The organism is Kitasatospora sp. NPDC002040 (assembly GCF_040296785.1).
In the GTDB taxonomy this organism is placed as follows: domain Bacteria; phylum Actinomycetota; class Actinomycetes; order Streptomycetales; family Streptomycetaceae; genus Kitasatospora.
Map to the genome: position 1 here is coordinate 1 of NZ_JBEOXV010000011.1, position 57,671 is coordinate 57,671.

The following is a 57,671-nucleotide window of genomic DNA, read 5'->3' on the forward strand; positions in this document are numbered from 1 at the left end:
CACCAACGTCCCCGCCTCCGAGCAGGGCATCGACGCCGGCAAGAAGATCGTCGGACGCAAGCGCAGCATCGTCATCGACACCGTCGGCCTGCTCCTGGGAGTACTGGTCACCGCCGCGAGCGTGCAGGACTCGATCGCCGGACAGACCCTCATCGAACGGGTCGCCGCCGACCATCCCAGCGTCCGCAAGACCTGGGCCGACGGCGGCTACCGCCAACACCTCGTCGAGCACGCCGCCACCCTCGGCATCGACATGCACATCGTCCGCCGCGACCCCACCACCAGGGGATTCACTGTCCTGCCACGCCGATGGACGGCCGAGAGAACACTCGGCTGGCTCATGAACCACCGCCGCCTCACCCGCGACTACGAAGCACACGCACACCGCTCCGAAGCCATGATCCACCTCGCGATGATCAACCTCATGACCCGCCGACTCACCCACGAGACCACACCAACCTGGCGCGACACCTGAACCACCATCAGCCCGGCAAACCGGGATTAAACAACGGGACGAAACGCCCTCTCAGGGGTCAGCCCGTATGTGCGGGGGATGGCTCAGTGGAAGCCCAACGGGACACGCGCTCGATCAATCGGGTCGTGTGGATGGGCTTCCACAGGATGTGGGCCAGGGTCAGCGGGCTGTGCGGGTGGGGGGTGCGAGGGTCAGCAGCCCGCATCCGTATGCCTTGGACGGACCGATGCCGCCCAGTAGGGCAGTCTTCAGCAAGTTGGGGTCGGTGATGCGCAGGTGTCCTTCGAAGGTGGCGGTGGTGAGTGTGACGTTGCTGCGGGTGCCGGGTTTGGTGAACGTGTGACGGTTCCGGTCTGCGATGCGCACTGCCCGGGGTGCTTCGCTTTCGGCCGCCACACTCTTGGCCGGCTCACTGGTGCTGCTCGCATCTGAGGTGGCGCTCTCGCGGCTCGGGACCGGTGCGCCGCCTCGGACGAGGGGAATGTCAAACCCCCAGCGGGCTGTCCGCTGAAGGAACCACGCCAACTGATGCGGTGCGGTGCGGTGCGGCAGTCGGTAGGAGCGGCGGTGGAGTTCCTCAGCGGTCTTGACGACCTGAGGGGCCTTGTCCGGAGTAGAGGTGTTCTGGACGGGGCTGGCGGTGAGCCGGAACGCGAATTCCTCTCCGACTGTGAGCCGGGCGAGGAGCGGACTGTAATCGCGGATGGCGTAGTGCTCGCCCTCGGCGTCGGGCCAGCCGGCCTGCTCGACGACATGGGTCCAGTCCGGCTTCGTCGGCGTGAGGACCAGGAGAACAGGCCTGCGCGGGTTGTCGCTGTCCAGCCGCCACAGGATCCGCTCGGTCGGCGAGAGGTCGGGGATGCCCGCGGTGACGGCGCCGTGCAGCGCGCGGGGGTTGGTGATCAGTTTGCGGCTCTCGGCGCGCAGGGGGTTGATGCGGATGCGGGAAAGGTAGGTCATCTGGTCACCAGCCCAGCAGGGCGAACGGATCGTGGCCGCTGTCCGCGGCGAGGGGATGGATGGTCGGTGGTGAGGCGGTTGGCGGCTTCCGGACGGCTGCTCTGCGGCTGGCGGCGGCGAATGCGACGGGCGGTGAAGCCGCTTCTGGGTGGCGGAAGTTGTGCAATGCCGTGTACCGGTCGCTGGGGTCGGCGCCGGTGCACAGGCCGGCAGGCAGGGTCAGAGTGGTGCGGGCGAGGGTGCGTTGTGCGAAGCGGCGCCCGTTACGAGGGTTGTCGTTGAGGGTGTGAGTGGCCGCGGGGTCGCCGGGGTTGACGGTGGAGATGACGTCGACGGTGACGGTGTCCCGGTCGCGGGGGGCGATGCGGTTGAGCGGCGCAGTTCTTAGTGCCTGTTCGACGTCGATGCTGTGCAGGCCCAGATTGAAGGGCGCGTCCGGCGGGCAGGCACGCCTGCCGAGGAAGGGAATGTAAGTGGGCCGGTCCAGCGCATCGCAAGCTTGGGTAAGGACGATGGCCGGGCCGGTCAGGACGATGGTGAAGGCGGCGTCTGCCAGGTAGGCGCGGCGAGTGAGAGTGGCGCCCTTGCGGGTGCCGCCGTCGGCGGAGGGGATCACCTCCTCCGGGGTCTGGCCGCCGATGGTGTGATAGTCCTCCATTGGTGTGCCCGGCCGGTCCACGCGCACGGTCAGGTCGAGCTGGTCGAGTTCTTCCGGACCGGATCCGCGGGGCTTGCCGAGCGCGCAGGCGAGGAAGCCTAGGACTCCGGATCGGGTGGGGTGTTCGGCGCTGTCGCGGTACTCGGTGAAGCCGGACCGTACTCCCCAGGACTGGAGGACACCAGTGAGGTGGAGGACGAGGACAGGGGAGGCGCCGGTCACTTCGCGCTGCCGAATGCCGCGTCGAGGATGTCAGCGGCAGCCTGGTCGTAGCTGTCGACGTTGTCACCGAGTCCGGGCAGGGGGATGGTGTCGGTGTATGCGTGTACGGCCTTGACCAGGCCGCGGCCACCGGTGAGACGCTCGATGGTCTGCGCGTAGGCGGCAAGAGCGTGGATGGAGGGCTCCGCGTGGCCGTCATGGCCGCCGCGTACCGGCTTGTCGAAGGCGCTGGAGAGGTTGACTGGCCGGTCGTCGCGGGCGGCGAAGTGAACGAGGTCGGGCAGGGTCCACACGGCCGAGTTGGTCTGGCCGGAGGTGGGCAGGGTGTTCACGAAACCCTCGATGAACGCCTGGCACAGTCGGCGGGCGAGCTCGGCGTCACCATCCACGGCAGCCACCAGCGCCCGTACATTGATGGTTGCGTAGCGCACGAATGTCCCGTTGGTCTGCTGGCTGTCGCCCATCTGCCCGACGTCGGGGATGCCAGCGGTGGCCGCGGCATAGTCGTCGACGGCGACGAAGAAGTCCACCTCGATGATGGCCTCGTGCGTGGTGAACGCCGAGGCGACCTGGACGCAGGCGTCCCGGTCCGCTCCACCGATCTCCATGAGGGTGCGGCCGAGCAGGGCGATGGTGCCGTTCGACTCGGCGAGCCACCCGGCCATAGCGGCCGGGTCGGCGATGGTGGTGTTCTTCTTACTCTTCCCTCCGCCCTTGGCCTTGGCGCCGGTGCCAGCCTTCAGGGCGTTCTCGTACTCCGTGCGAAACCGGGCCGCTTCGGTGGCCAGACGGGCGGGGGTGGTGGCGGGGGTATAGATGAGTGCGGCGGTGGCCAGCGGGTCCTTGGTCTTGGCGCCGTCGCCCGGCGCGCTGTCGTCGTCGGACGCAGAGCCGACCTTCATCCCTCCTGAGGCCGCGGCGAAGACGTCCAGGGCGGCGAACTCGGCGAGCTCCGTGTTCTCCTCACCCCAGTGCTCGCTGACCAGGATGTCGCGAATCTCATGAATGAGACGGCGGGTCCGTACGGCTGCCTCAGCGGGCAGGGCCCGCTCGATGTGCCGCCGCACGGGACGCTTGACGGCCTGCGGGCTCAGGCGCGCGCGGGTGATACCGCCGACAACCACCGACTTCGGGTTGCCGTCACCGTCCCGGTTCAGCCCCGACAGCGGAATGGTCTGAAGGACGGTCAGGTCGATGAACCCGGCGGGCAGGGCGGATGCGCTGGTCATGTTCGGCTCTCTCATTCACTATCAGCGTTGGAAAAGGCGGCCTTGGTCGGGGCCTCGGTGATGCGGTAGTAGTCCTGCAGCCACACCGTGCAGGTGTGCCGGCCGCGCAGATACCAGGAGTCGAGTTCGTTCAGCAGCCGCGCCCAATCCAGGGCCACGCCTGCCGCCTCCGACAGGCGCACCACACCGCGCAGGTGGGTGTAGGGGCCTGCGCTGCTGTAGCGGCTGACCCGGCGTAGGGCGAGTTCGGTCGTGGTGGCGGACACGGTTCGCGAAGCCAGCGCCAGAGCGGTGCCCAGGCTGGTCTTGGAGCCGATGCCGTTCACACGGGCGGTCGTCATGAGTGCCGCCACGGTGTAGTAGGCGCGTTCGCGCTGCGGATGGAGACCTTCCGGCAGCCAGGGGGCGACGAACCGGTGCATAGGCGCGGGTGGCTCGCCGTTCCATGGGCGCAGTCCGCTTGCCAAGGCCCGCCGGGCCGCACCGTTGGTGTCCAGGCTCCACAGCACGGTCCGGGTGAACCGGGCACCTTCGCTGGTTCGGGCGGCGTCGTCGGCCGATGATGCGGGCGCGGGGATGTCAGCGGTGACATCGGCGGGGGTGTCGTTGGTGACGCTGTCGGTCACGGGGTCTCCTTGCGGGGGCGAGGCAGGTGCGCGCGGGCCTGGGCGACACGGCGTGCCGTGGAGGGGCTCAGCGCCAATGGGGCCGTGATCCGGTCGAAGGCGTCCAGCGCGGCGATCCGCATGCGGGCCTGAGCGGCCGTCAGCTGCCCTTCGGTGTACAGGGCCCAGAACTGCACGTTGGCCCTCGGCCAGTAGTGGGCGGCGATGCGGGCCTTGCGGTTGGCCGTGTGCGTCTTGTCCTTGGGACGGTCGTTGAAGGCGAGCCGCAAAGCCTGGTCGAGCCGGTACTCGGCGTGGTCGGCGACCTGAACGGCCAGTGTGATCAGCTCCGCGCCTTCGGGGTCCAGGCCACGGGAGTGCGCCAGCAGCGGCGGCGTGGTGGAGGTCCACCACTGGCTGTCACGGGTTTTGGAGCGGTCCTGCTCGGCGCCGACCACCCGAAGCCGCAGCGTCTCCACGATGTCCGGCGGCAGCGTGGTACAGCCTGCGAGTACCAGTGGACGGCTCGCACTGCCCGCCCTGACCGCACCGTCGCTCTCGTCGGCGTCGGGGTCGTTCAACAGGACGTCCAGGTCGCGGAACAAATGCCGCCCGCCATCGGCCAGCACCGGTGCCGTGGGCCGACCTTCCTTGGTGCGCCGGTAGGAGACGTACGGGTCAGGGTACGCCTCAATGAACTCCGCGCCTGGGTCGCGGTCTTCCTTCCCGCTACGGGAGCCCCACGTGATGATGCAGTCCGTCGCAGCGCTGCCGCCTTCGCCCGGCGTGAGGAGGATGGCATGGCGCATACGTCCCGCCAACAGCGACACCGGCCCCTGCGGCTCGGGGGCTGGCCTGGTCGGGTCCGGCTGCCAGTCCCGCTCCCACACCGCCACATCCGCAGGCTCCTCCCCAGCCGTGTTCGTGTCGCCTGCCTTAGGGGGCGTCAGGTGCGCCAGCAAGGTGTCGTGCAGCGATTGCGCGATCGGGTGGTAGCTCACGGTGCCCCGTAGCGGGGCCGCCTGACAGCCCGACTGCGTACTGACTGCGCCGTGCGTGCGGGTCGCCACCGTTCCGCCCGGGCCGTAGTAGGCCCACATCACCAGCTGCAGTGCGGCTTCCCCGGACCGAACGGGATGTTGGTTGCGGTCACCGTGCTTGCCGCCGAACCAGGGACGGGCGCTGCCGTTGGCTGCCCCGATGACCAGCTTGTTGATGCCGGACGTGCTGCGGCACTCCTTGGCGATCCGGGTGTCCTGCAGGAACGGGTGCACCGGATGGTAGAGGCTCAGCCGCTCCTTTCGTCCCTCGAAGTACTGCCGGACCTGCGTCTCGTCGAAGGCCGTGCCGAAGAGTCTGTTGCGGCGCTGGTACCACTCCTGCGCCCGCTCACCGTCCTGGAGCCTGTCCAGCCCACTGATCCGGCAGGCCATCGCCGCCAGGATCCGGTACATACCCCCGTACGCCACCGGGTAGGGCAGTGCCAGATCAGTGATCGACGCGGCGTCCAGCAGTACCTGCTCGAACCCGCCGCTGCGGGTTGAACCGTCGGCATGGACATGGTCGATCCATGGCTCCACAGCCAGATCGAACATGGGATCGGAAGTCACTCTTGCTCCTTGGAAACAGGGCTCTGGGCCACCAGACCCAGCTCGCAGTCGTACGTCACCGCCCACTCCCCCAGCTCGACCTCACGGGCACCGAAGGGGTGGACCAACAGCAGCACCTCACCCAAGCGACGCTCCTTCGCCCAGCCCGGCCGCGCCTTCCCCAACGACGGCAACTCCCGCTGCCAGGGCTGCCGGCGCACTGACAGCAGGCGCTCCCGCAGCGGCCGCACATCGGCATGGACATCGGGCAGCAGCACGTCTTCCTCGGGCTCCAGCGACAGCGAACCGTCCTCGCGCTCCCACAACGGCAGCAGCGTGACGGTGTCCAGGTTGTAGCGGGTCGCGGCCTCGGCGTCCGTCATCGACAGATCGGTGAGGTCGAACAGGTCCACCAAATCCCGGGGGTGAGGGATCATCACCGGCAGCGCCGCGTTCGCCATCACCCGCTCCCCCGCCAGGTGCCGGCGCACGTCCCGGTCGTCGGTGTCGGTGTCCCAGCCCTGGCACACCGCGTCGACCAGCTTCTGCACGTCGCCCGGCACCGCCACCGTTCCGTGGCCGGCCAGCAGCTCACGGCTCGAGCGCATCAGCGCCCGCCCGTACACCCACTCCCAGCGCCCGTCGTCCGGCCGGCCCTTCGCATCGAGCGGTACCAGCACGGACACCGGCACCCGCACGTCGTCGCCGACCGTGTGCCGCAAGCCCCGCCCGGCCCGCTGCACGACCTGCGCCACCGGCGCCAGGTCCGTCACCACGTGGTCCAGGCTCAAGTCCAGTGACTGCTCGCACACCTGCGTCGTCACCAGCAGCGCCCGGCCGGGCCGCTTGCGACGGTCCTTCCCGAACGCCCCCTCCACACGAGCCGTCAGTTTCCGCCGGTCCTTCACCCGGTAGCGCGCGTGAAGCAGAAACACCTCGACGTCCGCGCCGAGCATCTCGTCCAGGGCCCGGGCGGTGTTCTGCGCGCTGGCCACGGTGTTGCACACCATCAGCACGCAGAAGTCACCTGATCGCCCGTCCAGCAGCTGCTTCACGAAGCCGGCCCGGTTGGCGTCCGCCGCGGGCATCCCGTCCCGCTCCGCCGACCGGTTGGAGCCCGGCAGGTCCACCATCGCGATGTCCAGAACCCGGGGCCGGTCCGTCTCGACCAGCTCAGACACCGTCGGATCCCCGGTCCGGCCGTCGACATACAGCCACCCCGGATACCGCGGCTGCATCTGCGGCACCGGAACACCCGGAGCCGCACCCGACAAATACGCCGCCGCCAGCGAGCAGGCCACCGCCGCCGGCACCGTCGCCGACATCAAAACCACCGGAATCCCCAACGCGCCCCACCACGCCAGCGCCCGCCGTAACAGCGTCTGCATATAGGGGTCATACGCGTGGCACTCGTCCACCACCAACACCTTGCGCGTCAACCCACCCAGCCTCAACACGTTGTGCCGGACCCTCAGCACCGCCGTCAGCACCTGGTCGATCGTCGACACACTGACGCCCGCCAGCACCGCCCGCCCCCGGCCCGCCAGCCACACTGGCGGCGCGGTCTCCACCCCGCCCCCCGACGCGGCCAGCACCCGCGAAACCTGCCGGTCCAGGGCCTGACTGTGCGCCAGCGTCACCGGCGACGACAGAGCCAACGCCCTTCCCGCCCACTCATCCACCCGCCGGTACGCCGCATCCGTCGTCGCCATCGTCGGCAACGCCAGATGCACTCCAACTCCCGGCCCGCCCAGCCACCGAGCCGACCACAGACCGGCCTCGGTCTTACCACTCCCCGTCTCCGACATGATCACCAACAAACCCGGCTCACCCGGCACCGCACACTCCGGCAACCCCCGCAGCAAAGACCCCTGCAACGAGTTCGGATCAAACCCGAACCACCCCTTGAAGCTCACGACAGCGGAGTCTCCGTCCACACCGGCACACCCAGCCCCGCCCCAACCAACAACGCCGGAGCACCCGCCAACGCCCGACCCCAATGCCCCACCAACGCCCCATCCCCCGCCAACCGCCAACCCTCCAGCTGCGCCGAAACGAAGTGCTCCTGCGACGCCAACCAGTCCGACAGCACCACCAACTCCCCCACCACAACAGCCGCCTCCACCGACAACACCCCCGGCGCCACCGGCTCACCCACCGCCGACCACACCGCCCCCAGATGCGCCAACCGCTGCTCCTGCCACTTGCCTGCGCCCATCGGCTGCTCACGTACCACCGAGTGACGCAGCGAACGGGGCGAGGGCTGGGTGAAGTACCGGCCGTGGTGACCACCCAGCAGCTGTGCGACTCTGCGGGCGACTGATGCCAGTGCCAGGCCGTCTCCCATCGCGTCGTAGCCGGTGTCCGGGAGAGCGGAGGCGAGAAGGAGATGCGTGACCTCGCCGTGCGACAACTTCTCCCCCGCCGACGGGGGGTAGCCCGTCAGACGCCCGTAGGCGGACGGATCCTTGCGTTGGAAATGCCCGATCTTGCCCAGATCGTGCCAGCCAGCCCAGACCGCCACCAACGCACGGGCCCGTTCCCGGTCGGCAGGTGACTCCGGGTCAAGGCCCATTCCGCGTAGTACTGCCCGCCGCTGACGCTCCACCAGGTGCAGGTCCCACCCGCACCAGGCCACCGCCGCAGTGTCAAGCAAGTGCCCGACCAACGGGTAGACAACTCCCTCGAGCAAGCCGTCAGACTTGCCCCACAGCACACAGTCGACTGCCGCAGCCCAGCACTCAGCAACGGCATCGAGGTCATCTCGATCCACGCTCCGGATGCTATGAGTCACCACTGACAAACACAGAGCAATTGGCAGAACTGGTTAAGCACCAGTTGCTCCGTAAGCGCAGCGATGGGCCCGTGTTTCTGCTGATGAGATGGCAACTGAGCCAGCGGTGACGAACGGAGAGATGCCGTGCCAGTTCGACCTGAATCTGGACAGCCCTGAGGCGTGATGGCCGTTAAGGATGCGCCAGCCCCCAAGAGTGGGATGCTCCCCCGGACCGGATCACCGAGAAGCAGAGCACCGCGTCGACCCCGCACTCGCGGGGATGCTCCCAGGCCGAGGATCTGGCGGTTCCGGAGTGCTTCGTCGGTCCCGCACGCGCGGGGATGGTCCCCGTGTGGTTCTTCTTCGCGCCGGCCCGCCGACGTCAGCCCCGCACGCGCGGGGATGGTCCTGCGGTCGGCCAGATCATGAAGACCGGGCTGGCGTCGGCCCGTGTACGCGGGCATGCTCCCTATGGCCGGACGAATCCGGACCATTCAGCGCGGTCGGCCCCGCGTATGCGGGGATGGTCCCTGCCCGCCCCTTCGAACTCGAAATCGACAAGTTGGCCCCGTGCTCGCGGGGATGCTCCAGGCGCCGAAGCCGTGGTTCCGATCCTGGGCAAGTTGACCCCGCTTGCGCGGGGATGCTCCCACAAGGATCAAGGCGCCTACGGGCGTCCGCTCGTCAGCTCCGCACACGCGGGGCTGTTCCCGGCGGTATCGGCACGTGGGACTACCGGTACCTGGTCGGTCCCGCGTTCGCGGGGATGGTGCGAGGGAGTTGACTGCGCGACAACGATCACCGAAGTTGGCCCCGCGTACGCGGGGATGCTCCGCTGGTTCGGATGGTGCGGCGGGTGCTGTCCTGGTTGGCCCCGCGTACGCGCGGGGATACTCCCACGGCGAAGAACGTCGTCGTCGGCGCCACCGGGTCGGCCCCGCGCTCGCGGGGATGCTCCCGTGAAGATGACGCGCTCCGTGAGGTCCTTGGCGGTCGGCCCCGCGCTCGCGGGGATGCTCCCGACACCGCCAAGCGTGTCCAGGGGCGCTGCTCGTCGGCCCCGCATGCGCGGGGATGGTCCCCTGATGCCGCAGGGCGCCCGGATGCTGGTCTGGTCGGCCCCGCGCGCATGCGGGGATGGTCCGCAGTGGAGCAGCGAGTTTCGCCACCTCTACCCGTCGGCCCCGCGCATGCGGGAGTGGTCCCCGAACCCGACCGGCGACCCGAAGTAGGCTCCTCGCTCGCGGGGATGGTTTGAGTCGGCTCCGACTTTGCGAAGGCCCTGACAGGCTGACAGCAACGGTCAGGGTGGCGGATGATGGAGCGGCTTCGGCTTGATTCGAACTGAATCTGTACGGGACTAAGCCGCTGAAACGTCGCAGTTCAGGAAGTGTCGGCCCCGCACGCGCGGGGATGCTCCCCGCCGTCCTGGGCCTGCTCGCACCGAAGGTCGGTCGGCCCCGCACGCGCGGGGATGCTCCCATGGAGAAGAAGGCGGTGACGCGGGGGGCCGGGTCGGCCCCGCACGCGCGGGGATGCTCCCCGCATCATCGACCTGTGCGCCGGTATCGGCCGGTCGGCCCCGCACGCGCGGGGATGCTCCTTCCGCTTCGGCTGCTGTGGCGAATGCCCTGATGTCGGCCCCGCACGCGCGGGGATGCTCCCCCGGCCGACCGGATCGCCGTTCTGTACGGGCGGTCGGCCCCGCACGCGCGGGGATGCTCCCCGAAGGCCCTCGGCCGGAGCTGAGAGGCCGTCGTCGGCCCCGCGTACGCGGGGATGGTCCCGCCTTCACCAAGATCGTCGGGGCGCTCATGTTGTCGGCCCCGCGTAGGCGGGGACGCTCCCTCGATCATCCTGGCGGACGTCGCGGTTGATGCGTCGGCCCCGCGTAGGCGGGGATGCTCCCGGCCGGCCGCTGTACCCGTTCTTCGGCTCGGCGTCGGCCCCGCATAGGCAGGGATGCTCCCGCCCTGATCCGGCGCGGGTACGGCTGGCTGCTGTCGGCTCCGCGTACGCGGAGATAGTCCCACGCTCGGCCGAGTGCCCGGGCGCCTGCTCTCGTCGGCCCCGCGTACGCGGGGATGGTCCCGCACCTGCAGCGGCGAGACCTTGAGCAGGCCCGTCGGCCCCGCGTAGGCGGGGATGCTCCGGACGAGATCGAGTGCTACCTGCGCGGCATGCAGTCGGCCTCGCGTACGCGGGATGGTCCCTGGCTCCGGAGCTGGGTGGGCAGGTTGGCCGCCGTCGGCCCCGCGTACGTGGGGATGGTCCCGAGGGAACCCCCGCTCACCCCGACCCATGGGAGTCGGCCCCGCGTACGCGGGGATGGTCCTGCGGCGAGCTCCGCGAGCCCCTCCTCCAGGTCGTCGGCCCCGCGGGCGCGGGGATGGTCCCGCGAGCCGGAACGCCGCCTCCTCCATGTACCGGTCGGCCCCGCGGACGCGGGGATGGTCCCTTGCACGGGTTGGGGGGCACCGGAATGCCGCAGGCCAGGAAGGGCCAGCCCCGCGCTCGCGGGGATGGCTCCTTGGCGTCCGATGTGGAGGACTTCACGACCCGGTCAGCCCCGCGCTCGCGGGGATGGCTCTGAGTAGGAGTCGCCAGCGGCGGGCCCGGGGCTGTCGGCCCCGCGTACGCGGGGATGGTCCCACACCGAGGTGCTGCTCCAGCTCAGCAGCCATGTCGGCCCCGCGGACGCGGGGATGGTCCCTTGCACGGGTTGGGGGGCACCGGAATGCCGCAGGCCAGGAAGGGCCAGCCCCGCGCTCGCGGGGATGGCTCCTTGGCGTCCGATGTGGAGGACTTCACGACCCGGTCAGCCCCGCGCTCGCGGGGATGGCTCTGAGTAGGAGTCGCCAGCGGCGGGCCCGGGGCTGTCGGCCCCGCGTACGCGGGGATGGTCCCACACCGAGGTGCTGCTCCAGCTCAGCAGCCATGTCGGCCCCGCGGACGCGGGGATGGTCCCTCGTGCACGCCGGAGCTGTTCGGCCCCGCATGCGCGGGGATGGTCCCACGGTCCGTCTGGCCGAGGCGCTGGCCAAGTGGTCGATTCTGCGTTCGCGAGGATGGTCCCGAGACGTACTTCGGCACCCACGAGTACTGGACGTCGGCCCCGCGCGCATGCGGGGATGGTCCGCAGTGGAGCAGCGAGTTTCGCCACCTCTACCCGTCGGCCCCGCGCATGCGGGAGTGGTCCCCGAACCCGACCGGCGACCCGAAGTCGGCTCCGACTTTGCGAAGGCCCTGACAGGCTGACAGCAACGGCCAGGGTGGCGGATGATGGAGCGGCTTTGGCTAGATTCGAACTGAATCTGTACGGGACTAAGCCGCTGAAACGTCGCAGTTCAGGAAGTGTCGGCCCCGCACGCGCGGGGATGCTCCCCCCATCGGGCTCGTGATCGTGGCGCTGACCGCGTCGGCCCCGCACGCGCGGGGATGCTCCCCGTCCCGGTGGCCGAGCACGCGCAGGGTTCGAGTCGGCCCCGCACGCGCGGGGATGCTCCCGGCACCTACAAGCTCAGGCTGACGATTCAAAGGTCGGCCCCGCACGCGCGGGGATGCTCCCACCCCCAGCGCCGTGATCCGCCCGCTGGTACGGTCGGCCCCGCATGCGCGGGGAAGCTCCCATGGCCCAGACGTCCAGCGACATCCACACCCGGTCGGCCCCGCGTAGGCGGGGATGCTCCCGCGCGACGAGCTGCTTGGTTGTCGGCAGCCTTGTCGGCCCCGCGCACGCGGGGATGGTCCCCCGGTCGCGCGCCGCGCGGCCATCCTCATCGCGTCGGCCCCGCGCACGCGGGGATGGTCCCTCCAGCTCCACCTCGAGCGCCTGACGGTCACCGTCGGCCCCGCGCACGCGGGGATGGTCCCCCCTTCTTGGTGGAGCCGGGTTCGGCGTTGTTGTCGGCCCCGCGCACGCGGGGATGGTCCCATGATGCTGACCGGGGAGAAGTCGAACGTCCAGTCGGCCCCGCGCATGCGGGGATGGTCCCTGGTACTGGCACAGCTCGGTGCCGCTCAGGTTGTCGGCCCCGCACCTACTGGGATGGCCCCAGAGAAGGCAGCTCACAGACACGCCCGAGCGGGCCGACCCCGCAGGCGCGGGGATGCTCCTAGCCGTTGACGATTCCCCGGAATTTCTTGGACATCGGCCCCGCACTCGTGGGGATGCTCCGCACTGGATCAACGGGAAGCTGGCGCACCACTGCTCGGCCCCGCCCATGCGGGGATACTCCCTGGATTGCGCTGGTTGCCTGGATACCGCCCGAGTAGGTCCCCATTGGCAACCCACAGTTGGATGGGCTATGGCGTCCCCGAGCTGCCAGGAGCGCCGGTCGCGATGTCACCAAGCAGCTGGGGAAGGAGGTCTTCCTCAAAGGCGGGAACGGAGTGCTTCAGCATCGTGGGCACCAAGCGAGGGTCCCACGGGGCGTCAGGGCGCTGTAGACGTAGGATGCTGGTGCCTTCGGGGGCGGCTTCGAGATAGTCGGCAGCGCTCATTCGCCATGGGACCGCTTCTGGTGCTGCTGCGAGGAGTGCGCGTACATGGGCGAGGCCGGCCTGGTCGAAGTCCGCTCGGACGGCGATGCGCCAACCAGCATCTGCCAGTCTGGCAATTGCTTCGCATTCCAGTTGTGATGGCGTGCCCGCCGTACAGATCACCCGAGGCGTCACTGCCCCTCGCTCAAACATGGCGTACTGCCTGGCTGCGGCAGCGAGCACGGATGGGTTCTCAGTAACGAACACCCATTCGCCGGGGACCGGGGGCAGTTCCCACGTGATCGTTGCGAGTTCCCGGGGCGGGATGGTGACGGTTGATCCGGCTGGGATGCGCCAGCCCCTGGGATTGACGCCGGTGACGATGAGCCCGCCGAGCAGGTCGTCGAAGTCGACTCCGAGGCGGGCCCAACTCGACCGCGGGGTGGAGCTGGACAGTCCTGTGAGGGCGAGGACGAGCGCTGGCAGGGCTCCCTCGTCGAGGGCATGCGGGTTTCCGGGCACCAGGAGGCGGCGATCAATGCGTTGGCCGGGTCGGGGGAGACGGGCGGCTACCTGCAACGCTTGGCTCAGGAGATCCTCCGGCTCCTGCGCGTTGAGGAGACGGGTGATCCAGCCGAGGCCGCGCAGTCGCTCGAAGAGGGTCTCTGGGCCTACGAGGCTGCGGACATGGCTGGGGAGGGAGGCCGTGGAGTTGTCGAGTTGGGTGCGGACCTTGTCGGCGGCTTCCATCTGTCCGGCCCGGCTGCGGGCTTTGGCGGCCAGGCGTCGGTTGCAGGCATGGGCTGCGACGGCGCCCGGGGTCAGAGCAGGGCCCCGGGTTGCGATGGCCGTGGCGAGCTCTTCGAGGGAGACACGCCGGCGTTGGCCGGGCTCCAGTGCTCTCCCTGGGATGAGGCCCGCTGCTGCTGCGCGGTGAGCGGGATCGTCGGGGGCGGTCACGGTGATTGCCGACCCGGAGGTGAGGGCTTCGTCGCCGCGGCGGTCAGCAGTCGTTGCGAGGGAGTGCCACAGCCAGGAGAGTTCGGGTCTCAGCAGTGGTGCCAAGTCGGCGTCCGCGCACGCACCGCCGCAAAGGGAGCAGTTCATGACGATACGCCTGTCGTGAGTTGGTCGATGTCTTCGTCTCCGGGCAGAGTCCGGTCGGTGCGGATCAGCATGGGGAAGGCGACGACGGTCCCGTCGATGCCTGACTCGAGGTCGTGCGCGTCGATTCCGTCCCAGGCGCCGGGTGCACCGTCCCACAGGTATGAGGTGCAGAGGATGTCCAGGTCGAGTTCGGCGAGATAGCGTGCCAGGCCTTCACGGCCATGTTCGTCAACCTCGGCGGGCACTTCGTCGAGGGGGACTAGGCGCAGTCCGGTGGGTGTGAGACGGTCGTAGTTGGCCGCGATGGCGGCAAGCATGGGAGCCAAGACCACCAGGCGTCGCTCGCCGCCGGACAGGCCGGTGCGTGAGCCCCATTGGGCGCTGGTGGGTCTGCCGTCGGGTCCGGGGCGCTCTACCAAGTAGCGGACGTCGGCCCAGCTGCGGATGTCGACAGCGGAAGCGAGGCGCTCTTCCATGGTCGCGCCGGGGGCGGCGGCTAGGAGCGCCTGGAGTGCTTGCCCGATCTGTTCCTTCTGTGCTTCGGTGCGTAGCGCGTCACCGACTTCGCAGGACAATTGGTGGACGGTGCGGGTGGCGGCGTCGAGGTCGTCGCGAAGGGCGATCTGGACCTGGACTCCGACTCCGGAGGAAGCTTGAGCTGCGCGCATCTTGCGATTGACTGTCTTCTTCCAGTCGGTCAGCGCAGCCCATGCGGTTCCGATGGCGGCAGGCAGGCGTCCGATGACGAAGTCGCGTAGTGCGGCCGCTTCTGCGGCGCCGAGTGCGGTCTTTGCGCGCTCTGCGAGGATCTGCGCGCGGACGGCGGCGCTCAGGGGGTCGTAGTCGGTTTCGGCGTGGGTCAGGATGAAGGTGTCGAGCTGTTCAAGGCCGGTTGGCGGGTCGGTGCGGGCGATGGTCCAGATCTGGGCGAGATCGGCGCGGATGGTGTCGTAGCGCTCGCCGAGGGTCTTCTTGGAGGCGGTGGGACGGCGGGCGAGCAAGTTCTCGATGGTGTCGAGGAGGGGGCTGCTGTCGCCGCTGGTCGGGGCAGTTTGGTCTGCGCCGAGGGCCTGCGCGAGCGGGGGCCAGGCGAGCATGGCGACCAGGCGTTCTCGAGTGGTCGTCTGTTGTGGGCGTGCGTCGTTGAACCCTTGCCAGGCTGATGCGAGGTTGCTCTCGCAGCCACTGAGATGTTTCTCTGCCCCAATGAGCTGGGCTTGGGCGGATTCGAGCTGCCCGAAGAGGCTCTTGGCCTGCTCGGTGGCTTCCTCGAAGCGGCGGGCGGCGTCCTCGGCGTCCCCCTGGATTTGGGTTTCGGTGAGTTCGGCCCGGGTTTCAAGTGCCATCGTGTGCGCGCTGTCTGCGGCGTGCTGGAGGTCGGCCAGGCGACTGGCCAGAGCGGTCTCGTCGGGCAGCGTTTGCAGCACACGCCTGAGCCTGGCCAGCAGCCGGGAGGAGAGTTGGGTTGCGCATGCGGCGAGCGTTTCGGCCTGCAGCCGGCCGTTCTCGACCATGTCAGTGAGGGCGATCGGGTCGGTGGGCACGCCCAGGCTTCGAGCACGGGATGCCCAGTCAGTCTGAAGCCGGCCGTGTTCGATGGCAGCAGCGGTGGCACTGGCGCGGAGTTTCTCTGCGGCGCCCTGGCGGCGGAGTGCATCCCTTGCGGTGGTGGCACGTTCGGCCTCGGCGCTGGTCAGCTCGTGCCTGGACGGGAATGCCTGCGCCTGGCTGCGGACGGCGTCGCGCAGCACTCGGCGCCCGGCAGCGTCGCGGCGTTCGGCAGCGGCTTGGATTTCGAGTTGTTCTGCGGCGGTGTCCAGCTCGTCGGCCCGGGCCCGGGCCCGAGTGAGGCGGTTGCGAGCGCCGACGTGCGAGGCGGCTGGTACAGGGCTGCCAGCGGTACGCAGGGCTGCGACGGGGTCGGCGGCGAGCGGCCCGGCGGTGAAAGTTCCGTCGCGTCCGATGAGGAGAACGGCAGGGCCGGGACGACTGGCAGCGGTGTCGGCCAGGGCGACGCGTTCCAGGATGGCGCGGGCAATGGTGGCATGCGGATGGTCGGCGGCGATGTCCAGAACAGCGGTCAAGTTGTGTTCCTGGACGGCGCCTGTGGGGCTGATCTGCCAGGCGCGGGTGGTAGCCGCGCCCGTGTGCAGGTGGGCGCCGAGGAGCCCGCTGTCGGCCAGCGCCAGCTCCAGCAGTGCTTTGTGTTCGTCGGTGGCGTCGAGTGCGGGGTGCCATTCGAGGAGAGTGCCGAGCGCGGTGTCGTCTTCACCTGGCCCCGCCCAGTGGGGGCGGGGCAGCGGTAGTAGTTGCCCGGCGCGCAGTTGGCGGGCCTCGCTTCGGTGACCTGCGGCGGCTGTTGCCAGGCCGGTGGAGGTGGTGAGGTGGTGCACGGCTGCGGTCTCGTGGCCGGCTGCGAGGGTCTCACCGATGCGCTGGGCCTGGTCGGCCCATGCGTTGAGTTGGTCGCGTACTGATGCGGGCTCGGCGGCGATGAGGGCATCGAGGTCAGTGGTGTCCCACAGATGGTCGTGGTCCGGGCCGGGCTGAATGTCCTGGTGCAGGCCGCGCAGGTGGGGGTGAGCTTGCGCCCAGTGTGCGGTGTTGTCCAGGGCTTGGCGAGCGGCCGAGCGGGCAGTGGACGCTGCGCCGTCCAGGGCTTGGTTGGCTTCGTCGTAGGCGTTCTCGGCGTCGATTGCCGCGCCGTGTGCGGTGCGGGCGGCTTGATCTGCTGTTGCGACGGGTGCGTGATCCTTGAGGATGAGTGCGGCTCTGTCCGTCATCGCCTGACAGGCCTTTGCCGTATCCGTCCAGGAAGTGGTGAGGTTGTCGAGGCCGGCCGTGTCGAGGGTGAGAGCCAAGCCGGGCCCTGGGTCGACGATCTGGTCGGCGACGGGATGGGTCGCACGAGGCCGGGTGTGGTGGGCGAGCAGGGTCTCCAGCGCGGTGGGCGGCGCTCCCGCATTCTCGGCGTTGTCTGCACACTCGGCGATGTCCTCGATGATTTCATCGAGGGCTTCCCTGCCGGTTTTGCTCTGTTTGCGGGCCTGGTGAGCGGCGTCGCGGAGGCTGATGTAGGTGGTGCTTGCCGTCTCCTGTTCAGACTTGAGCCGCTTGCGTAGGTCCATCACGCGGCCGTGGGAGCGGTAGGCGTCGCTGGTTTCGATGGCGCGTGCGGTGGCCTGCGCATCGCGGTGGGCGTCTTTCAGGCTTTGGAGCTTGAGTCTGGCGAGTTCGGCGTCGGCGGTTGCTTCGGTAAGGAGACCGGTGCATTGGTCGACGTGGCGCTTGCGCTGGTTGGCGACGCGGTCGGCCTCGCGGGCTGCGCCGTAGGCGCTGCGGGTGACATCGATGACGTGCCCGGTCCAAACCCGGGCGAACTCGTCCAGCACGGTGGCGGCCTGCTCGTCGCGTTCGAAGACTTTTCGGGTGGTTTCGGACTCGGCGAGCGCCTCCGCGGTGGCGGCGAGGACCTCGTCGGCGACGCCGGGCAGCGACTGGCGCAAGGCGTCGGCGGCCGCGGAGGGGGAGACGTCGCCCAGCAGGGTCGGATTTCGGACCTCGCGCAGTCGTGAGGCGAGCAGGCGCAGTTCGCTGGCGGTGGTTGCCCAGATGCGGCCGGCCAGATGGTCGATATAGTCCTCGGGCTCTGCGAAGACCTGACCGCCGGCGGCTTCGACGCGGGTTGTGAATTCCTCGAGTTCCAGTGCGCCACCGTTTGCATTGCGCAGCTTCAGTTCTCGAAGTGGGCGCCCGGACATGACGAACGGGACGGCCTTCACAGCTGGGGTGGAGCTGGGCGAGTACTGGAGCCGAACGCCGAAGCTCGTCATCTCGTCTGCTGTCGCCGGCTGCCCCTCCGGTGCTGTTCCGGTGCTGTTGGCAGTTGGAGCGGCGAACGTCAGCCACAGGTATCCATAGCGGCGGCCCTTGGCTGGGGCGCCTTCGCTCATGAGGAGCTTCAACGTGGTGGGGCGCGCCTTGCCAGCGGCGAGCTTGGCGGCGTTCAGATCGAGCAGGTACGGCCACAGGGCTTCCAGCGCGGTGGTTTTGCCCGTTCCGTTGGATCCGCGCAGCAGCAAACGTCCCGACGCCGCAGGAAGATCGAGGTCGCCGTAGCGCCATACGTTTGACAGTCCGGCGCCGACCAGCCGCCAGCGGCCACCGAACCGGGCCACGTCACCGGCAGGGGGCGGCGTCTGGGGTTGGGAGAAGTCCAGGTCGAAGATGTCATTCACGCGGTGCGCCCTCCATGGTGCCGTCAGCCTTGACGTCGTTGAACAGACCTTGCTGGGGCGGGATTCGCCGGCTCCGCTGTGTCGTCCCTGACTGGGGCGAGCGGGTTCGGGCCCGGGACGACGGGATGCGGCTGCCCTTGGGGAGTGCGGTGCCTTCCTGCCCCCAGCGGCCAGTGACGGGAGCGAACCACCACGTTGGTGCGGTGTCCCCAGCGCCTGCGAAGGCTGGGTGTATGAGGTTGGCGCCGATCAGCAGGTCACGTACTCTCGCGGCCAGCAAGAGCGGATCTTCGGCATACTCGCCGCCCCAACCGCCCTTCCCCGTGGCGTTCCGGCCCGCAAACTCCGCTAGGCCAGCCAGTACCTGTTCTTCTGTCAGGCCACGCCAGCCAGGCCCGGGGCCCTCGCCCGTACTGCCATGGACAGCGGCGTGGTCGAGGAGAAGCAGCGCAGCGTGGGCAATGGTTCCAGGCGCGGGGAACGGTATCGGGCCGAGTTCGCGCAGATGCCGATAGGCGTCGTCCGGGACGACGAACGCGGCGCCTTCGGCCCGGCGTTCCAGGACGAGGCCGAAGGCATCGGCCAGCGGGCCACCGTCGTCACCGCGGACACGCTGGCTCAGCCACTGAGCCTCAGCCTCGTCCAGCAGTGCGGTGTGCACACAGGTGTCGTCGACGAGGGCGCGCCGCATCCGGCGGGCCGGATCCGGCTCGCGCTGTACCTGCTCGAGCCATGCCTGCGGCGCGGCCGCCGGGTCGAGGGCACCGGGGTTGGCGATGACATGGGCAAGCCGGGTGTGATGGATGGCCAGGAGTACGGGTGCCTGCTCGTCGTGGAGGTAGCTGTCGAGCTCCCCGTCGAGCCGCTCGATTACGCCGCGTTCGTCGAGCATGCGCAGCGCGGTCAGGATGGCGCGGCGCTCTGTGACGTCATGGCGGGTGGGCAGTGCCGCTTCTGCGGCGGCGGCGCGGGCTTGGGAGACCAGGTGGCCGATGCCCGTGCGTGGAGGCATCGACTCGGCTGCCGCGAGCAGCAGGAAGAACCATGAGCAGGCGGCCGGGCTCGGCCCCTGCGATGCCCATGCCTCGGGCCGCGGCGGGGGGCTTTTGCGCAGTCGGACCAGGTCGCGTTCGATGACAAGTACCCACCCAAGCCGGGACACCGCCGAGCTGAGGGCTTCGGCGTTGCGGCGCACTGCGGCGATGAGATCGTCGTCGCGGCCGCCGACCAGCCATGGGTGGGCGGCCAGGTGACGTAGCAGGGCAGCCGATTCGGCGTCAGCCTCGGGACGCCATGCGCGTCGCCGCGTCGGTGTCCGGTGGGTGGGGGTGCGGTCGTGGTCTTCGCTCATGCCGCGCCCTCCTGCAGGTTGGACGTCGTGGCGAGTGCTTTGTCGTCTGTGGAACGGGGGCCGGGTTGCGGGACGATCTGGAGGGCAACGCGCGCCGCGAGGTCGTTCTTCAGGTCAATGCCGGCAAGTGAGGCCAGGGCAGCGGGCGAGGGCCGGCGGCCGGGCAGATGGAACAGAGGAACGCGTCCAGGTAGGAGCACCCACCAGGTTGGAGCTCGCAGCTTGCCCGTGCGCGATTCGGTGTGCACGAGGGTGCAGGCGAGGCCACCGCTGGTGCCGGTGCGACGGGGGCCCGCCGCGGTGGCCCGGGCGGCGGCCATAACCGCGGCCAGCGCCGCCCGGGCAGCGGCTTCGTCCAAACGCTGCCCGGAAGTCGAGGCCAGGACCTCTTCGACGGCGCGCTCGTGTTCCGCTTGGCGCTGCGCCCGGGCTTGGGCCACCTGTGTTCTGGCCAGTGAGTCGTCACGTGGCGCGGCTCCCCTGCCCCGTGGGCCGGAACGGCCTGCGGAGCGCAGCAAGGTCGGTACGGGGACCTGCGGCCCGCCGCGCCAGGACGGGTTGCGGCCCGATTCGTCTTCGTCGGCCTGGCCGTGCAGCTTGCGCCAGGAGTGGTCACCTACGGCGGCTTGGAAGATCTGCACACCGATCTCGGGTGTCAGTACCGCCCGGGCGAGCGCCAGCGCCCGGGTGCGCGTGGAGGCGGTCCCGGAGGAGGAGTGCAGCCGGCGCAGATTGGCGTGCATGCTTGGCAGCGCCCGCACTAGGCGCAGCGAGAACCGCGCTGCGCGTCCGTTGCGCGCATCGAACCAGGTGGAAAGGCCCTCCCAGTCTTCTGCCCGGCCACCGCGGGAGGCGGTGAGCGCACCGGCGGCGATGAGGTCCCGCGCTTGGGAGGCGTCGACGGCGGCTTGTGCCAGCATGCCGAACCACGGTCGCAGAATTGCCAGTGCCGCGGCCGCCCGCGCGGAACCGGAGTCGAGTTCGGCGGCGACGCGGGTGGCGTAGTCGACGAGCAGGCTCTTGAGGTCGCTGGTTCGTTCCTCGTCGAGGTCGAATCGGTCTGCGAGGCCTACCAGCGCGTCCTCCGCACCGACCAGGGCCGCGTCGAGGTCGTCGTGGCTGGTGAACACGGTGCTTACTGCGTCCAGCACCGCGGTGTCGACGTGGGCGGCGTTGGGTGTTGTCGCACCGAGGGTTTTGGCAAGCTGCTCCAGATGGGAGACGATCCGGTTCAGTGAGACGATCGGGATCTCCCGGGCGGTGGCTGTTCCTGCCAGGACCTGCCGGTAGAAGCGTTGGACGTGCCGGCCTGCGGGGCTCGCGGTGTAGCGCCAGTTCCGGGCGAGGATCTCGGAGTATCGGCGCGCTCGGCTGGTGTCCGATCGCACGGAGACCGCTCCCATTGCTTTCAGCGCGTCTAGGCGTGTCTCGACCAGCCGGGTGTCCAGGGGCAGTCCGGTTGCCGACAGTTCTGTCGTGACCTCGGCGACCGTCATGTCGGTCACCGACCCCTCCAGCACGTCCATGATCGCGATGTAGTCGCTGGACTCCGGCCGCACCAGATAGCCCACAACTTGACGTGCATCGCCCGCACTATCGGCCACGCCGCCTGGCCCCAGTTCGTCTACTGCCATCGCTCCCCCACCAGGGCCCTCCCCAAGACGGCCATCCCGCAGTCAATGCGAAAAGCTAGTCCCCGTCCCTGACAGAAAACTTGGGAACCCGGAAAGTTCCTCTGTCCTCTGGGCATGTGGGTGACTGGAATTCAATGGTTGAAACCCGAGGCCGAGCGGGGCCTTCGCCCTCGGATCGCAGTCGCACCAGCGGCTCAGGAGAGTCCACCCAAGCTGCGGAATCGTTCCGCTAGAAACAGTGACTGCGTCCCGGGTTGGGGCAGCGGCGCACGCCGTCGTCAGCGTTACGACCCGTCGCCGCTCGGATCGAATTCGGCCATATCGGAGTAGACGGCAGGCGTCGACCGGAGGGTCCGAAATAACTCACGGATTCGATAAAAAGTTCGAATAATTCCTCTTCGCCCTTCCACCATCCACCCAGCACCCCAACTGGCACTACGAGTGCCAAGGCCGACGACGAAGCCGACTCTGGTCAGTCGTCAGTCACTCGCCGAACGCCGGGCGAAGCCCTGCTGGTGAAGGTCCGCTTCAGACAGGTGATGGGTGAATGCAGCAGGGAGACCTCCGATTTGAGAGGTGCCGAGCCGGGCTACGCTGGATTGGCGGTCTCGTCCTCACACTTGTCGGCCTCGTACGCGCGGGAATGGTCCCTTCGCCGGGGGCGAATCGAAGGTTTCCAGGTCGTCGGCCCCGCGCTCGCGGGGGTGGTCCCCTGTACGTGGCGGGCTGCGACGTGTCCGGGGAGTCAGCCCCGCGCTCGGCGGGGATGGTCCTCCGTCCGTGGCCCAACCGTGGCGTTGCATCGCGTCAGCCCTGCGCTCCCGGGGATGGTCCCGCGCCCGCCGATCCGCTGGAGCAGGCCGTTCCGCCAGCCCCGCGCTCGCGGGGCTGGTCTCTGGTCAGGGGTCATAACGAGTACTTCCAGCAGTCTGGCCCTGGTCTTCGTCCTCTGGCTGACGGGGTGGCAGCAGCGGCCGATCCGTTGCTGGCTTCGTTACCGTGGCTACGTGAGCAAACGAGCCGACCCTGGCCACCACCAATCCATCCTGCCGTGGTAATTGGCGCATTGTCAGTCGTGGCTGGTAGGTGTTGGCACCATGACGATCAGGGGCCTCCAGCAGGAGCTGGCCGAGTTCGCGGCCGAACGTGACTGGCAGCAGTTCCACACACCCAAGAACCTCGCCATGGCCCTGGCCGGCGAGAGCGGTGAACTGATGGAGATCTTCCAGTGGCTCACCCCGGAGCAGTCCGCGGGCATCATGGCGGACCAGGCCCAGGCGCCCCGGGTCCGTGAGGAACTCGCCGACGTCTTCGCCTACCTGCTGCGCCTTGCGGACGTCCTGGACGTCGACCTGGAGCAGGCCCTGGCGGAGAAGATCGCCGTCAACGGTGCGAAGTATCCGGTTTACCTCGCCCGGGGCCGTGCCGACAAGTACACCCAGCTGGGGGGATGACCACACCGATGCGCATCGTGATGCAGCCGGCCCGACGGTCCGAGAAGGACGTCAACCAGCACTACCTGGACACCATCGCCTCCCCCGTCGTCTTCGACGACCACGCCGACCTGCTCGACCCCGACGTGCTGGCCCGGCTCAAGCAGCTCTTCCCCGGCGGGTCCGCGCAGATGTGGGGCATCGTCCCCGGTAAGAAGGAGGTGAACGTCTCCAAGGTCAAGAAGATGGCGCCCGGGGACTTCGTGTTCTTCAGCGGCGACAAGCGCCTCTACTTCGGCGGCACCATCGCCCTCATGTGGCGGAACAAGGCCATGGCCGAGCGCCTGTGGACCACCGACCACAACGGCAGCACCTGGGAGTACATGTACGCCCTCACCGACACCCGGGGCTTCGACATCCCCGTCGAGGAAGTCCGCCAGCTCCTCGGCTGGAACCCCAACCGCAACATCATGGGCATCTCCGTCCTCACCGACGACGACGGCGAAACCCTCCAGACGTTCCTGACCATCGAACCCGGCACCACCGCCACCCCGCCGACGGACGAGGAGGCTGACCAGGCCGCGGTCCTCGCGTTCGACGGCCAGCTGGAACGCCAGGCCCTCCGCGCCTACCGCGGCGAACAGACAGCCCTCAAACGCCACCTCCTGCCCGGTGCAACCGGGGATTGCGCCCTCTGCGGGCGGACGCTGCCCCGGACGTTCCTGATCGCCGCTCACATAAAGAAGCGGGGGATGTGCACAGACGAGGAGAAGCTCGACTTCAACAACGTCGCCATGCTCGCCTGCACATTCGGCTGCGACGGACTCTACGAGCACGGCTACATCACCGTCGGTGATGGTGGCGCCCTCCAGGTCAGCCCGCTGGCCGCCGCCATGCCCGGCGTCAGCGACCACATCCAGCAGCACCTGGCTGGCAGGACCGTCACCTGGTGGAACCCAGAGCGCGAGCCGTACTACGAGTGGCACCGCATCCACACCTACAAGGCCAGCCCGCCCCAGTAGACATCTGACACACCTGGTCAGGGGCTCTGGAAGGTTGAACTCGAGCCGATCCGATGGCGGCTGCGCCGTAGACCCGGCGATTGCGGGGATGGCCCCTCCGTTTCGATGTTGTACAGCGGGTACAGGGTGTTGGCCCCGCGCATGCGGGGATTGTCCCGACTTCGTGTTCCTCTCGCAGGGCGGCACGCCATCGGCCCCGCAGCCGCAGGGATGGTTCTGGGTGGAGCGGCATCGGCTACCACTTCGTGATGCCGGCCACGCACGCGCGGGGATGCTCCCGAGCTCGGGCACAACCTGCACGGGTTCGTTCTGTCGGGCCTTTCGCTCGCGGGGATGGTCCCGTTGTGTCCGGGTCGCCCAGGACAAGCAGGACGTCGGCCCCGCGCTCGCAGGGCTGACCCTGCCCGCCGGTGGCGCCTCGTGGCGGTGGTCGGCCCTGTGGGCTCCGCCTGAGGCAGGGTGAGCCGCTGGCTTATGGGTCGGCCCGGTGGTTGCTGATGAGGTGAGTCGGCCCCGCACGCGCGGGGATGCTCCCATGGAAGAGGCGGGGCTGCTGGACTCGCCCCGGTCGGCCCCGCACGCGCGGGGATGGTCCCTGCATCCCGGTCGTCCTGGACCCCGGGCCCAAGTCGGTCCCGCGCACGCGGGGATGCTCCCTCGGCGAGCCGGTCCTCAGACTCGCGGTAGTAGTCGGCCCCGCACGCGCGGGGATGGTTCCCGTGCTCGTCGCCGTCGGGTCACCGCGGTGCTGTCGACCCCGCGTACGCAGGGATGGTCCCCACGGCGCCGGCATGTGCTGTGGCCTCCAGGAGTCAGCCCGCATGCGCGGGATGCTCGCTGGCATCGGCCGCCCGCGAGTACAGGAGGTGTACCTCTCACGCGTGGGGATAGCCGGGCGCAGTCACCGAAGCCGTGGTTCCGCTCCTGGACAAGTCGACCCCGCTTGCGCGGGGATAGTCCCCACCACGCTGGCACCTGCCGCGCCCGACCCCGGTCGGTCCCGCGTTCGCGGGGATCGTCCCGTCCGGGTCAGCGCCACCCTCATCGGCCGGCCCGAGTCTGGCTTGGTGAGAAGGATGATAGGACGCTGCACCCGAGCAAGCTGAATTCGTATGGGCTCGCGCCGCTGGAACGTTGCAGGTTAGGAAGTGTTGGCCCCGCACACGCGGGGATGGTTCCGATGCTGGCCTGCCGGGACCCGGACGCGTCGAGTCGGCCCCGCACGCGCGGGGATGCTCCCAGGCCCGCGCCGACGTTCAGGAACGGGTCGTCGTCGGCCCCGCACGCGCGGGGATGGTCCCAGGCGCCAGGGCTCGACGCCGAGAGCCCGAGCGTCGGCCCCGCACGCATGCGGGGATGGTTCGCAGTGGAGCAGCGAGTTTCGCCACCTCTACCCGTCGGCCCCGCGCATGCGGGAGTGGTCCCCGAACCCGACCGGTGACCCGAAGTCGGCTCCGACTTTGCGAGGGCCCTGACAGGCTGACAGCAACGGCCAGGGTGGCGGATGATGGAGGGGCTCCGGCTAGATTCGAACTGAATCTGTACGGGACTAAGCCGCTGAAACGTCGCAGTTCAGGAAGTGTCGGCCCCGCACGCGCGGGGATGCTCCCTCGACACTCTCCTCACCCAGGCCGCAGCGCTCGTCGGCCCCGCACGCGCGGGGATGCTCCCCGGTGTAGGAGCTCCAGTTCGACGGCGCCGATGTCGGCCCCGCACGCGCGGGGATGCTCCCAGGCCAGTGGTGTACTCCGGCGTCGGCCCGGCCGTCGGCCTCGCGCATGCGGGGATGCTCCCGCCGACCCGCAATCCTCGCCGCCCACCGGCCAGTCAGTCCCGCGTTCGCGGGGGATGGTCCCGACACGGTCTCCCCCAGCGCCTGTCCGGTCGGCCCCGCACGCCTGCGGCTTACCCCCTTCAGCTCCCGGTTCTTGAGCGCGGGTCTGGCTAGGGGTCTGAGCTGTGGTCGTGTCAGGCGGCTGGCGCGAGTTTGTCGGGGTGGCCGAAGACTTCGTCAAAGTTGAGCGACCTGGCCATGGGGACGAGGAGATAGGGGAGCCGGATCCTGCGGTAGTCCGCGGCCCGGTGTGGCCCAGGCCGATTGCGTCGTGCGGGCTGAGGAGCTCGAGCTCGTCGAAGACGTAGTACAGCGGCAATCGCGTCCATGCGACGAGCTGGAGGTGGGCGTCGACGGCCGCGCTCTCGATGGCGTGGCGCTGAGACCTTCGGCTCGTCATGCGGCTTTTGCAGTCGATGAGGACGATCTGCCGGCCCCGAGCGGCGATGAGGTCAGGGGTCCAGCGCAAGGAGCTTTTGGTGCCGTGCAGTGCGAGGCGGATAGGTTCCCCCATGACGCCTTGGCCCCAAGCGCTGACGGACCAGCCTCGGTGGTCGAGTTCCCGGGCGACGCGTTGTTCATGGGCGTCACCGACTGCCTTCCTTGCCTGAAAGCTCGTCATACGGGGAGTGTGGCGCACTGCAGCCCAGGTGAAACAGCGGCTGTCTCCTGGCCCGGCCGGCTTCGGCCATGGCAGCCAGCGTCCGTGGGCGTTCGTGGTTGTCCGTGGGTGTCCGCGTGGGTCCCACGCTGTCTCACCGTGTTCCGGTTTGTCCTACGCGAACTTGGCCGAAATCGCTGCCCTGTCTGAGCACTCCAGAGGGCGTGACCGCGACCAGGTCGCTCGTCTGCCTGGCGTGTAGGTCTGTATCTGGGCCGCTAGGGCAGAGCCAGCTTGACCGTCTGGGCGGGGAACGGTGGCTGAGGTAGCAGATGATGGGGTGCCTCGCCTCGACCTGAATTGAATCGTCGGCCCCACGCTTGCGGGGATGGTCCCAGCAGCCCGATCACCTCTCACAGATCGCGGGCGGACCGGCCCCGCACGCGCGGGGGCCCTGACAGACTGACAGCAGTAGCCAGGGTGGCGGATGATGGAGCAGCTCCGACTCGATTCGAACTGAATCTGCACGGGACCAAGCCGCCGTAACGTAGCAGGTCAGGAAGTGTCGGCCCCGCATGCGCGGGGATGCTCCCCGTCCGTCCCGGGCATCGTCGCCCGCGTCCCTGTCGGCCCCGCATGCGCGGGGATGCTCCAGCTCGAGGACCGCGGGGCCAGGACCACCTACCGTCGGCCCCGCATGCGCGGGGATGCTCCCCTGGTTGCCCGCGACCGCGCGTCCGCAGCCATGTCGGCCCCGCATACGCGGGGATGGTCCCTCCCGAGCGATCGCGGCGGAGGCCGGGCCGTAGTCGGCCCCGCATAGGCGGGGATGCTCCCGCCATCCACGAGATCGACGCCGGCCCCGTCATGTCGGCCCCGCGGACGCGGGGATGGTCCCCGAACCCGACCAGTGACCCGAAGTCGGCTCCGACTTTGCGAGGGCCCTGACAGGCTGACAGCAACGGTCAGGGTGGCGGATGATGGAGCGGCTCCGGCTAGATTCGAACTGAATCTGTACGGGACTAAGCCGCTGAAACGTCGCAGTTCAGGAAGTGTCGGCCCCGCACGCGCGGGGATGCTCCCGATTCGGCCGGAGCGTAGACCTCGGGGATAGAGTCGGCCCCGCACGCGCGGGGATGCTCCCTTGTGGCGGTGCGGCGGCGCGTCCGCTTCATCGTCGGCCCCGCACGCGCGGGGATGCTCCCGGGACCCGCTTCGAGGGCGGTCTCCTCAACAAGTCGGCCCCGCACGCGCGGGGATGCTCCCGCCATCCGCACCGCCGGACGGCACGCCCGCCTGTCGGCCCCGCACGCGCGGGGATGCTCCTGCGGGCGAGATGCCAGGACGGCCTGCACGATCGTCGGCCCCGCACGCGCGGGGATGCTCCTGCGGGCGAGATGCCAGGACGGCCTGCACGATCGTCGGCCCCGCACGCGCGGGGATGCTCCCGTCGCAGGGGTCGACGGCAGCCCCACCACGCTGTCGGCCCCGCACGCGCGGGGATGCTCCCACGAAGGCGAAGCAGCGGAAGGAGGGGCGTTGGTCGGCCCCGCACGCGCGGGGATGCTCCCTCCCGCGAGCAGCTGATCGCGGCGCCGGTCGAGTCGGCCCCGCACGGTCGGGGATGCTCCCCGGCGGGGCTTTCGTCGTTCCCTGGGGTGATCGTCCGCCCCGCGCTCGCGGGGATGGTCCCAGGCCCTGCTGGGCGCTATGCGGCAGTCGTATCGGTCCCGCTCGCGTGCGATGAGCCCCGTTTGCTCTGTAGTTCTGGGTTGAGGACCCATCGGGCTTTGCATGCGTGGCGTTGGTTCGGCGTATGCCTGGCCACTTTTGATCGCCTGATCGTCGGCCGTGTGCGCACGGGGCTGGTCTTGGGTGCGGGGCCCGAGTGGTGTCTGGTTGATGTTCTTGTAGCACCTGCTACGGTGCGCTACTTTTGGGGTATGAAGCAGTTGAATGTGCGCTTGGATGACACCGCTCATGAGGTCCTCGAGCAGCGGGCGGAGGCTGCGGGGATGAGTCTGACGGACTATGCCCGCAAGGTGCTGGTGGAGGAGGCCGATGAGCGGCGGGAGCGTTTCCTGACGGCTGCTGCGCACTTTTCGCAGGCTTGGGGGCCGGCGTTTGAGGAGGAGTTCGGCCCGTACCCGGCGGCGGGTCGGCCGGGCCGGTCCGGGACGGCGGACGCGGCATGATGTTGCGTGTGGACCGAGGCTGGTTGCTGGACATCGCCCACCAGTTCTTGCCGGCAGATCCGGATGTCACGGACTACGGGACGCTGGCGGCCGCGGTGGCGCGGCATGTCGATGAGGTCATGGATGTGCCGGTTTACGGTGCGGTCAATCAGCGGGCGGCCGCCCTCATGCACCAGCTGGTCAGGGTGCCGGCGCTCGAGTTCGCGAACGAGCAGTTCGCTTCTGTCGTCGCCGCGTCCTATCTGAGTGCCGCAGGCGTGATCGTCACTGCGGAGCCCAAACAGGCAGTCGAGCTCGCCTCGCGCATCCGCGACAGCCAAGCCGACATCCGCGAAACCGCCACCGCTATCCGCACCTGGTACCGCTGACCCTCGCCTGCCCCGCACGCGCGGGGATGGTCCCACGATCCGTCTGGCCGAGGCGCTGGCCAAGCGGTCGGTCCCGCGCTCGCGGGGATGGTCTGAGCCGGCTCCGACTTTGCGAAGGCCTGACAGGCTGACAGCAACGGTCAGGGTGGCGGATGATGGAGCGGCTCCGGCTAGATTCGAACTGAATCTGTACGGGACTAAGCCGCTGAAACGTCGCAGTTCAGGAAGTGTCGGCCCCGCACGCGCGGGGGTGCTCCCGCCGCGTACAGCGAGTCCACCGGCACCGTGAAGTCGGCCCCGCACGCGCGGGGATGCTCCTGACGGATCATTCACGTATGACGGAGTTCTGTAGTCGGCCCCGCACGCGCGGGGATGGTCCGTGCCGCCGCCTCAAGGCCCGCACCCCCGACCTGTAAGCGGGGATGGTCCCCCGATCGGCCTGGTCATCCTGGCGCTGGCCGCGTCGGCCCCGCGGACGCGGGGATGGTCCCGAGCGGTTGACGTGCTGCGGGTCGGGCTTGGGGTCGGCCCCGCGGACGCGGGGATGGTCCCGCGGTGGCTTCCGGCGCGTGGGTATAGCGGTCGTCGGCCCCGCGGACGCGGGGATGGTCCCGTTAACCGGCCGATCCCGAAGGGGGTTGCATGGTCGGCCCCGCGGACGCGGGGATGGTTCCGCGTTCCAGCTCCGCGGCAAGGACACCGCGCGGTCGGCCCCGCAGACGCGGGGATGCTCCCCCGTGGCTCAGGCCGACCCAGGCCAGCGTCGGCCCCGCGCACGCGGGGTTGGTCCCAGCTCGGCGGCCCAGCCGGTCGGCTACGCCGGGTCGGCCCCGCGTAAGCGGGGATGCTCCCGACTGGTACAGGATCAGCAACAGCATCGGGTCGTCGGCCCCGCATAGGCGGGGATGCTTCCCCGAGACCGGCCACGCAGACCAGCACCAGGTCGTCGGCCCCGCAGACGCGGGATGGTCCCCAGCGGCGGACGCTCTGCACAGCTCCCATCCCGTCGGCCCCGCGTACTCGGGGATGGTCCCTCCTCAACGACGCCGGCTCGCTCTACTCGATCGTCGGCCCCGCATAGGCGGGGATGCTCCCGCACCCTGAGGCATGATCCCTGGCTCGGGATCGTCGGCCCCGCGTAGGCGGGGATGCTCCCGTCGTCGGATCGGTCTCCCTCCGGCCGAGGGGGTCGGCCCCGCGTACGCGGGAATGGTCCCGGTTCGTACGGCCGAGCCCTTCGAGCCCCGACGTCGGCCCTGCAGACGCGGGGATGGTCCCCCATGGCAGACAGGGGGGAGGAGAGATCTCCCGTCGGCCCCGCATGCGCGGGGATGGTCCCGTCAGTGCGGACTGATCCGCCGTCCACACCTGGTCGGCCCCGCATGCGCGGGGATGGTCCCCCGACGTGCCACCGCGGCTCTCCTCCCGGCGAGTCGGCCCCGCATGCGCGGGGATGGTCCCTACGGCAAGGTCGCGTGGCGGTACGGCTCGAAGTCGGCCCCGCACGCGCGGGGATGCTCCTGTGCAGACGCACTACGAGCCGCAGACCGGCCAGTCGGCCCCGCACGCGCGGGGATGCTCCCTGCCCCCAGCCCGGAGGAACGTAGACGCCGAGGTCGGCCCCGCACGCGCGGGGATGGCTCCTACCTGGCCAAGAAGCTCCTGGGCTAGCAGCCGTCGGCCCCGCGCTCGCGGGGATGCTCCCCGCACCAGCACCAACCTGCGACACAGCAGTCCGTCGGCCCCGCAGGCGCGGGGATGGTCCCCCGCTGGTGGCTGACCAACGCGGCCGCGCACTGTCGGCCCCGCATGCGCGGGGATGCTCCCGCACCAGGCCTGGGCCGCCCTCCGCATGATCGGTCGGCCCCGCATGCGCGGGGATGCTCCCCAGGCGTTGCAGGGTGGCGCACGAGATGCCGAGTCGGCCCCGCATGCGCGGGGATGGTCCGACGGTGTGGGGTTCCTCGTACCCGGAGATCTGGTCGGCCCCGCACGCGCGGGGATGGTCCCGGGATCAGGCCGTTGACGGCCTCGGCAAGGTTGTCGGCCCCGCGTACGCGGGGATGGTCCCGGACCACCCATGAACGAGCACCTGACCCACGAGTCGGCCCCGCGGACGCGGGGATGGTCCCCATGCCGGGAGTCCGCCGAGGTGGACCAGCGGGTCGGCCCCGCGGACGCGGGGATGGTCCCTGGTCGCCATCGCGCTGCCGCTGGCCGGCACCGTCGGCCCCGCGAACGCGGGGATGGTCCCTGCATGGGTGCCTCCAGGGCATGACGAAGCCCGTCGGCCCCGCGGACGCGGGGATGGTCCCGCCGCGACCTGGGCGTTAGTCCACGGCTGGGTGTCGGCCCCGCGGACGCGGGGATGGTCCCTGACGCTCAGCATCGCTAGCTAGCCACAGAGTGTCGGCCCCGCATGCGCGGGGATGGTCCCAGAGCCCCTGCACCGAGCCCGAGAGGTGGACCGTCGGCCCCGTATACGCGGGGATGGTCCCCGGAGCTGACCGAGCTCGCCTGCCTCCGCGCCGTCGGCCCCGCATGCGCGGGGATGGTCCCGGCCAGTTCGAGCGCGTCCACCTGCTGCTCGAGTCGGCCCTGCACGCGCGGGGATGGTCCCTGAATCGCGGGGCACTCGATCTTGACCGAGCTGTCGGCCCCGCATGCGCGGGGATGGTCCCCGGTGGCGGGCCCTGTGCTGTCCGGTCTCCCAGTCGGCCCCGCGGACGCGGGGATGGTCCCCGCACCCGCTCACCGCGCGGGCAGCCGTTCCGGTCGGCCCCGCGTAGGCGGGGATGCTCCGGTGAAGGCCCCGCTGCCCCCGGCACTGCACCAGTCGGCCCCGCGTAGGCGGGGATGCTCCGGACATCAGCACCCGGTTCGCCACCGACGTGGCGTCGGCCCCGTGCGGGCGGGGATGCTCCCCGACGACATCGACCCGCAGATCAGCGCCCAGATGTCGGCCCCACAGACGCGGGGATGGTCCTCAGTTCTCGCTCTCGCGCTGGCTGCCGAACCGGTCAATCCCGCGCTCGCGGGGATGGTCCCAGCAGCCCGATCACCTCTCACAGATCGCGGGCGGACCGGCCCCGCACGCACGGGGGCCCTGACAGACTGACAGCAGTAGCCAGGGTGGCGGATGATGGAGCAGCTCCGACTCGATTCGAACTGAATCTGCACGGGACCAAGCCGCCGCAACGTCGCAGTTCAGGAAGTGTCGGCCCCGCACGCGCGGGGATGCTCCTCCGAAGAGATGGATCAGCTAACGGGGCCCTTTGTCGGCCCCGCACGCGCGGGGATGCTCCCGGTGTCGGCGGAGGGATCTCCTCCGCAGCACAGTCGGCCCCGCACGCGCGGGGATGCTCCCTCACCATCCCCACCCCCTGCGACCTCCGCGAGGTCAGCCCCGCACGCGCGGGGATGCTCCCCCGCCCCCGCCGGGCCCACCCCACCAACACCCGTCGGCCCCGCACGCGCGGGGATGCTCCGTCCTCCGCGCTCTTCGCCACCACATTGCGCCGGTCGGCCCCGCACGCGCGGGAATGGTCCCGGGATCAGGCCGTTGACGGCCTCGGCAAGGTTGTCGGCCCCGCGTACGCGGGGATGGTCCCTACGCCGAGGTGTACGAGCTGCTGCAGCAGGGGTCGGTCCCGCAGACACGGGGATGGTCCCGGCAGAGTCCTCAGCCAGGCCGGCCCCGTCGTGTCGGCCCCGCGGACGCGGGATGGTCCCGCCCACCCGGTCAGCTCGGTGAACCGCTCCACGCGGGGATGGTCCCCGAGCCCGACGGACAGGGCGATCAGCAGCAGGGTCGGCCCCGCGGACGCGGGGATGGTCCCTGAAGTCCGGCACCGTGGCGGCGATTCTCGTCGTCGGCCCCGCAGACGCGGGGATGGTCCGGCCATGGGGAAGCTGAGCTCCGAGGGCTTGGTGTCGGCCCCGCAGACGCGGGGATGGTCCCGACTACCGGCTGCAGCTGGAGGCCCAGCGGGAGTCGGCCCTGCGGACGCGGGGGTGGTCCCTCGTCCGCCGTCCGTCCGCGCTGCTGCTGCGGGTCGGCCCCGCGTACGCGGGGATGGTCCCCACGTGATGTCATGAAGCGGGGTGGTCTCCCAGTCGGCCCCGCGTAAGCGGGGATTGTCCGCTCGGGCCGCCAGGGTGATCCACTCCCAGCAGTCGGCCTCGCGGACGCGGGGATAGTCCCGGGTCTCGCAGCCCTGGGTCTCGGAGCGGGCGGTCGGCCCCGCGGACGCGGGGATGGTCCCCCGATCGGGCTCGTGATCGTGGCACTCACCGTGTCGGCCCCGCGTACGCGGGGATGGTCCCCACCTGCGCTCGGGCAACGTCACCCACGAGGAGTCGGCCCTGCGGACGCGGGGATGGTCCCGACGCGCTGGTCCTGGTCGCCGCTGCGCAGGCGGCGGCCCCGCGTAGGCGGGGATGCTCCTGAGTAGAAGACCAGGTCATCGCGTGTTGCAGTGTCAGTCCCGCGGACGCGGGGATGGTCCCTGCGCGTTCACGGCCAGGTCGGCGTCGCAGGAGTCAGCCCCGCGAACGCGGGGATGGGCCCGGAGGCACCCGATGAAGACCCGCACGCTGTACGTCGGCCCCGCGAACGCGGGGATGGTCCCGCGCCCTCACCTCCCTCCGCACTGACGAGGAGTCGGCCCCGCGTACGCGGGGGTCAGCAGCAGTACCTGTCGGAGCGGCGGGTCAGGGCTGGGTGGTCGGGGTCAGGCGGCGCGCCAGTTCCCGACGGCCATCTCGGTCGCGATCTGTCGGGCGGCGGCGTCCTCGCGCATCTGGCGGCGCAGCTCTTGGTAGACGGGCGGGGGCGAGGCTGGCTGGTGGTTGTGCCAGGCGATCTGGTCGTCGGGCTCCTGGTCCTGCGGCGTGGTGGGGGCGGGGCCGGTGCGGATGTCGATGGTGGTCACGGTGCCGGGTCGGAGCTGGTCGAGGTCGGTGAGGATCTGGCGCTGGTGGAGGCGGAGTTGGGCGGCCCAGGCTGGAGAGTCGGCGATCACGCGCAGGCGGCGGGTGGTGGGGTCGTAGCCGGCCAGGTGCCAGTGGGCCACCGCGGTGAAGCCGACGACCACGCGCCAGCGTTCGCGCAGGCCTCCGCCGGCGGTGCCGAGGGTCCAGCCGTGGGCGGCGACCAGGGCGGTGAACACGGCGGTAAGGGGCGCGGGTTCGCGGGCGTCGCGGCCGCGCCGGGCGGTGTCACCGCGGGTGGGCGCGGGGCGCTTGGCGGGAGTGTGGCCGTGGGCGCGGGCGCTGTGGCGGGCGGCGTTGAGGGCGAGGCGGGCCAGGTCGATCCCGGTGGCGGCGGGCTGAGAGTCCATCAGGTGTTCACTGCCTCTCGGGCCGGTGCGGTGGCGGGGCGCTGGGTGTGCTGGCGGAGCTGCTGGACAGTGCGCAGGCGCTGCTGGAGCAGGTGCTCGGCGGTGCGTCGGCGAGCGGTGTCCGCGACCCGCTCGGCGCCCTCCTGCGCGGAGGCCTGGGTGGGGTGGCGGTGGGCACGGCGCTGCTCGGCCGCGCGGACAGTCTCGGCTTCAGCCTCGGCCTGCGGGGAGCGGGCCAGCAGCCACAAGGCGCCGGCGCGGTACTCCGCCAGCGCGCCGGCGGGCACGGCCTGATCGGAAGCGACCTCGGCCCGGGTGGCGCCGGCCGGGCGGGCGGCCAGCACCTCGGCCTTCAGCTCGGCGTTCACCTGCGCCACGACGGCCCGCACGTCGGCCGGGTCGTTCAGGTCGGCGGTTGCGGCCAGCGCCGCGTTCACGGCCTCCACAAACGTGGCCCGGGCTGCCCGGCCGCTCTCGCACACCGGGCACAACCCGGCCGCCCCCCGCCATGCCGTAGTCCGAGCACGGCAACGCCCACCGGGCCGCTGCAGTGTCGGCGGCCTGCTCGGCCTGGGCCGCGCGGCGCTCCTTGGCCTGGTCGACTGCCCGTTCCAGGCGCTCGCGCCCGGCTGCCCGGCCGGCGACGCGAGCCCGGGCGGCGCCCTCCGCGCACGGGTTCGGATCCACCACGGCCCGGTCTTGCAGCTGGCGCTGAGCAGTTGTCGGCTTGTCATCAACCGAGGGAATCGCTAGATATCCCCCTGACGGGCGATCTTGACTCCGGATGATGCCGGGGAGCAGGGAAGACGGCTTGGGTCATCAGAGAGCCCGTCAAAGGCCTTCTCGGCCTTGTGGGATCAGTTGACGTCCTTGGTCATATCGACGATCCGGCTGTAGTGCCCCTGGAACGCAGCGGTGATCGTAGCTGTTGGTCCCCCTCGATGCTTGGCCACGTGCAGGTCGATCTCCCCGGCGCGGGGGGACTCCTTCTCGTAGGCGTCGTCGCGGTGTAGCAGGATCACGATGTCGGCGTCCTGCTCGATCGCGCCGGACTCTCGCAGATCGGACAGTTGCGGAACCTTCTCGGTGCGCTGAGCCGGCCCGCGGTTGAGCTGGGACAACGCCACGACCGGGCACTCCAGCTCCTTCGCGAGCAGCTTGAGGTTGCGCGACATGTCCGCCACCTCGGCCTGCCGGTTGTCGAACTGCTTGGTGCCGCCGGACTGCATCAGCTGGATGTAGTCGACGACGACCAGGCCGAGGCCGCCGTACTTCTGGGCCAGGCGCCGGGAGCGGGTGCGGATCTCGAGCGCGGTCAGCTCGGGGCTGTCGTCGATCTCCAGCGGGGCCGTCTTGATGTCCGGGGTGCGCCGGGCCAGACGGTGGAGGTCGTCGTCGGTGATGGTGCCGCCCTTGATGTGGTGCAGCGCCACCCGGGCCTCGGCGGAGAACGTCCGCTGAACGATTTCCTTGCGGCCCATCTCCAGGGAGAAGATCACCCCCGGCAGGCCCTGCTGGATCGAGCAGCACCGCAGAAGGTCCAGCGCGAGCGTCGACTTGCCCATGGCCGGCCTCGCGCCGATGACAACCAGCTGGCCCGGCAGCAGACCGGTGGTCAGGGCGTCGAGGTCAGCCAAGCCGGTGGACAGGCCCACCAGTTCCCCCGACTTGGTGTTGTCCAGGTCGTCGTAGAAGCCCTCGATGTCATCGCCGATCGGCGCGGTGGAGGCGGCGGCCCGCTCGCTGACCGCGTCGAACAGGACGCTGTGCGCGGCCTGGGTGATGTCGTCGATGTCGCCCTCGGCGGCGTAGCCCATGCCCGCGATCCGGGTGCCGGCCTCCACCAGGCGGCGCAGCACGGCGCGCTCGTGGACGATCTGGGCGTAGTACTCGGCGTTCGCCGCGGTCGGCACCGTGTTGACCAGGGTATGGAGGTAGCCGGGGCCGCCGGCCCGGGCCAGTTCGCCGCGCTTGGTGAGCTCGGCGGCCACCGTGATCGGGTCGGCGGGCTCGCCCTTGGCGTACAGGTCGACGATCGCGCTGTGGATCAGCTCGTGTGCCGGCCGGTAGTAGTCCCGCGGCTTGAGCAGCTCGATCACGTCGCCGATGGCGTCCTTCGACAGCATCATGCCGCCAAGCACCGACTGCTCGGCCGCCAGGTCCTGCGGCGGCACCCGCTCGAACTCCTCGCCCGGGGCCTCCTGGGACCCGGCGCGGGGACCGCTGCGAGCGCGGTCACCCCAGCGGGGTGCCTGCGCGGGCGGGCGGGAGTCGTCGAAATCCGACTCCGGCTCCGGGCCGAAGCCGTCCGGCTCGTCGTCCAGCTCGGGGTCGACCAGCTCCTCGACGACCGGCTCGTCCGGGACTGCGGGGTCCTGGGGCACTACGCCCACGGTGAGTCTCCTTGTTCGATGGCGATTCGAATCGGCGGCCGGGGGTGCGATCCCCGGCCGCCTTCGCGTGCCGCAGGTCAGCGCCTGATGCCCAACTCGGCAAGCACGCCGGCGATGTCCAGACCGGCGCCGGAGACGCCCCTGGCCCGCATCTCCTCGCGACGGCACGACGGGCAGTCCAGCGGCTGCACCGGGTGGTGCGGGCACTTGCCCGACTCGGGCCTGCGCGGCGCAACGGGCCGGGCCGGGGCACCGGCGAACTGTGCGTGGATCGCCTCGCCCAGGCGCCACCACGACGGCTTCTCGGTGCCCATCCAGGCCGCCACAGCCACCAGCCACTCCACCGGCTCGCCCTTGGCTACCAGCTTGACCACCGAGTCGGTGAACTCCACCAGGGAGTCCGCGCCACGGTGCGGACCGACACCGATCGAGTCCCGGCTCGACAGCCAGGCCGTCACCACCTGCCGAACCTCCGGCGACACCTCGTCGCCCGAAGCGGTCGCAGGCTCCTCCCGCTGCGCGGGCACGGCCGCAGCCGAAGGCGCGGCTTGTCCCGCGTGGCGGTGGTCGTCCTTGTCGATCTTCTCTTCTTCTTCTGCCCGGGCGGGTGCCTCCGATGGTGTCTCGGGGACGGGCGGTGCAGAAGAGAAGGGAATGGACGAGAAGGGAATACAAGAGGGGTCGCGTTCTTGCAGGTCAGCAGCCGAATCGTGGTTGGAAATCCAACCAGGCGGGTTGAAGATCCAACCAAGCTGGTTTGAAATCCAACCAGCTTCACCCACCTGGTTGGTTTTCCAACCAGGCTTGAGGCCGCTTCCGCCGCCGCCGGAAGCGACGCCGGGATCGGCAGTCCCGGGGGTGGGATCGGCAGTCTCCTTGGGTGCCGCCGGAGGCTTCGGCTCAGCCTTCTTGCGGGGCTTGCGGGCAGCCGGCCGGGGCCGGTCCGGGGCATCGTCGCTCTCCTCGCGCACCGGCTTGTCGAAGGGCAGCCCGGCCCGGATCGCTTCGAGCTTGGCGTAGGCGTTGCGCCAGCCGTCGTACTCGACCCCGGTGGCCGGCCAGTCGTTGACCCGGATCGACAGCGGGCGCGACGCCGCCTTCACGCTCGACGACGTCGAGATGGGCTGGCCCTTGGGGTCGGTGATCAGGCCGACGCTCGACAGGTCGCGGAAGATGTCGCGCATCCGGCCCAGACTGGACGGCTTGACTGTCCCGTCCGCCGTGATCATCGGCACCATCTTGCACAGCTCGTCCAGCGTGAGTGAACGCACCGGACCGTGGCTCTCCACCACCAGGTCCCGCATGATGTGCCAGGCTCGCACCGCGCTGTCCCGGATCGAGGCCAAGTTGACCCAGTCCGGCTTGGCGCTGATGTACCAGCCGCCATTGTCTGGCGGCAGCAGTGAGATCCGTTGCCCGCCAGTGCCGCTCTGCTTAGTCCGCTTGTCGCTCACTACTTCACCCCGCCGATCCGGCGAAGGCGCCCAGGAGCAGCCCGGCCTGGACGCTGGGTGCGAGGGCGAGGTGGCCGGCGAACTCGGTGATGGGCAGATTCTTCACAGGGGCACCTCCGATCCAGTCGTGGCTGCTGAGGGCGGGCCCGGCCAGGCAGGCCAGGCTGGGAAGTTCAGGGAAATTGGCCTCACAACTGATAGGGGCCGGATTTTCGAGCTCCGTGTGACGCGTAGTGAGCGGGGTCAGATCATCGGATGCAACGCGCGGCGGTGTGCTGGGCTTGAGGCCGACCCCACCGCAGGCGGCCTGTGGACAGAGCTCACCCAAATCGGGCTGGAGCAGATGCGTTCCCCCAGAGGTGTCAGCAGCGGTCTCGGCGCGACGGATGCTGCGGGCGTAGGTGGGCGCGGATCGGGCCGGAGTGACACGGCTGATGCACAGAGTGATGGAGCTGCGGGACAACAGGGCGCTACCTCTCGGGGGCGCCGTCGCCAGCCGGATTCAGGGGCAGCCCAAGCGGGCGAGAGACGGGTGTCTCTCGCCGGAGCCCGGGTACGACTGGTACCGTCGGCGACGACTCATGTAGCAGCGGAGCGGCCCAAGATTGGCGTCTGGGGGCCGCTTTTGCTGTTTCTGGACTTTGGTTGGCACCCCCAGCACCAAGCAGAGCCCAGCCCCTGGAGGGCTGGGCTCTGCTTGGTGCTGGGGGTGTGTCTGCTTAGCCGGTAGCGTCGGCCCGTTCCGCAAGGGCAAGGAGCTCGGGAGACGCTGTTCGGCCCGCGATGAGCACCAGCTCGCGAATGGTGCCGCGTGCCGCTACGTGAGTGCGCACCGTTTCTGGGGCGAGTAGTTCGGCTTGTAGAAGACACTCCAGAGCTTCGCCTGGGTGGCGCCGTTGAGCGTGAGCTCGACCCAGGTCCATGAGCAGTCGTGCTTGGCGTTCCGCCGAGAGATTGCTGGCGTCGATGGCCTCACCGATGTCGAGGGCTTCGCCAGCGTCGCCGAGATCAACGGCTGCTGAGACCGCCTGGATCTCCACATTGGTCGGGCCGAACTCCAGGTTGAAGTCGTTTCGGTCTTCCCCGAGACGGACGGCTATTTCTCGGGCGGAGTTGATCTCGTTCCGGGTCGCAGCCCGGTCGCCAGCTCGCGCGTACACGAGGCCAAGGACCAGGTGAAGAGATCCTGCGACTGATAGTTCCTCTGGGCTTGCAGTGGCGGCCGCAGCCCGTTGACGGACTGCGTTGACTGCTGTCCGAGCCGTGTGCTCCGCCTGATCGAGTCGACGCAGTCTGACGAATGCCTGTGCAAGGCGAAAGGAGCCAGCCAGTACGTCCAGCGGCCGGCCGGACTGCTCAGCCGCCCGGATGGATCGGTCCGCGGCAACCCACGCAGCGTCAGCTTCGTTCTGACGCACAAAGGCGGCCGACAGCGCCTGATAGGTCCGGGCCAGTAGAACCTGGGCTTCGGCCTGCTCGGCGACAGGCAAGGTTCGGCATGCCCTTTCCAGTTCCGGCACCAACTCGCTGAGTCGCAGGCTGAGCTGGCTGAACCGGGCTGCGTGCATCAGCTCCCAAATCTCAACCACCGCAGCGTCGAGGTCAGAGAGACCCCGCGTTGGCACGACGGAATCATCGAGCAGGACATCGAGTGCAGGATGGCCCGAGATCAGCAGACGCGCACCGTCAAGGTCGTTGGGCTCCTGATCTGCGTCAACTGTTGGGGGCGCAGCTGGCCGCGAGGGTGCGTCGGGGCGAAGAGCCTGGACTGAAACGCCCAGGCCATCAGCGAGTAGTTGCAGGACGTCCAGCCGTGACACGGGCTGGACACCACGTTCGACCTGAGACAGCCAACTGGCAGTGCGGCCAATCTGGTTCGCCAACTGGCTCTGCGTCAGGCCGCGAGCGGTGCGCAGATCGGCGACGCGCTTACCGAAGGCCCGCTGCGGGGTCTCTGACATGCCTCACTCCGAGGTCGTGTACTTGCCGGCCAACTCACTGAGGAGGGTCACCTCGAAGCTGTCCAGATGCTGCCCGCGCTCTGCCAGGAAGTGCTTCACGTGAGGCTGCTCCTCGTGCAGCTCGAAGGCGTTGCGGTCCTGATAGAGCTCGTAGAAGACGCGCACAAGCGCGTTCTCCTGGTCCTCATGGCTGGCGTAGACGAGCGTTCCAGGCTCGCTCGCCTGAATGCCCTGCAAGGTCATCGCCGTCAGATCGTCGAACGCCGCTGCTGCCTGCGGGCTTCGCAGGGTGAAGCGAACGACCAGGCCGAAACCGGACATAAGTGCCTCCTCTTCTGAGTCGCACTAAGCATCGCACACTCGTAAGCTTGCTACGAGTCGTAGTTTTTCTTGACTCGCATTTTTTCTGCGAGTAGCTTCAGTGTTGTTGCGACTGAGGGGCAAGTCACCTCAGGAGCGCTGCTCGTCGTGCCTAAAACAGGCGCGGCCCCGGGTTTTGCCGTGCGTCTTGTCCACGCACAGCACCCGGGGCCGTCTCGAACCAGCACCTCAAGCCACTGAGGAGTGATCCGCATGTCCCAGTCTTCCATCACCTCGACGCGTCGCCCCGTGACCACGACCGGCCGGGCGTTCGCCGAGGCGATCGTGACGATCACCCACACCGCCGCCACCGCCTGGGTCACCGCCACCGCGTGGATCGCCGAGGCCGACGGTGTCGAGCGGCAGCGCCGCGCCGCGGTCCAGCACATCGCCGAGCTCACCGGCACCGAGCCGCTCCATTGGACCGGCGAGATCAGCGCCCAGGACTGGGACACCGTCCTCACCTTCGGCGCCGACGCCCTCCTCGCCCTGCACCGGGACGCCTCCACCGAGCAGTCCTTCGACCTGGATCTGGTCGAGGCAGCCAGCGAGTACGCCGCCCTGGCCGTCGAGGACACTGAGTACTGCGTCCCGCTCGGCAGCAGCACCAGCCGCGTCCTGGACCGCACCCGCGGCGGCCGCGCCGAGAGCCAGATCACCGAGCTGCTGGAGACCCAGGAGCCCGACCTCACCGACGACCTGCGCACTCCGGCCGTCACCGCGGCGATCGCGACCTGGTCGCCGTTCTCCAACACCCGCTGCGCCGCCGCCCGCCACCTCGTTCGCTGCGCCGACGGCACCCGCCGGGACCGCGAGGGCAACATCGTGACAATGGAGGTGGCCTGATGACCGTCTTCAACTTCAGCGCCCGGCCGATGTCCAGCGCGTACAGCACCACCGACGTCCAAACGGAGACCGTCGGTTCGTGCGCCGGGATCGACTCGGAGCTGTCCTTCCCGCTCGCGCAGTCCCGGACCGCGCTGGAGACCACCCCTGGCGAGCAGGCTGCCCTCGACATCTGCGCGACCTGCCCGCTCGCCCAGCGCACGGCCTGCCTGACCGCGGAGCTGTCCTTCGGGCCGACCCACCAGTGGGGCGTCTTCGGCGGGATGACCGCAGCCCAGCGCCGCTACGTGCTGAACCGCACCCGCACCACCGACCGCCTCACCGCGCAGATCGCCCGCCAGCTCAACACCCCGACAGCGGCCGTAGTGCTGCCGCTGGCCGGGTGACCCGGTGACCCCGACCGAGATCGCAGCCCAGCTCCAACGTCAGATCAACGAGCAGCAGGCCCGCATCGAGGCGCAGCACGCTGCTGACCGCCTCGCCGCTGAGTTGTCCCGTCAGCAGGTCATCAGCCAGGGAGGCACCCCGTGACCACCTCCGACTTCGCGATCTGCCGCTCGTACATCGGCGGCGGCATCCCGACCACCACGCCGTCCGCGCCGCCGACCCCGCCCGCCCCGGCCCCGACCGGCGGTGGCCGGTGAGCAGCCCCGAGGACGGCGCGTGGACCGGCCAGCAGATGGACGAGCTGCTGCGCCGGGCCCGGGAGATGCACCAGAAGGCCGCGGCCGAGAGGAGCGGCAGCCAGCAGCGGTAGCACCAGCCACGACGACTGAGAGGACCCCGCGATGTTCGACGAGGACGCGTACGCCGCCCGCCAGGCCGAGCTGGAGCAGATACACGCCGACTACGAGGCCGCCGACCAGGCGGAGTACGTCGCCTGGCAGATCGAGGTCGACGCCGACGCCATCCGGTACCGGGTGGACGCCTTCCTGGAGTGGCCGGCCACCGACGGCGCGGTCTTGGAGCTGCGGCACGTGCTGTACGAGGCCGCCTACCCGGAGCAGGTCGCCGCGTTGCGGCGCCTGGCCGCCCTGGCCTGACCGCCTCGGCCTCTGTCGTTCGCCACCGCGCCCACCCCGCACCGGGGCAGGGCGCGGCGGTGTTCGAAGGTGCCCGACGCACCCCAGCCCACTGCTACCGAGGGAGCCGCGGATGTTCGAGAAGCTGCGCGCCGCCGTCACCGGCGCCACCGTCGACCTTGCCGGTCAGCACCAGTTCACCCGCGACATCAAGGCCCGCATCGCGGGCGGCGACCTGGAGGCGGCCGCCGTCTTCCGTACCGGCACGCTCGCGGCCGCGCTAACCGAGCGGGGCCGCGAGGCGCGCGGCCAGGAGGTCGTCGACTACGTCCAGGCCGTCCAGCAGGCCGACGGCAGTGCCGACCGCGTGAGCTGGTTTTTCCGCCGCTGACTGAACCACCTCACCGACCACCGCGCCGCCGTGCCCGACCCGGAATCCGGGGTGGGCACGGCGGCGCACCTCTCTCGCCTATATACGGAGGACACACGTCATGCCCCTGCCCGCCTGGATGCGCGCCGACGAGCCCGCCCTCACCCACGACGACCACCCGCTCGCCGCGCTCGCCGACCTCGCCATCTGGCTCGACGCCCCCGCGACCCGCACTCGCTGGAGTGAGCTGCGGCGCAGCCGGGAGATCGCTGAGCTCGAGGCCGAGCGGGTCGCGGGTGACGCTCGCTTCGGCAGTCAGCTGCACCGTCGCGCCAGCGTCGTGCAGGTCGCCCGGGCCGCCGAGCAGCTCGCCCACGCCGAGGCCCGCACCCGACTGTCCGCCTTGGCCGCCGAGCTCGCCGACCTCACCCGCGCACGGCTGATCACCACCGTCACCGACGACACCACCGCCGCCACCGTTCCGGGGCTGGCCGAAGACGCCGTCCTGGTCAGCACCGGTATCCGCCAGCTGCTCGCCGACCTCACCGAGACCCGGCACTCCGACCCCCGCGAGATGCTCCACCAGGCCCGCGCGGTCTTGCCCCCGCTGCTCAGTGCCAGCGCGGCTTGCACCGCTACCCCGGCCACCCTGCGCGAGTGGGCCTCCGAGGTCGCCCTCGCTGTCACCGTCCTCGGCACCATCCTCCTCGCCAACTGACCCGCTGACCCGCTGCTCGGGAGGAACCCCTGATGCTGACCATCACAACCATCCGCAAGATCAAGGATCTGCGCGCTCGCGCGATCCAGGCCGAGGCCGAGGCCACCGAGACGGCGGCCGCGTTGGAGGCGGCCCTGACGCTCACCGCGTCGCCGGGCGGCTGGACGCCGGCTGAGCCGCCGGTGGACGGCGACTTGGCCGCGGTCCTGCGTTATGTCGATGCAGGTGTCCGCGACGAGGCGGCCTGGCGGGCCGCGGGCTTCGCCGAGCAGCACTTTGACTCGGAGAACTCGCTCGGCTTGGCCCTCCCCGAGCGCTGGACCGGCCTCCCGGACGGCAGTGCCGTCCACTACCTCGGCGCCGGCCAGTGGCTGCATTACCACCCCGGCCGCAGCAAGTCCGGCACCGCCAGGTCCAGCTACTACCCGGCGGCTGAGCGCATCGGCCTGCTCTTCAGCCGCTCCGTCGACAGGGACGTGCAGCCGCTGATGAGCCTGGCCGACCTGTTGGAGCGGCTCGGCGCCTGCTCCGTCGACTACCGCGTGGGCCAGTCGGCCTGACGCTGACCGCCCGCGTTCCCCGCGCACGTATATAAGGAGAGCCCTCGTGGCCGCCCGCACCCGAACCCCCGCCCGCCGCCCGGCGGCGAAGAGCACCACGAAGACCACTCCCACCACCGTCACCACTGCGGCCCCGGTGGCCGAAGCGGTGCCCGCCCCCCGCGACCCGGCCATCAACCAGGCCGCGATCGACACCCTGCTGGAGAGCGCCCGCACCGAGGCCGACCAGCTGCGCACTGCGGCTCAGGCCGACGCCGACCAGCTGCTCGCCGAGGCCCGCCTGAAGGTGGCCGACGCCGAGCGGCAGGCAGCGGAGGTCCGGGCCGAGGCCGGCGCCGTGCTGGCTGGCGCCGAGCAGCAGGCGAGGGCGGTGGAGGCCGAGACGGAGGAGCGCCTGGCGCTCGCCCGCGACGAGCTGGCAGACGCGATCCGGCAGCGCACCGCCGCCGAGCAGACGGTGGCCCGGCTTGCGGCGATGACCGAGCAGCAGCTCCAGGCCGCCGAGCAGGCGGTGGCCCGGGCCCGCGAGATCGCCGACGGTGACCTCGCCGCCGCCGAGCAGACGATGGCCCGCCGCCGCCAGACCGCCGAGAAGCTCCAGGCGGAGGCCGAGGCAGAGGGGACGCGGATCGTCGGCGCGTCCCGGGAGCGGGCGCAGCAGATCCTCGCCGAGGCTGAGCAGGCCACGGCGCAGGCCCGCCTTGAGGTCGAGCAGGTCGCCCAGCACGGCGAGCACCTGGTGGCCGAGGCGAAGAGGCAGGCGGCGGCGCTGGTGGAGGCCGCTGAGCAGGACGCTGAGGCCCGCCGGGAGTCGGCGGCCAAGGCGCGCACGGAGGCCGAGACCGACGCGGAGCGGCTGCGCGGTCTGGCCCGGGCAGCGGTCGACGCAGCGGAGGAGGAGGCAGCGCAGGTGCTGGACCGCGCACGGGAGCAGGCCGACGACCTGGTGAAGGACGCCGAGTCGCAGGCGGAGCAGATCGAGCGGGACGCGGCGCATGTGCTGGCCACCGCCGAGGGCCAGGCCACCGAGGCGGTGGCCGAGGTGACGGCCCGGGCCGAGGCGCTCGCCTCCGGGGTGATCCGTAACGCCGAGAGCGACGCGGAGCAGCTGCGGGCCGAGGCCGGGGAGCAGGCCGGCCGCCTGGTGGGCGACGCGCAGACACGGGTGCGCGAGGTGCTCGGCGCCGGCGCCAGGCAGCAGGCCGACGCGCAGGCCCGGTTGGCGGCGATCCGGGAGGAGGCCGAGGAGGCCGAGGCCTTGGTCGCCAAGACGCGGGTGCGCCAGGCGGTGGTCGACCTGTGGGGCCCCAGGGTCGCGCTCGCCGCGACCATCGTCCTCACCGCCAGCGGGGAGTTCGCGCTCGCCCGGATGTCGGGCTGGCCCTGGCAGGTCGCCTGGGCGCTGCCGCTGTCGATCGACGTGTACGTCGTCCAGTCGTTCCGTCGGCACCGGGACGTGCTCGGCGCGATCATCCTGATGGTCGCGGCGAACGCGGTCTACCACCTCGCGGCGGCCGGCCTGGTGGGCGTGCACACCGCCGGCCCCGATAAGGGCAAGCCGCTGTGGTGGCTCATCGTGACGGTCGCGGCCATCGCGCCGTGGGTGATGTGGCGCCTGCACCAGATCACCTCGACCGGTGAGAGCGGCCACGGCGACGGCGAGCCCGGCCTCGGTGAGAGCGAGACCGAGGCGAGCGACGGTGAGAGCGGTGAGTCGGTCTACGTCGATCTCAACGACGACCTCGCCGCCCTCACCCCCGCTCTGGAGGACGGCGCGGTCGACGGGCGAGACCGCCGTGAGATCGGAGCCGGGTCCGGTGAGAGCGGCGGCCGTGAGAGCGGCCGTCCGATGCGACTGGTTGAGACCGGCGGCGGCGAGCGTGAAACCGGCAGGTCAGAGCGCGAGACCGGTCGTGAGACCGGACCCGGCGCGGCGCTCGCCAAGCGCGGCGGTGAGACCAAGAAGCGCGCCTCCGCCCAGGACGCCGAGATCGAGGGCGAGATCACCGCGCTGCTCAGTCTCATGCACCGCCGGGGCGGAGCGGAGCTGGTCTCACTTGAGGACGCCGAGAAGGTCACCGGCAAGAGCCGGGCGACGGCCGGCCGGCGCCTTGAGACCGCGCGCGGCCGCTTCCGCAAGACCGGCTGAGACCGCCCGCCCGCCGACGCCCACCAAGGGATGCATGGCGGCCGAGCCAGTCTCACCGCAGCAGTGACAGAGAGCAATCCACGAAGTCGGTCTCTCCGGTGGCCACCAGGGCGAGGAAAGCGCCCTGGTGACCGCCGAAGGCGCCGGCAGCGCCGAGCACCACCGTAGCGACCCGGCCATCCGGCCGGAGCCCGGGTCGAGAATCCCTTCTTCTGGAGGACGGCATGTCCCAGATCAACCGCGGGTGGACGTCCGACCACCTGCTCAAGCCGAACGGCACTTCCCTGTACGCCGACCAGCAGCGCGAGCGGCTGCGGCAGATGGCGAACGAGGCCCTCGGGCTGCTTCACGAGTACCAGGCGTCGCTCGGGGAAATCCGGATCGATGGCGACAAGCCGTGGGACCGGAAGTCGCGCGCGAAGCGGGCGGCGAAGCCGATGGCCAGCCTGGAAAAGCACCTGCGGCAGGCCGTGACCGACGCCGAGCGAATCCACACGGAGTACACCCGCCTTTACGTCGAGCTGCCACTCAAGCGGGCCGAGCGCGCGAAGGCGAAGGAGCTCAAGAAGGCCGCCAAGTCCAGTGTTCGAGGCGGTCAGGAACAGCAGGCGATGAACACCGCGTCGGCCCTGCACGGAATCGGCCAGGGCGTCTACGTCGACCAGAAGGGGAACGCGTCGGGAAACCCGGAGAAGAAGGAGTCGGTTACGTTCCTCGATTTCCTGGAAAAGGGTGCCTGAAATGCCGATGACGCGCGGCCAGATCGAATATTGGCAGCGGTATCTGGCAGCGACGCAGACGAGTCCCGACCGGGCCCGGGCGCTGTGGGACCTGGCCCGGAGCCTGGCCGGCGAGGACGAGGCGGCGTGGGCCGACCTGGTCCGGGTCCTGGGCGCTTGGACCCAGGCCCGGGCCAACGCCTGAGCCGCTCCGCAGGGCGTGACGCTACGCGCTCAGTTTTTCGGCGGGATGCCTCGGTCCGGGGTCGCCACGTACGCGTACGTGCGCGTACGCGAGAGGCCCCGGATCGGTGACTGACAGTGACGACTGATTGGAGGCGGCCCGATGGCCGACGAGACCACCGGAGGCGAGGGCGGGAATGTGCTCGGCTTCCCGGCCCTGCTGGTGCCCGGCGCCGTGACGGCGCCCTCCGGCGCCCCGACCCTCGCACCGCTCACCACGGAATTCGGCCCGCCGACTTCCCTTTCCATTCCCGCCGCCCCGGCCCTTTCCGGGGCCGTGGAAAGCGCCACATCCGCGACGGAGGCCCCGGCCGCGTCCGGGCCCGGCAAGCTCTCCGAGGTCGCGGCCATGACGTCGGTCATGATGGCCGGAATCACGGTCGCGGCCCTGCGCGGCGCCTATCACGCGGTCGGCTACCTGAAGGCCAGGGCGGAGCACTTCAAATCCGTCCGGGATCAGCAGGAAGCGACCACCGGAAAGGCCAATGCCGAGCTTGAAAAGGCCCGGCTCGGTATTTTCGCGGCGCAGCAGAAGAGCCGGATGCAGCCCAGCCCGGAATTCGGCCGAACCTCGAAGGGAACCGGCCCGAATTCCTCCGCGAATACGGGCCGAATGAATGCGATGCCGCCCGCCGGGCCGAAGCCCGGACCGCCCGGCAAACAGCCCGGCGACACCGGCAAGAAGCCCGATACGGGCCGCAGCGGGGGCGTGGACGGGCGAGGAGGCCCCGGAGACAGTCCGGGGCCGGGCAAGGTCCAGGACTCCCGCAGGAAAGCCCTCGAGGAGTCGGGGCGCAGTCGCCGCCCGGACCGGAATTCCAGCCCCGAAAAGGGCCCAGGAAACCGTCCCGGGAAACAGGACTCCGCCCCGAAGCAGCCCCACGGCCCGGACACGATGCGTGGCGCGGCCCGCCAACGCGCCGCGAACCGCATCACGAACGGGCCGTCGCCCAAACCGCCGAAGACGCCGAAGCAGCGGCCCGGGCCGGACACGATCCGCGGTGCCACCCGGCAGCGGGCGGCCGACCGGATCACCAACGGCAACTGGAAGCCCGCCAGTGGTAACCCGAACGCCGTGCGGGGCCCGGACACCATCCGGGGCGCCGCACGCACCCGGCTCGCCGGCCGCATCCTCAACGGCAAGAAGCCCAAGCCCGGCGCGGCGGACGGTGCGGCCGACTCTCCGACCGGCAACGCCGAGACGACCGGCACGGGCGCGACCGCGGCGGCGGGGATGTCCTCCGGCGGCTCCCCGTACATGCAGCAGGTCAACAAGACCAAGAAGAAGGCCGGCCGGGCCAAGGCCAAGGCCCGCTCCCGGGCGAAGGCCCGGATGAAGAAGGCCGGGGACCGCCGCCACAGCGACAGCAAGCAGACCTGGTGGCAGCGGGCCGGCACCCGCAGCAGCAGCAAGAAGAAGAAGACGACGAAGGGCAAGAGCGGCACGGCGGGTGCCGGGACGACCGGCACCGGCTCCACCGGCACGGGCTCCACCGGGGCTCAGTCGGGCCAGGGCGGGTTCGGTCCGCCGCCCGGCTGGGGTCACACCCAGGGCCCCACCGTCACCTACTCCCAGGCGAACCGGCCCGGGCCGCACACCGCCGGGGCGATCGGCCCCGGCACTGCGGCCCTGCCCCGCGCCCCGTACGCCAGCCCGCACGCCCGGCCCGGGACCACCGGGCCCGGCCCGACCCCACCCGCACCGACCGCCGGAGGACCGCCCGTGACCCTGCCCGCACCCCGCTCGCCTGCGGCCCCGCACGGCACCCAGTACGCCGACTCCGACCTGACCATCGGCGACGTCATCGAGGCCGACGCCGACATGGCCGAGGAGATCCGGCAGGGCGCCGACGACGCCCTGGAGGCCGCCGACGCCTGCGAGAAGTTCGTCGGCCGTCTGGAGGCCCTGCACGCCAAGGTCGTCGAGCTCAAGGTCCCCGGCGTCCTGGAGGGCCTGGTCCTGATGCTGATCGACATGACGGGCGAGGTGAAGGTCAGGGCGGAGGCCATCGCGGAGGCGATCCCCGCCGCCGCCGAGGCCATCGAGACCGCCGGCCACAACGCCGAACGCCGGGACAAGCCGGTCGCCGACGTCACCCGCGACCAGGGTCACATCGCCCCGGCCGAGCGCGAGTACCACGACCAGTAGGAAGGAGCACCCGATGTCCGACAGCGACCTCGTTCCGGTCAGCAGCAACGAGGCGGCCACCACCTCGACCGCCGTCAGCACCAGCGCCGCCCCGGCCGACACCGGCGGCGGGGTGGAGGTCTCCGGCGGCGGAGCCGTCTCGGCCGGCGGCGGCATTCTCGCGGCCACCGCCGAGGTGATCACCGAGGCCGTCAAGTACGCCATCGTCCTCACCCAGCTCACCCTCGCCGGGGCCAAGCTGCTGTTCCTCGCCGAGCGGGTCCGCGCGACCTACGCCTACGTGGAGAGTTGCGCGGAGTCGGTGGAGCGCCTGGCCGACCAGGCCGCCGGGATGAACGTGGACCGCGACACCGTCAACGAGCACCGCGAGGCCGCGACCGTCATGCGCGCGGTCCTGGAGGAGGCCGAGGCGATGGCCGCCGCCACCGAGGACCTGAGCATCGCGTTCCAGCAGACCGCCGACGCCCACGAGGGCGACTACGGCCCCGTCGCCGACGCCATCGCCACCAAGGAGGGCGACATGGCCGACCGCGAGTTCTACAGCAACCGCTGACCTCACCACCCAGGGGCGGCCGGTGCCGCCCCGACCCGGGTGCGGTTCGGCCGTCCCTTCACCCTGCTGCCGCTTCCCCCGGCCCGTGAAGGAGCCCCCACCATGCTGACGCTCGGCCCGCTGCGCGGGCACATCGCCGTCGCCCGCGGCCACCTGGGCCGAACCGCCACCGTGGCCTGCGCCGCCGGACTCACCACCAACACCTTCCTCTCCAGCCAGGCCTGGCCCTACGTCGCCACCCTCGGCGGCGCCGGCGCGGCTACCGCCTGGGGCCTGATCTGGTCCGCGACCCTGCCCAAGGGCCGCATCCGCGACATCTCCACCGCCCTCTACTGCACCCCGCCCGTCACCGCCGCCGTGCTGCTCGTCGCCGAGCGCCTGGTCGACGGCGTGCACTGGTGGGAGCTCCTGCTGGACGCCGCCTGGCCGGTCCTGGTGTGGAAGTTCCGCCCCGGTCGCACCGCCCGGGTCCTGGCGGGCCGCGAGCGCTCCCTCGCTCCCGAGGCCGTCGAGCAGTACCAGGAGCAGCAGGCCGCGGACCTGGTCCCCGTCGGCTCCTCGCACCCGATGTCGCTGTGGTGGGCGCAGCATGTCGCCGTCGACGGCGGTGCGGCGCCGGGCACCGTGCTGCTGGAGGTGGAGCAGACCGGCCCGGCCTCGCTCCAGGCGCTGATCGCCGCCGCTGTCCCGGGCATGCCGGTGCCGACGATCTCCATCACCGCGCTGTCCGCGCGTCTGGACTGGGACGAGGACCAGATCAAGGTCAGCAAGGTGCCCGGGCACGGGGCCGGGGTCCGGCGCCTGAGCGTCGGCATCCCGCCGGAGGCCGAGATCACCGACCCGCGCGAGTACTGGGCCAAGCACATCGCCCCCAAGGGGATGCCGGGCACGTGGATCACCGACATCCGCGTGATCGACACCGATCAGAGGGAGCTGACCTGATGGCCCTGATCTACGAGGTCGGTGTGCGGGCCCCGGCCGGTGACGTCATCGGCTACGACATGCCGCGCCTGGCCGACGCGATGAACGTCATGGACCCGGCCCGCCTGGCGGTGGAGACCGTCGGCTCCCGGGGCCTGGTGACCATCTACCCGGAGGACCCGCTGGAGGAGGTCCTGCTGCCCGACCCGGCCGAGCTGCTGATGGACTCCACCGGCCGGATCTGGGTCGGCCGCCACCACAACGGCCGCCGCACCAAGGTCCGCCTGTACGACCCGAAGTCCGGGTCGGCGCAGCGGCTGATCCTGTTCGGCACCACCGGCGCGGGCAAGAGCACGGGCGGGCAGATCCTGCTGGCCGGGATGAAGCGCTCCGGCGTCACGGTGTTCTACGCCGACCTCAAGGGCGGGCAGTCCGCTCCCGAGGCCCGTGCCAACTGCGACTGGTGCACGTACACGCAGGAGGGCGCGATCGCCCAGCTGCGGACCTACTGGAACATCATGAAGGAGCGCGAGGCCCGCTACGCGGCGGCCGGCCGCTCCAAGTTTTTGATGAACCGGCCCGATCCGCTGATGTACATGATCGTGGACGAGGCGAACCGGCTGCTGGAGAAGGGCGCCCCGTACCGGGACGAGGCCACCTTCTACATCAAGGACATCGGCCGCACCGGCCGCAGCTTGGGCATGGGCATCGCGCTGTTCGCCCAGGCCGGCCATCTCGAGGAGCTCGGCGGCTCCGACACCCTGCGCTCCATGCTCAAAGAAGGCGAAGTGATCCTGCTCCGCTGGACCAGCAACCTGATGCGCCAGCTCGTCTCGGACGGTCTGCTGCCCGCCGGGCAGAAGCTCGCGGCGATCCCCAAGTACGCAGGTGTCGTCGAGCTGGTCTCCCAGTTCGACGACACCGAAGCCGACGAGGACCGGCCCGGCACCCAGGGCAACGGCTACCACCTGTCCGGCACCCACCCGACCTCCCGGATGCGGTTCTTCAAGGTCGGCTCGGAGATGCCGACCGACGGCCTGGACCCCGAGATGCTCGCCCTGTACGGCGACGGACCGGTCCCCACGCTGGAGGAGTCGTCCTGGGAAGCGGCCGGTAGGGCCTACGCCGGCCGCCTGGACGGCATGGCCGCCTACCAGGCCGCCTGCCCGGAGAAGTTCAAGGAGCCCGAGACCGGCGGCCGCGGCCAGGGCCGGGGCGGCAGCGGCGGCGGGAGCCGCCCGGTGCGCAGTGCCCCGGTGCCGGTCATCCCGGTGTCCGCTCCGGGGGAGCAGGAGCCGGCCCGGCCGAGGCGGCTCACCATCGGCGACCGCATCCTGGCCGTCCTGGAGAGCGCCGAAGCGCCGATGGACACCATCGCGATCCTCGACGCCGTCAACGCCGACGGCGGCAAGGTCGTGAAGCTCGGCTCCATCAAGGCCGCCATGACCGCGCTGAACGCGGCCGCCCGCGACGACCAGGGCTAGCCGCCGCTCCCGCCCGCTCGCACCGAAGGGCCTGCCGGAACTGCGGCAGGCCTTCCCACACCTGCCACCAGGAGTTCCCCGTGGTCGTTTCCGCCTCCCTCGCCTTCGTCCTGGGCATCATCGCCGTCCTCCTTCGCCGCAGCGGCGCCTTCACCCTCACCACCGGCCTGGTCCTGGTGCTGTTCGGCTTCGCCCTCGCCTCCACCGGCCTCGGCCCGACCATCAACAACCTCCTCACCAGCCTGGTCGCCCTCATCGGCGGCATCCGCTTCTGACCCGCACTCACCCGCAGCCCCGAAGGAGCCCACCGTGCCCGCTTCCGACAGCACCCCCCAGTTGCCCGACCCGGCCTCGGTCATCCTGCTGGAGCCCGGCTACACCGCCGTGCCCTGGGAGGGGCAGATCGTCGCCATGACGGTGGGCCGTGACCACGACGGGACGGCGTTCGTGCCCGCGATCGTCGACGGCCAGGCCGTCCCGCTCCCCGTGTTCGACGCGCCGGTCTGGCGGGACGCCGCCGACGCCCGCCTCGCCGAGCACCGCCGGGCCATCGCCGCCATGGACCCCGTGTCCCCGGTCGTCCCGGCCGTCCAGGCGCCGCCGATGGCCGCGGCCACCCTGGCGCAGTCCGCCGCCGACCCGGGCCTGCCGCTGGCGGTGCGCCAGTACGTCCTCTACGGCTCGGTCGCCGCGCTCGCGGCCGGCGAGGCGGTGTGGATGGTCGGCGCGGCCGTCGCCGCCGTCGCCCCGCACGCCGACGAGCTTGGCGATCTCCTCAAGTGGGCGGCCGTCCTGGTCGGCGCCGTGGTGCTCGGAGTCGCCGGGCTGCTCGGCAAGTTCCGCTCCCTCGGCGGCAGCACCGGGGCGGCGGCGAGCGCCACGGGCGACGGCGCGACCGCCAGCGGCACCGTCCTGGCCCTGGTCCACCGCACCCACCAGACCCAGATCGACAAGCAATCCGCCGGGTGGCGCGGCACCGTCACCAACAACAACGGCTGACCGACCGGTTCACCGGTCTCGCCCCCAGCCGCACCGCGCCCGCCCCGCCGACACCTGGCCGGGCGGGCGCGGCGCGTCCGGGGACGGGACCGGCCGCCCGGCCACCACCACCCACCAGCAGCAGGGAGCACCGATGACCACCGCGAACGTCAGCACCGGCCTGTACGGGCCGGCCGCCGACCCGGCCCCGGTCGGCGACGAGAGCATCGAGTGGGCGCTCTGGCACACCGCGACCGGTGAGCAGCAGCCGCAGTTCAACCTCGTCACCGCGCTGCTCACCGCGAGCCAGCACGCGGCCCGGGCCGCCCTGTCCCCCTGCGCGGTGTCCGGACACGCGGTGGTGCTGCACAACGGCCGCGTCTGGACCCCGTCGCCGACGGTGGTCTCCGGGGCGATCGTGCCGGAGCTGCTCTGGTCGGCTCGCTGCTCGGTCTGCCAGCGCGAGTACGACTACGAGACCGTTGCCACCTGCCGGGTCGACGCGGAGGTCGCCGACGTCGACCTCGAGCTGGACGGCGCGCGGCTGCGGCTGTTGTGCGGCGGGACCCGCTTCACCCTGCCGACCCTGCCCGTCGACGAGTACCCGGGCCTGCCCGACGTGCCCGACACCGTGCTCACCGTCCAGGGCGACGCGCTCGCCAACGCCGTCACCCAGACCGCCATCGCGGCCGACACCGACGACTCCGTCCCGGCGCTCACCGGCCTGCAGCTCGCCCTCGACGGCGACCAGCTCACCCTGGCGGCCACCGACCGCTACCGCTTCGCCGTCCGCAACGTCACCGTGGAGCCCACCGGCACCCTCCCCGGGGTGAGGCCCCGCAAGCGGGACAAGGACGCGCCCGAGCCGACGCCGGAGGAGCTGCGCCTCGCGGCCGGCACCGTGCTGGTGCCCGCCCGGTTTCTCGCGGAGGCGAGCCGGGCCCTGGCCGGGGAGCACCCGGTGCGGATCGGCTGGACCGACAGCCAGGTCACCCTGTCCGTCCCCGGCCGCACGATCGGGACCCGGCTGCTGGACGTGGAGTTCCCCAAGTACAGCAGCATCTGGCCCGACACCGCGACGGCCGCCATGACCCTCACCGTCACGGTCGAGCACACCGCCGCCGCGCTCAAGCGCGTCGCCCTGGTCGCCACCCGCGAGACCCCGGTGCGCCTCACCGTCGACGCCACCCGCGGCGTGCTGCTGCTGGAGGCCGGCCACGGCGATGACGCCCAGGCCCTGGACCGCGTCGAGTGCTCCGTCACCGGTGCCCTGCCCGACGGCGCCGACACGGCCGCCTTCAACCCCGGCTTCCTCGCCGACTGCCTCAAGAGTATGACCACCCCTCAGGCGCGCTTCCACTTCACCACCGCCACCAAGCCGGTGGTCGTCATCGGCACCTCCGGCGACCACACCGAGGACGACTACCAGCACCTGCTCATGCCGGTCCGCCTCACCTGACCCGCCCCGCACCACTCCCCTGACCGACCGTCACCATCCCAAGGAGCAGCTACACCGTGAACGAGAACAGCACCGGCACCACCGAGCAGCCCACCCTCGCCGACGCCGCCCGCCGCCGGCTGAACTCCCTCACCGCCCCGGGCGGCTGGCTCGACCAGCGCCGCCAAGACCTCATCGGCGGCCTGGACGACTTCACGACCGCCGAGCCGTGGGTGCGCACCCTCGCCTACCTGCTCGCCATCACCCTCGCCGTCGTGGTGCTCGGCACCGCCGGCGGCGTCCTGCTGAACGCGGCCGGCGCCGTCATCGACACCGTCCACCTCCCCCAGGTCCTCGGCGCCACCACCGGCCTGCGCACCGCCCTCACCGGCCCGGTCCACGTCTACCTGGACGCCCACACCACCAACCCGCTCACCCCCGCCACCGCCTACGCCGCCTGGAAGACCACCGGGGTGGTCGTCTTCGCGGTCGCCTTCCTCGGCCGCGTGCCGGTCGCCCGCCTCGCCTGGACCGCCTGGTCCGTCGCCACGCTCGCCATGATCTGGCAGGCCACCCCCGAGGCGGGCCGCCCCGTCGCCACCGGCGCGGCCGCCGCCGTCCTGACCGCCGCCAGCTTCCTCGCCCTGCGCGGCCTGAGCTTCTCGCTGCGCCCGATGATCATCAACCGCACCGAGATCCAGCCGCAGCAGATCACCATCCAGGTCCCCGAGGCCAAGCCCGCCACCCGGCACAAGCCCTCCGGCCCGTTCGACCAGCGCTGACCCCCGACCACCACGACCAGGAGCAGCCCGACCCCGTGCCCGACACTGCACTCCCCCACCCCCACCTGCCCGGCGACCGGCTCGCCGCCGTCATCACCCAGCGCACCCAGGGCCTGGCCGCCGACCTCAACCAGTTGCGCGCCGACGCCGACCACCTCGCCGCCGGCCTGCACCGCGGCTGGTCCACCGAGGACACCGCCCGCCTGACCACCCTGGCGCAGCGCATCCACGCCCAGGCCTCCCGGATCGAGGGCCTGGAGGACGCCCGCAGCCTGACCTGACCGCCCCACCCCGGGGCCGGTGCCAACCGGCCCCGGCCCCGCACCACTTCCTGCCGAGCACCGCCCACCCCGAAGGAACCGCCGCTGATGGCCATGGTCGTCTCCCGCGACGCGCAGATCGCCGCCCTCTACGACAAGCTCCACACCCGCTCCGCCACCCTCGCCAGCCTCACCCCCGGCACCCACTCCCACACCGGCCTCCAGGCCGAGTGCGACGCCATCTACGCCGAGATACGGCGCCTGCAGACCACCACCAACATCTCGCCGAAGGCTGTTCTAATCGTCCTTGGCATCGTCGCGCTGGTGATCTGGGGCGCCCTCCACTGACCCCGTCCGGGCACTGACGCTGCCCACCAGCACACGCCCTGCCCCGGCCACCATGGCCCGGGGCGGGGCGCTCTGGTGCGCGGCGCGGCCACCCGGCCAGACCACCCGAGCGAGAGGACCACCATCGTGCGCACCAAGACCCCGCTCACGTACTACCTGGCCACCGACGCGGACGGGACCGTTCCGGCCAGCCTCCCGGCCGGCACCCAGGTCAACGTCGCGGAGGCGGTCGGCGCGGTCGTCGACCGTTGCCGCGCCCGTTTGAGGCACGAAAATTCGTGCCCTGCTGCAGGATCGGCTTGACCGCGCTGATACAACCGCGTCATGACGTACAGATTCACCGCTCGTGCGGCTGGAGTAGAGATCGATCCTGACGGCTACTCCACCGAGGCGGGGCTCGCTGAGGGCGCAGATGGCAGCGGCTTCATCCTGCTGTTCATGGCAGGCGAGGACGATCCTGACGATCAGGAGGTCGCTCTGGGAATGGATACTCACTGCTTGGTCACCGCTAGGCAGGGGACCGCATACGGATGCGTTCGCGAAGCCGTCCTGGAGGGCAATGTCTTCCGGGTCTCGCTCGATCCTGAGGCCCTGGAGAGTCTTGGGTTGGCCGACAGTGAGATCGAAGCCGTCATCGAGGCGCCGGCCGAAGACGTCTCCAGGTTCCGAGAGGTGCTCGCTCAGGTGCTGGCCTACGGGCGAGCGGATGCTCTGCCCACACGTGTGATCATCTGATTCCGCTGCTGGACGCACAGTTCGTCCTCCTGGGGGACTGCCGATCAGCGAGGCAAGGCCAGGGCGACGACCAGGCGGCCGGCGGCAGGAACGCACCCCGGCGGCCGGGAGCGGCCCGTGCCATCCCGTACGACGCCGTGCCATCACGGGGTCCAGTCAGCCGGTGAGCCGGGCCAGGACCGCGTCTGGTACCTGTGCGGCCTGGCGGCGGAAGACCAGGCTGAACACCGCGAGTCCGCACAGCGCCAGGAGCAGGGTGGTCAGGTCGGCGGGGCCGGTGGTGTCGAGGGCGGTTTCGGCGCGGCGCAGGGCTGCGACGACAAGGCGGCGGTGGGTGCGCAGGTGCTGTCGGCGCGGTCGGCCGACGCCCCGTGCTCGGGCGAGGAGGGCTCGTTCCAGCACGCGAACGTTCTTGCTGACCTCTCGGCTGGCGGCCATCCGCTCACGGTGGGACGCGGATGTGTACCAGCCGAGCGAGACCAGGACGTGGACAGCTCCCGCGGGTACCGCTCTCGGCCTGACGGCAGTCGTCGCACAGCCCGTCGTCTCCCCGGACCGCGCCACGTCCTCCCACCGCTGGTCGGAGAGCGCTTCGCCCTGCAGCGGCGGCAGGCCGGGCGGCGCCGTTCCCGCTCCCGCTCTCGCTCCAACCGCGGCCGCCCACTGCTTGTCAGCGGACCTGGCCTCCGGTCTTACTGCCGCGCGGGACAGTCGGCGAAGGCAGGTCAAGCAGGCGGCAGAGAGCGGCCGTCAAAGGAACGGAGTGGCCGGGCAAGTGCTGGGATGTCCAAGCTGCTGCCAGCGCGACAAAGTCGGCCAAGTCTCGCTCGACGCCGGCCAGCAACTGTCTGAGCTCGGCGGCGGACAGTTCGATCACTGGGCTGTCGCTCAGTCCGGATTCGACGGTCAGCAGGACGGTGTCCCCGGACCGCTCGGCAGTCGGTTGCGGATCGTGGCCGAGCCATGGCCAGTCGCTGCCGTCGACGACCTCGTGCCACTCGCGCCATCCCTCCAGCCCGCAGCAGCAGCCGGGCAGCAGCGTGACTTCCGCGGAGCTGTCCACGACGCGTAGGCCACCTGCCACGAAGAGGTCCTCAGAGGTCAGCA

The 57,671-nt window shown here is 70.7% G+C and carries 46 protein-coding genes and 1 CRISPR repeat array (1 of these 47 running past the window's edge); of the genes, 27 read left to right on the plus strand and 19 right to left on the minus strand.

Annotated features, from left to right (window positions below; genetic code table 11):
• The coding region (locus ABT118_RS22495) for a transposase (RefSeq protein WP_350671802.1) at nucleotides 1-475 on the plus strand (475 nt) is incomplete at its 5' end.
• 159 nt (nucleotides 476-634) lie between these two features.
• Here ABT118_RS22495 and cas6e read toward each other — a convergent pair.
• From cas6e to ABT118_RS22550, 11 genes are all read right to left on the minus strand, one after another.
• Nucleotides 635-1,435, minus strand: a complete 801-nt coding sequence (cas6e, locus tag ABT118_RS22500) for a type I-E CRISPR-associated protein Cas6/Cse3/CasE (RefSeq protein ID WP_350671804.1) — start codon at nucleotides 1,433-1,435, stop codon at nucleotides 635-637.
• A 4-nt stretch (nucleotides 1,436-1,439) separates the two neighbouring features.
• Nucleotides 1,440-2,315 (minus strand): type I-E CRISPR-associated protein Cas5/CasD, encoded by an 876-nt coding sequence (cas5e, locus tag ABT118_RS22505; protein WP_350671806.1) that lies wholly within the window; start codon nucleotides 2,313-2,315, stop codon nucleotides 1,440-1,442.
• Nucleotides 2,312-3,544, minus strand: a complete 1,233-nt coding sequence (cas7e, locus tag ABT118_RS22510) for a type I-E CRISPR-associated protein Cas7/Cse4/CasC (protein ID WP_350671807.1) — start codon at nucleotides 3,542-3,544, stop codon at nucleotides 2,312-2,314. The genes cas5e and cas7e overlap by 4 nt, the downstream gene beginning before the upstream one ends.
• An 11-nt stretch (nucleotides 3,545-3,555) precedes the next feature.
• Entirely contained in the window at nucleotides 3,556-4,170 is a 615-nt protein-coding gene (casB, locus tag ABT118_RS22515; RefSeq protein ID WP_350671809.1) for a type I-E CRISPR-associated protein Cse2/CasB, read from the minus strand.
• Nucleotides 4,167-5,759 (minus strand): type I-E CRISPR-associated protein Cse1/CasA, encoded by a 1,593-nt coding sequence (gene casA, locus ABT118_RS22520; RefSeq protein WP_350671811.1) that lies wholly within the window; start codon nucleotides 5,757-5,759, stop codon nucleotides 4,167-4,169. The genes casB and casA overlap by 4 nt, the downstream gene beginning before the upstream one ends.
• On the minus strand, nucleotides 5,756-7,654 hold the full coding sequence (cas3, locus tag ABT118_RS22525) for a CRISPR-associated helicase Cas3' (protein WP_350671813.1): 1,899 nt from the start codon (nucleotides 7,652-7,654) through the stop codon (nucleotides 5,756-5,758). Before cas3 ends, casA begins: the two co-directional genes overlap by 4 nt.
• Entirely contained in the window at nucleotides 7,651-8,511 is an 861-nt protein-coding gene (locus ABT118_RS22530; RefSeq protein WP_350671816.1) for a CRISPR-associated endonuclease Cas3'', read from the minus strand. Before ABT118_RS22530 ends, cas3 begins: the two co-directional genes overlap by 4 nt.
• A gap of 4,308 nt (nucleotides 8,512-12,819) precedes the next feature.
• Nucleotides 12,820-14,103 (minus strand): DUF2399 domain-containing protein, encoded by a 1,284-nt coding sequence (locus tag ABT118_RS22535; RefSeq protein ID WP_502884638.1) that lies wholly within the window; start codon nucleotides 14,101-14,103, stop codon nucleotides 12,820-12,822.
• Nucleotides 14,100-18,341, minus strand: coding sequence for an SbcC/MukB-like Walker B domain-containing protein (locus ABT118_RS22540; protein WP_350671820.1), 4,242 nt, complete (start codon nucleotides 18,339-18,341; stop codon nucleotides 14,100-14,102). Before ABT118_RS22540 ends, ABT118_RS22535 begins: the two co-directional genes overlap by 4 nt.
• Nucleotides 18,334-19,692 carry a DUF2398 family protein gene (locus ABT118_RS22545; RefSeq protein ID WP_350671822.1) on the minus strand — a complete coding sequence of 453 codons (1,359 nt, stop codon included), beginning with the start codon at nucleotides 19,690-19,692 and terminating at the stop codon, nucleotides 18,334-18,336. Before ABT118_RS22545 ends, ABT118_RS22540 begins: the two co-directional genes overlap by 8 nt.
• On the minus strand, nucleotides 19,689-21,326 hold the full coding sequence (locus ABT118_RS22550) for a DUF2397 domain-containing protein (protein WP_350671825.1): 1,638 nt from the start codon (nucleotides 21,324-21,326) through the stop codon (nucleotides 19,689-19,691). The genes ABT118_RS22545 and ABT118_RS22550 overlap by 4 nt, the downstream gene beginning before the upstream one ends.
• Nucleotides 21,327-22,423: 1,097 nt before the next feature.
• Between ABT118_RS22550 and ABT118_RS22555 the strand changes: the two genes are divergently transcribed.
• The 4 genes from ABT118_RS22555 (at nucleotide 22,424) to ABT118_RS22570 (ending at nucleotide 28,779) form a co-directional block, all read left to right on the plus strand.
• Nucleotides 22,424-22,780, plus strand: coding sequence for a nucleotide pyrophosphohydrolase (locus ABT118_RS22555; RefSeq protein ID WP_350671827.1), 357 nt, complete (start codon nucleotides 22,424-22,426; stop codon nucleotides 22,778-22,780).
• Nucleotides 22,781-22,788: 8 nt separating this feature from the next.
• Nucleotides 22,789-23,781, plus strand: a complete 993-nt coding sequence (locus ABT118_RS22560; RefSeq protein WP_350671829.1) for a hypothetical protein — start codon at nucleotides 22,789-22,791, stop codon at nucleotides 23,779-23,781.
• 3,489 nt (nucleotides 23,782-27,270) lie between these two features.
• A CRISPR array of direct repeats spans nucleotides 27,271-27,910; the repeat unit is 29 nt; unit sequence GTCGGCCCCGCACGCGCGGGGATGCTCCC.
• Between the two features lie 249 nt (nucleotides 27,911-28,159).
• On the plus strand, nucleotides 28,160-28,411 hold the full coding sequence (locus ABT118_RS22565) for a plasmid mobilization protein (RefSeq protein WP_350671831.1): 252 nt from the start codon (nucleotides 28,160-28,162) through the stop codon (nucleotides 28,409-28,411).
• Between the two features lie 23 nt (nucleotides 28,412-28,434).
• Nucleotides 28,435-28,779 (plus strand): fic family toxin-antitoxin system, toxin component, encoded by a 345-nt coding sequence (locus ABT118_RS22570; RefSeq protein WP_350671833.1) that lies wholly within the window; start codon nucleotides 28,435-28,437, stop codon nucleotides 28,777-28,779.
• 4,733 nt (nucleotides 28,780-33,512) lie between these two features.
• Here ABT118_RS22570 and ABT118_RS22575 read toward each other — a convergent pair.
• From ABT118_RS22575 to ABT118_RS22600, 6 genes are all read right to left on the minus strand, one after another.
• On the minus strand, nucleotides 33,513-34,121 hold the full coding sequence (locus ABT118_RS22575) for a DciA family protein (protein WP_350671835.1): 609 nt from the start codon (nucleotides 34,119-34,121) through the stop codon (nucleotides 33,513-33,515).
• Complete coding sequence (locus ABT118_RS22580) at nucleotides 34,121-34,558, minus strand: hypothetical protein (protein WP_350671838.1); 438 nt, start codon at nucleotides 34,556-34,558, stop codon at nucleotides 34,121-34,123. Before ABT118_RS22580 ends, ABT118_RS22575 begins: the two co-directional genes overlap by 1 nt.
• 420 nt (nucleotides 34,559-34,978) lie before the next feature.
• Nucleotides 34,979-36,460, minus strand: coding sequence for a replicative DNA helicase (gene dnaB, locus ABT118_RS22585; protein ID WP_502884643.1), 1,482 nt, complete (start codon nucleotides 36,458-36,460; stop codon nucleotides 34,979-34,981).
• Between the two features lie 131 nt (nucleotides 36,461-36,591).
• The gene (locus ABT118_RS22590; RefSeq protein ID WP_350671841.1) at nucleotides 36,592-37,968 is read right to left on the minus strand and encodes a hypothetical protein; all 1,377 of its coding nucleotides are present in this window, start codon (nucleotides 37,966-37,968) and stop codon (nucleotides 36,592-36,594) included.
• A 719-nt stretch (nucleotides 37,969-38,687) separates the two neighbouring features.
• Nucleotides 38,688-39,929 (minus strand): helix-turn-helix domain-containing protein, encoded by a 1,242-nt coding sequence (locus ABT118_RS22595; protein ID WP_350671844.1) that lies wholly within the window; start codon nucleotides 39,927-39,929, stop codon nucleotides 38,688-38,690.
• 3 nt (nucleotides 39,930-39,932) lie between these two features.
• Entirely contained in the window at nucleotides 39,933-40,250 is a 318-nt protein-coding gene (locus tag ABT118_RS22600) for a putative quinol monooxygenase (RefSeq protein ID WP_350671846.1), read from the minus strand.
• Nucleotides 40,251-40,502: 252 nt separating this feature from the next.
• On the opposite strand from ABT118_RS22600, the gene ABT118_RS22605 reads away from it, so the two are divergent.
• The 22 genes from ABT118_RS22605 to ABT118_RS22710 all read left to right on the plus strand — a co-directional run bounded on the left by ABT118_RS22605 (nucleotide 40,503) and on the right by ABT118_RS22710 (nucleotide 56,564).
• Complete coding sequence (locus ABT118_RS22605) at nucleotides 40,503-41,135, plus strand: hypothetical protein (protein ID WP_350671848.1); 633 nt, start codon at nucleotides 40,503-40,505, stop codon at nucleotides 41,133-41,135.
• Nucleotides 41,135-41,521: a WhiB family transcriptional regulator gene (locus ABT118_RS22610; protein WP_350671850.1), complete on the plus strand. Its 387-nt coding sequence runs from the start codon at nucleotides 41,135-41,137 to the stop codon at nucleotides 41,519-41,521. The genes ABT118_RS22605 and ABT118_RS22610 overlap by 1 nt, the downstream gene beginning before the upstream one ends.
• A 4-nt stretch (nucleotides 41,522-41,525) precedes the next feature.
• Complete coding sequence (locus ABT118_RS22615; protein ID WP_350671852.1) at nucleotides 41,526-41,666, plus strand: hypothetical protein; 141 nt, start codon at nucleotides 41,526-41,528, stop codon at nucleotides 41,664-41,666.
• Nucleotides 41,667-41,923: 257 nt separating this feature from the next.
• Nucleotides 41,924-42,178, plus strand: a complete 255-nt coding sequence (locus tag ABT118_RS22620) for a hypothetical protein (RefSeq protein WP_350671854.1) — start codon at nucleotides 41,924-41,926, stop codon at nucleotides 42,176-42,178.
• A 112-nt stretch (nucleotides 42,179-42,290) separates the two neighbouring features.
• Nucleotides 42,291-42,548 carry a hypothetical protein gene (locus ABT118_RS22625; RefSeq protein ID WP_350671855.1) on the plus strand — a complete coding sequence of 86 codons (258 nt, stop codon included), beginning with the start codon at nucleotides 42,291-42,293 and terminating at the stop codon, nucleotides 42,546-42,548.
• 100 nt (nucleotides 42,549-42,648) lie between these two features.
• Complete coding sequence (locus ABT118_RS22630) at nucleotides 42,649-43,245, plus strand: hypothetical protein (protein WP_350671856.1); 597 nt, start codon at nucleotides 42,649-42,651, stop codon at nucleotides 43,243-43,245.
• Between the two features lie 32 nt (nucleotides 43,246-43,277).
• A complete protein-coding gene (locus tag ABT118_RS22635) occupies nucleotides 43,278-43,805 on the plus strand; it encodes a hypothetical protein (protein WP_350671858.1) in 528 nt (175 codons plus the stop codon).
• A gap of 46 nt (nucleotides 43,806-43,851) precedes the next feature.
• Nucleotides 43,852-45,954 carry a coiled-coil domain-containing protein gene (locus tag ABT118_RS22640; RefSeq protein ID WP_350671859.1) on the plus strand — a complete coding sequence of 701 codons (2,103 nt, stop codon included), beginning with the start codon at nucleotides 43,852-43,854 and terminating at the stop codon, nucleotides 45,952-45,954.
• Nucleotides 45,955-46,178: 224 nt separating this feature from the next.
• Nucleotides 46,179-46,694, plus strand: coding sequence for a hypothetical protein (locus tag ABT118_RS22645; protein ID WP_350671861.1), 516 nt, complete (start codon nucleotides 46,179-46,181; stop codon nucleotides 46,692-46,694).
• 1 nt (nucleotide 46,695) lies between these two features.
• A complete protein-coding gene (locus tag ABT118_RS22650; RefSeq protein ID WP_350671863.1) occupies nucleotides 46,696-46,878 on the plus strand; it encodes a hypothetical protein in 183 nt (60 codons plus the stop codon).
• 933 nt (nucleotides 46,879-47,811) lie between these two features.
• Entirely contained in the window at nucleotides 47,812-49,065 is a 1,254-nt protein-coding gene (locus ABT118_RS22655; RefSeq protein WP_350671866.1) for a hypothetical protein, read from the plus strand.
• Between the two features lie 13 nt (nucleotides 49,066-49,078).
• Nucleotides 49,079-49,618: a hypothetical protein gene (locus ABT118_RS22660; RefSeq protein ID WP_350671868.1), complete on the plus strand. Its 540-nt coding sequence runs from the start codon at nucleotides 49,079-49,081 to the stop codon at nucleotides 49,616-49,618.
• Nucleotides 49,619-49,720: 102 nt separating this feature from the next.
• Entirely contained in the window at nucleotides 49,721-50,560 is an 840-nt protein-coding gene (locus ABT118_RS22665) for a hypothetical protein (RefSeq protein WP_350671871.1), read from the plus strand.
• Complete coding sequence (locus ABT118_RS22670) at nucleotides 50,560-52,023, plus strand: ATP-binding protein (RefSeq protein WP_350671873.1); 1,464 nt, start codon at nucleotides 50,560-50,562, stop codon at nucleotides 52,021-52,023. The genes ABT118_RS22665 and ABT118_RS22670 overlap by 1 nt, the downstream gene beginning before the upstream one ends.
• 80 nt (nucleotides 52,024-52,103) lie before the next feature.
• On the plus strand, nucleotides 52,104-52,298 hold the full coding sequence (locus ABT118_RS22675) for a hypothetical protein (protein ID WP_350671875.1): 195 nt from the start codon (nucleotides 52,104-52,106) through the stop codon (nucleotides 52,296-52,298).
• 34 nt (nucleotides 52,299-52,332) lie between these two features.
• Nucleotides 52,333-53,022, plus strand: a complete 690-nt coding sequence (locus ABT118_RS22680) for a hypothetical protein (RefSeq protein WP_350671876.1) — start codon at nucleotides 52,333-52,335, stop codon at nucleotides 53,020-53,022.
• 133 nt (nucleotides 53,023-53,155) lie between these two features.
• A complete protein-coding gene (gene dnaN / locus ABT118_RS22685) occupies nucleotides 53,156-54,460 on the plus strand; it encodes a DNA polymerase III subunit beta (RefSeq protein ID WP_350671879.1) in 1,305 nt (434 codons plus the stop codon).
• A gap of 56 nt (nucleotides 54,461-54,516) precedes the next feature.
• Complete coding sequence (locus ABT118_RS22690) at nucleotides 54,517-55,221, plus strand: hypothetical protein (RefSeq protein ID WP_350671882.1); 705 nt, start codon at nucleotides 54,517-54,519, stop codon at nucleotides 55,219-55,221.
• A 35-nt stretch (nucleotides 55,222-55,256) separates the two neighbouring features.
• On the plus strand, nucleotides 55,257-55,502 hold the full coding sequence (locus ABT118_RS22695) for a hypothetical protein (RefSeq protein WP_350671884.1): 246 nt from the start codon (nucleotides 55,257-55,259) through the stop codon (nucleotides 55,500-55,502).
• Between the two features lie 87 nt (nucleotides 55,503-55,589).
• Nucleotides 55,590-55,829, plus strand: coding sequence for a hypothetical protein (locus ABT118_RS22700; protein ID WP_350671886.1), 240 nt, complete (start codon nucleotides 55,590-55,592; stop codon nucleotides 55,827-55,829).
• A 126-nt stretch (nucleotides 55,830-55,955) separates the two neighbouring features.
• Nucleotides 55,956-56,132 (plus strand): hypothetical protein, encoded by a 177-nt coding sequence (locus ABT118_RS22705; protein ID WP_350671889.1) that lies wholly within the window; start codon nucleotides 55,956-55,958, stop codon nucleotides 56,130-56,132.
• A gap of 21 nt (nucleotides 56,133-56,153) precedes the next feature.
• Complete coding sequence (locus ABT118_RS22710) at nucleotides 56,154-56,564, plus strand: Imm10 family immunity protein (protein ID WP_350671890.1); 411 nt, start codon at nucleotides 56,154-56,156, stop codon at nucleotides 56,562-56,564.
• A 156-nt stretch (nucleotides 56,565-56,720) separates the two neighbouring features.
• On the opposite strand, the gene ABT118_RS22715 is transcribed toward ABT118_RS22710, so the two are convergent.
• Both ABT118_RS22715 and ABT118_RS22720 read right to left on the minus strand, forming a co-directional pair.
• On the minus strand, nucleotides 56,721-57,002 hold the full coding sequence (locus tag ABT118_RS22715; RefSeq protein WP_350671892.1) for a hypothetical protein: 282 nt from the start codon (nucleotides 57,000-57,002) through the stop codon (nucleotides 56,721-56,723).
• Between the two features lie 232 nt (nucleotides 57,003-57,234).
• Nucleotides 57,235-57,671: the 3' portion of a hypothetical protein gene (locus ABT118_RS22720; protein WP_350672177.1), read on the minus strand. 223 nt of this gene lie beyond the right edge of the window; the window shows 437 of its 660 coding nt (coding positions 224-660); its start codon lies beyond the right edge, outside the window; its stop codon occupies nucleotides 57,235-57,237.

What these genes read in the sequence shown, in the direction of transcription:
- ABT118_RS22650 (WP_350671863.1), top strand. Translation starts at nt 46,696, where the DNA reads ATGCCGATGACGCGCGGCCAGATCGAATATTGGCAGCGGTATCTGGCA.
- ABT118_RS22600 (WP_350671846.1), bottom strand. Translation starts at nt 40,250, where the DNA reads ATGTCCGGTTTCGGCCTGGTCGTTCGCTTCACCCTGCGAAGCCCGCAG.
- ABT118_RS22565 (WP_350671831.1), top strand. Translation starts at nt 28,160, where the DNA reads ATGAAGCAGTTGAATGTGCGCTTGGATGACACCGCTCATGAGGTCCTC.
- ABT118_RS22645 (WP_350671861.1), top strand. Translation starts at nt 46,179, where the DNA reads ATGTCCCAGATCAACCGCGGGTGGACGTCCGACCACCTGCTCAAGCCG.
- ABT118_RS22610 (WP_350671850.1), top strand. Translation starts at nt 41,135, where the DNA reads ATGACCGTCTTCAACTTCAGCGCCCGGCCGATGTCCAGCGCGTACAGC.
- ABT118_RS22710 (WP_350671890.1), top strand. Translation starts at nt 56,154, where the DNA reads ATGACGTACAGATTCACCGCTCGTGCGGCTGGAGTAGAGATCGATCCT.
- ABT118_RS22625 (WP_350671855.1), top strand. Translation starts at nt 42,291, where the DNA reads ATGTTCGAGAAGCTGCGCGCCGCCGTCACCGGCGCCACCGTCGACCTT.
- ABT118_RS22535 (WP_502884638.1), bottom strand. Translation starts at nt 14,103, where the DNA reads ATGAACTGCTCCCTTTGCGGCGGTGCGTGCGCGGACGCCGACTTGGCA.
- ABT118_RS22655 (WP_350671866.1), top strand. Translation starts at nt 47,812, where the DNA reads ATGCGTGGCGCGGCCCGCCAACGCGCCGCGAACCGCATCACGAACGGG.
- ABT118_RS22555 (WP_350671827.1), top strand. Translation starts at nt 22,424, where the DNA reads ATGACGATCAGGGGCCTCCAGCAGGAGCTGGCCGAGTTCGCGGCCGAA.
- ABT118_RS22630 (WP_350671856.1), top strand. Translation starts at nt 42,649, where the DNA reads ATGCCCCTGCCCGCCTGGATGCGCGCCGACGAGCCCGCCCTCACCCAC.
- ABT118_RS22560 (WP_350671829.1), top strand. Translation starts at nt 22,789, where the DNA reads ATGCGCATCGTGATGCAGCCGGCCCGACGGTCCGAGAAGGACGTCAAC.
- dnaN (WP_350671879.1), top strand. Translation starts at nt 53,156, where the DNA reads ATGACCACCGCGAACGTCAGCACCGGCCTGTACGGGCCGGCCGCCGAC.
- ABT118_RS22620 (WP_350671854.1), top strand. Translation starts at nt 41,924, where the DNA reads ATGTTCGACGAGGACGCGTACGCCGCCCGCCAGGCCGAGCTGGAGCAG.
- ABT118_RS22670 (WP_350671873.1), top strand. Translation starts at nt 50,560, where the DNA reads ATGGCCCTGATCTACGAGGTCGGTGTGCGGGCCCCGGCCGGTGACGTC.
- ABT118_RS22595 (WP_350671844.1), bottom strand. Translation starts at nt 39,929, where the DNA reads ATGTCAGAGACCCCGCAGCGGGCCTTCGGTAAGCGCGTCGCCGATCTG.
- cas7e (WP_350671807.1), bottom strand. Translation starts at nt 3,544, where the DNA reads ATGACCAGCGCATCCGCCCTGCCCGCCGGGTTCATCGACCTGACCGTC.
- ABT118_RS22605 (WP_350671848.1), top strand. Translation starts at nt 40,503, where the DNA reads ATGTCCCAGTCTTCCATCACCTCGACGCGTCGCCCCGTGACCACGACC.
- cas6e (WP_350671804.1), bottom strand. Translation starts at nt 1,435, where the DNA reads ATGACCTACCTTTCCCGCATCCGCATCAACCCCCTGCGCGCCGAGAGC.
- ABT118_RS22635 (WP_350671858.1), top strand. Translation starts at nt 43,278, where the DNA reads ATGCTGACCATCACAACCATCCGCAAGATCAAGGATCTGCGCGCTCGC.
- ABT118_RS22550 (WP_350671825.1), bottom strand. Translation starts at nt 21,326, where the DNA reads ATGGCAGTAGACGAACTGGGGCCAGGCGGCGTGGCCGATAGTGCGGGC.
- ABT118_RS22665 (WP_350671871.1), top strand. Translation starts at nt 49,721, where the DNA reads ATGCTGACGCTCGGCCCGCTGCGCGGGCACATCGCCGTCGCCCGCGGC.
- ABT118_RS22660 (WP_350671868.1), top strand. Translation starts at nt 49,079, where the DNA reads ATGTCCGACAGCGACCTCGTTCCGGTCAGCAGCAACGAGGCGGCCACC.
- ABT118_RS22700 (WP_350671886.1), top strand. Translation starts at nt 55,590, where the DNA reads ATGGCCATGGTCGTCTCCCGCGACGCGCAGATCGCCGCCCTCTACGAC.
- ABT118_RS22545 (WP_350671822.1), bottom strand. Translation starts at nt 19,692, where the DNA reads ATGAGCGAAGACCACGACCGCACCCCCACCCACCGGACACCGACGCGG.
- ABT118_RS22575 (WP_350671835.1), bottom strand. Translation starts at nt 34,121, where the DNA reads ATGGACTCTCAGCCCGCCGCCACCGGGATCGACCTGGCCCGCCTCGCC.
- ABT118_RS22715 (WP_350671892.1), bottom strand. Translation starts at nt 57,002, where the DNA reads ATGGCCGCCAGCCGAGAGGTCAGCAAGAACGTTCGCGTGCTGGAACGA.